The organism is Sphingopyxis sp. 2PD, assembly GCF_005503695.1.
Classification (GTDB): Bacteria; Pseudomonadota; Alphaproteobacteria; order Sphingomonadales; family Sphingomonadaceae; genus Sphingopyxis.
On sequence record NZ_SCMU01000012.1, the window covers coordinates 1 to 57,671 of the forward strand.

Genomic DNA, 57,671 nt, shown 5'->3' on the forward strand with positions numbered 1-57,671 from the left:
GGGGGACCAGCGAAGCTGGTGGAGGGGCACCATCGGTTTGCCTTGCCGCCGAAGTCGTGCTCCACTGCTAGGGTCCCGGGAAGCTTGGTTCTTCCAGCCCAGCGCTGCGGCAACCTCCTGTGCCCCTCCACCACCCTTCGGGTGGTCCCCCTCCCCCGGTGGGGGAGGATCGGCTATGTCCGCAATTGGTCGAAACCAGAAATTAAACCGAAACTGCCCACCCCACTTTCCGTTTACGTAAAGGGATTGCGCGCACCCCGGCAACGCGTTACCCCTCCCCCATGTTTTTCGGCTTTCTCGACGAGCTGCGCGCCGCGGGCATTCCCGCCAGCCTGAAAGAGCATCTGATGCTGCTGGAGGCGCTCGACCGCGAGGTGATCGATCGCAGCCCCGAGCAATTCTATTATCTGTCGCGTGCGATCTACGTGAAGGATGAAGGCCTGCTCGACCGCTTCGACCAGGTGTTCAACAAGGTCTTCAAGGGCATCATCTCCGATTACGGGCAGAACCCGGTCGACGTCCCCGCCGACTGGTTGAAGGCGGTCGCGGAGAAATTCCTGACGCCCGAGGAAATGGCGGCGATCGAATCGCTGGGCGACTGGGACAAGATCATGGAGACGCTGAAAGAGCGGCTCGAGGAACAGCAGAAGCGCCATGAGGGCGGCAGCAAGTGGATCGGCACCGGCGGCACCTCGCCCTTCGGCAATTCGGGCTATAATCCCGAGGGCGTGCGGATCGGCGGCGAGAGCAAGCACAAGCGCGCGCTGAAAGTCTGGGAAAAGCGCGAGTTCCAGAACCTCGACAACACCAAGGAACTCGGCACCCGCAACATCAAGATCGCGCTGCGCCGCCTGCGCAAATTCGCGCGCGAGGGTGCGGCCGACGAGCTCGACATTCCGGGGACGATCGACGGCACCGCGCGCCAGGGTTGGCTCGACATCCGGATGCGCCCCGAGCGGCGCAACGCGGTCAAGCTGCTGCTCTTCCTCGACGTCGGCGGCTCGATGGATCCGTTCATCAAGCTCTGCGAAGAATTGTTCAGCGCTGCGACGACCGAATTCAAGAATCTCGAATTCTTCTATTTCCACAACTGCCCCTATGAAGGGGTGTGGAAGGACAATAAGCGCCGCTGGTCCGAACGCCACCAGATGTGGGACATCCTCCACAAATATGGACATGATTATAAGGTGATCTTCGTCGGCGACGCGTCGATGAGCGCGTATGAAATCACCCATCCGGGCGGCAGCGTCGAGCATTTCAACGAGGAATCGGGCGCGGTTTGGCTCCAGCGCATCACGCATGTCTATCCGGCAGCGGTGTGGCTCAATCCGGTGCCCGAGGCGCATTGGGGCTACACCCAGTCGGTCAAGCTGATCAAACAGCTGATGAACGACCGCATGTATCCGCTGACCCTCGCCGGACTCGACGATGCGATGCGCGAACTGACGCGCAAGCATTGAGCCGACCTTGGCCGGCTTCAGGGACAGGTTGCGCGGCTGGTTCGGAAGTTACCGGATCGAGGACCCGCGCCCGATAGCCGCAGGCGCGCCCTATACTTTTTATCTTCCGTCGGAGAACGAGCTGCTTTCGGTCGCGCCGGGCGATCTCGTCAAAATCATCTTCGAATCGATCCCGCCCAGCGCCGAATGGGGCGCCGAGCGTATGTGGGTCATCGTCACCGCGGTCGATGGCGACGAGCTGACCGGCACGCTCGACAATGAACCGGCCGACATCCCGCAGTTGAAACCTGGCGACGTCGTGCAGTTCCAGCGCGGGCATATCATCGATATCGACTGGGCCGACGATCGCGCCGTCCCGCCCCCAGCTGCGCCGGCCCGGCGGGAATATTGGGACCGCTGCTTCGTCGATGACCAAATTCTCGATGGACGGCTCAAGGTCGAATATCTCTATCGCGAGGAACCCGATCCGCTTGAGGAAGGCGACACCTATCCCGACAGTGGATGGCGCTTTCGATGCGACGCGCGCGGCCTGACTGACGCCGAATATGACAATCCGAGCTTCAGCTACATCGCGCTCGGCAAAGTTCTGAACGGCGACGACAGTTGGCTCCACCTGATTGACGCACCCGTCGGCAGCGCGTTTCTGCGCGACTGGTCGACCGGCGAATTTGTCCCGACCCAACCGAACGCGCCCGAGTGAAACCGCTCGAAATTGCTTCATCCTCCGGTTAATCCCCGACGATGTTCGACCTCCCCCTCGTCACCATCCTGCTGCTCACCGGCTTCATCAACCTGATCGGCGCGCTCGCTTATGCCGCGCGGATCGCGGGGGTGCGGACGCGGCGGATCGCGATGTCGTTCGCGCTGTTCAACATCCTCGTGCTCTTCTCGCGTACCTCGAACAGCTTCCTTGGCCCTTTCCTCGCCAAGCGGATCGAGACGCGCATCCACGACGGCAGCGGCGGGCATCTGTTCCTCGACATGCAGCTGGTGCTGGCGGCCGCGAGCGTCGCGACGCTGATCGGCATATTGCTCGTGCCGACCGGCCAACGCATGTTCGCTGCCGCGATCGGCTGGTATCAGGATAATCGGTCGACGACGAGGCTCGCGCTGAAGGCTGCAAGTCCGAGCGGCCTTCGGACATTGGGCCGGTCGCTGACTTTTCCCAGCCTGTCGCACCTCAGGAACTGGCGGATGCCGAAGGGCATCGGCTGGGGCGTGCTGATCGCCAACTGCCTTGCGCAATCTTTGCTCGCCGTTGGCGTGGTGGGGTCGCTCTATGCGGGCTATCTCGCGCCCGAATTTCGCGTCACCGCGTCGCAACTCTCGGCGCTGATCAACGGCTTTGCGACGATCCTGCTATTTGCCTTCATCGACCCGCAATTGTCGGTGATGACTGACGATGCGGTCGAGGGGAAGGTCGACGAGGCCGACTTTCGCCGCGCGATCACGCTCATCTCGCTCAGCCGCCTCGCCGGGACGGTGCTCGCGCAGGCGCTGCTGCTGCCCGCCGCGGCGCTGATCGCATGGGTCGCCGTTTATGTCTGATCGCGCGCGCGGCCACAGCCGCTTTCACGCCGTCCGCGCGCAACTGGAAGCGATGGCGGTTACGCCGGGTCCGCGTGGCTGGTTTCTCGAATTTCTGGTCTTCGGCTTCAAGCAGGGCTGGGCGTGCCTGTTCGGCGGGCTGATGCTCGCGCTGCTGCTCGGCACGCACCTGTTCTGGCCCGACGATGCGCCGCTGCATCGCTATGACGCGATCACGATCGGCGCGGTGCTGATCCAGCTCGGGATGCTCGCGTTCCGATTGGAAACACCGAAGGAAGCGCTCGTCATCCTGATTTTCCACATCGTCGGCACGGTGATGGAGCTGTTCAAGACCGCCGCAGGGTCGTGGCAATATCCCGAGGCGAGCCTGCTCCACATCGGCGCCGTCCCGCTCTTCTCGGGTTTCATGTATGCCGCGGTTGGCAGCTACATCGCGCGCGTGTGGCGCATCTTCGATTTCCGCTACACGGGTTATCCGCCGGTCTGGACCAGCTACGCGCTCGCCGCCGCGATCTACGTCAATTTCTTCGCGCACCACTGGCTGTATGACATCCGCTGGTTCCTGTTCGCGGCGACCGCTTTGCTGTTCTGGCGCTGTCAGGTGTGGTTCCGCCCCCTCCACGTCCACCGCCGCATGCCGCTGCTCGTCGGCTGGGGGCTTGTCGCGCTCTTTATCTGGTTCGCTGAGAATATCGGCACCTTTGCGCGCGCGTGGACCTATCCGAGTCAGGATGCCGGTTGGCACATGGTCGGGCTGGAGAAGCTGGGCAGCTGGTATCTACTGATGATTATTTCGTTCGTGCTGGTCAGTCTGGTGCAGCGGCCGAAGGGACCAGACGCCACTGGGTAACCGTCGCCCCCGCGAAGGCGGGGGCCGCCAGCGGTTTGCGCCGCCACACTGAAAAAGGCCGACTGCGGCCCCCGCCTTCGCGGGGGCGACGGGTTAACCGAACGGCTTGTCAATCGACGACGGCGGTTCGCTGAACCATTTGGGACCGCTCTCGGTCATGTGGAAACAATCCTCGAGCCGGATGCCGAACTCGCCGGGAATGTAGATGCCGGGCTCGTTCGAGAAACACATGCCGGGTGCGAGCTTCGTCGTTTCGCCGCGTACGAGATTGACCGGCTCGTGCCCGTCGAGCCCGATGCCGTGGCCAGTGCGGTGCGACGTGCCGGGCAGCTTGTAATCCGGTCCCCAGCCGAGGCTTTCATAATAAGCGCGCACCGCATCATCGACCTCGCCCGCGGGGGTGCCGAGCTTTGCCGCGGCAAAGGCAACGTCCTGCCCCTTGCGCATCTGGTCCCAGACCTGCCGCTGGCGCAGTGTCGCCTTGCCGTAGACGAACGTGCGCGAAATATCGGACTGATAGCCGTGCACCGTCGCGCCGCAATCCATCAGCACCACCTCGCCATCTTTCACCGCCTGCGGCTTGCCCGATCCGTGCGGATAGGCGCTCGCCTCGCCGAGCAGGATCAACTCGAATTCGCTGCGTCCGCCGAGGGCGGTCGTCGCCGCGGCCATGATTGCGCCGATCTGGTCGGGGCTCATGCCCGCCTCGATCCGCGGCGCGGTGTGGCGATAGGCGGCGAGTGTGATGTCGCTCGCGATCTGCATCAGCGCGATTTCGGCGGGCGATTTGTGCATCCGGCACCCGCGCACGACCGGCGCGCCGTTGACGACGGTCGCGTTCGGCATCGCCTTTTCCAACCCGTCGACCGCGAAATAGCGCACCGTTTCCTCGACGCCGATCTTGCCTTTGGTCAACCCGCGCTTGCCCAGCCAGGTGGCGACTGCGGCGAGCGGATTGTCATCCTCGTTCCAGGTCAGCACGTCGGCCGCAACTGCCAGGCTTTCGCGCACCGACGGTTCTTCGAAAAAGGGCGTGACGACCGCCAGCTCGCCCTCGCGCGTAAGCACCGCCGCGGTCAGCCGCTCGCTGCGCGACCAGCGCACGCCGGTGAAATAAATCAGACTCGATCCCGGCTCGATCAGCAGCGCGTCCATATCATTCGCGCGGACCAGATGCGTCGCCTTGGCGAGCCGCGCCACGCGCTCTGCCTTGCCGATCGGAACCGCCTTGGCGGCCAGATTGGGCAGGCCCGCAGTGTCCGCCGCCCATGCCGAGAGCGGCAGTGTCGCCGCCAGCCCGCCGAGCGCCGCGGTGCCAAGAAATTGCCTGCGTTGGATCATTTCACTCTCCCCGCGCGCGCTGGCGCCAACCTTTAACCCGTTCGCCCTGCACTTGTCGAAGCGCTGTTCTTTTCATCTCACGCTGGTGGGAAGAACCGCCTCTCGACAAGTTCAGGACGAACGGGAGCAGAAAATCCGCATCAGTAAAGCAGCAGATCTGAAATCTCGTCGCGCCACGCCGCCTCGTCGGGCTGCGCCAACGCATCGAGATCGCCCGCTTCCGCGCCCACATCGTCGACCCACAGCCGCAGGTCGGGGCCGCCGTTGATCACGTCGATCGCCAGCACATCGTCGGTATATTCATATTTGAAATCAGTGCCGCGCCAGATCGGATAGTCGGGATACAGCGAACGGATCGCCTTGAACCCTAGCGCTTGCACGCGCCAGGGACGGAACGCCGCATGGTCGTACCAGCCGCCCTCGGCGTGGATATGGATGCCGCTGTTGAGCTGCTTCATATGCTTGTGGAAGGTCGGCTCGAACCAGATGTCGCGCAGCTTGCATCCGCCCAGCCATTCGGGCGCGAGCCGCTGCATCTCCGCGATCACCGCCTTTGCATCGATGTCGGGCGCGCCGAAGAGCTCGAGCGGGCGCGTCGTGCCGCGCCCTTCGCTCAGGGTCGCACCCTCGACCATCACGGTGCCGGCATAGGCGCGCGCCATATTGAGGTTCGCGGCGTTCGGGCTGGGATTGATCCACACGCGTGTCGTCGGCCAGCCGAAGCCCGGGCCGTCGGGGTCCCACCCCGCCATCTCGATCACCCGGTAATCGACGTCGAGCCCGAAGTGGCGGATGAACCAATGCCCCATCTCGCCCATCGTCAGCCCGTGGCGCATCACCATCGGCCCCGCGCCGACGAAGCTTTCCCACCCCTCGCGCAGCCGTGTCCCTTCGACCGGGCGCCCCGCGGGGTTCGGGCGGTCGAGCACCCACACCACCTTGCCATGCTCCGCCGCGGCCTCGAGCGCATAGAGCAAAGTCGTGACATAGGTGTAGATGCGGCAGCCGAGATCCTGCAGATCGACGAGCATCACGTCGAAGGTGTGCATCGACTGCCCCGACGGGCGGCGCACTTCGCCGTAGAGGCTGAACACCGGCATGCCGTAGGTCGGATCGGTGAAGTCGGGCGACTCCACCATATTGTCCTGCAGGTCGCCGCGCACGCCATGCTGCGGTCCGAACACCGCGGTGACATTGACCCCCGCCGCGACGAGCGCGTCGAGGCTGTGCGTGAGGTCGGCGGTGACCGAGGCAGGGTGCGCGAGCAGCGCAACGCGCTTGCCTTCGAGCGGCTTCAGAAGCGCCGGGTCGGCGAGCAGGCGGTCGATACCGAAAAGCGTCGTCATGCGCGCCCGGGTGCCTCAAGCGTGAGCGCAAAGCAATCGGGATGATGGAAGTCGGGCTTGCCCGGTGGGTGTGCGAGCGCCCAATAGCTCTTGGTGCCGTCCAGTTCCTCAATCACCGCTGACAGGCCAAGTTTCGATCCCGTATCGGGGAAAATTCCCGGTTCGACACGCAATATATAGCGCGCGTCATTGCGCTCGACCGTCATCTCCCATGGCGCAAGCTCGTCCGAGCGCAGCAGCGAGCGATAATCGTCGAACTGGTAACAGGCCCAGCGTCCGTCAGGGGCATAGTTGAATTCGGTATAGTCGGGCTGCCCCTCCTCGGTCAGGAACGCCTCGAAACAGGTGCTCTGCCACAACCCGTCGGTTGCGCTGTCGGCAATGACCAGTTGCCCGTCGCCCGGCGGCAGGATGATGTCTCCCACGCCGCCCTCAACGACATAGTGCAACGCAAAACCCTCATCGAACGACAGCGCGATCTCGACCGCGACCGACCGGACCGTTCGCGCCGGGGTATCGGGGTGGCAGACCAGCGATTTGCGAATGCTATCCAAAACCCCAACCCCATGCTAAGCGCCCGCGCGCTATGACGAACCACAAATCCGACCTGCTGCGCGTCCTCGATGATCGAGGCTATATCCACCAGATGACCGACGCGGAAGGGCTCGATGCGCTCGCGTCGAAACAGGTCGTCCCCGGATATATCGGTTTCGACGCAACCGCGCCCAGCCTGCACGTCGGTAGCCTCGTCCAGATCATGATGCTGCGCCGCCTGCAACAGACGGGGCACAAACCGATAGTGCTGATGGGCGGCGCAACGACGCGGATCGGCGACCCGACGGGTCGCGACGAAAGCCGCAAGATGCTGTCGGACGAGACGATCGCGGCGAACATCGCGTCGATCTTCAGCATCTTTCAGCAGTTCCTGACCTTTGGCGACGGCCCGACCGACGCGGTGATGGTCAACAACCAGGACTGGCTCGGCAAGCTCGGTTACATCGAATTGCTGCAGGAAGTCGGCACGCATTTTACGATCAACCGGATGATGACGTTCGATTCGGTCAAGCTGCGGCTCGAACGCGAACAGCCGATGACCTTCCTCGAATTCAATTACATGATCCTGCAGGGTTATGATTTCCGCCATCTGTCGAGGGAGATGGGGGCGCGGCTGCAAATGGGCGGGTCGGACCAGTGGGGCAATATCGTCAACGGCATGGAGCTCGGCCGCCGCATGGACGGCGCAGACCTTTACGGTCTGACGACTCCGCTGCTTACCACGGCGGCGGGGGCCAAAATGGGCAAAACCGCCGCGGGTGCGGTGTGGCTTAATCCCGCCCAACTGTCCCATTTTGACTATTGGCAGTTCTGGCGCAATTGCGACGACCGCGATGTCGGACGCTTCCTGAAGCTGTTCACCGACCTGCCGCTCGAAGAGATCGCGCGGCTCGAAGCGCTGGGCGGGGCCGAAATCAACGAGGCGAAGAAAATACTGGCAAACGAAGCGACCGCGCTATGCCGCGGCGCCGATGCCGCCAAAGTTGCCGCCGAGACCGCCGCGCAAACCTTTGAAAAAGGCCAGATTGGTGGCGACCTGCCGCAGGTAGCCGCGCCCGCCGAAGGGATCAGCGTCGTCGATGCGCTGCGCGAACTGGGCTTTGCGGCGTCGAACAAGGAAGCGCGGCGCAAGCTCGACGAGGGGGCGGTCAAGGTCGACGGCGTCGTCATTCGCGACCCACATCACCTGATTACGCCGGGGGCCGATCCGGTGCCGCTGAGCCTGGGCGCGAAAAAACATGGCCTTGTGACGCGGTAAGGCGCAGAAACGCGTTTACCCAATCTTCAGCAATCGAGTGGATCGTCATGCCCAAACCAACAAGGTCCACTAAAATGCGCAAGATCGATACCAGCAAGGCCCATTATGTCGGCCTCGACCAGCGAATTGCTCCGCGTAGCGACGTCTATGTTCGCCTGCCCTTTGTCATGCCCGACGGTCGGCAGGAAATGTGCACCTGCGTCAACATCAGCGCCGACGGTATGCTGATGCGCTTCGAACGCGGGCTCGAGATCGGCGACCTTGTCGTATTCCGCATGCCGATCATCGGCCGCACCGCGGCGAAGGTCGTATGGTCATTGGGCGGCAAGACCGGTGTCCAGTTCGACAAATCAATCGCGGTCGAAGATTATCTGCCGATGATCCGTGCGATGGGTGCACGGGCTGACGTGAATTAGACAAATATACCGATTACAACCGTAGCCCTGAGCTTGTCGAAGGGCGCTTCTCGGTGAAGCGCCCTTCGACAAGCTCAGGGCTACGGTGCATTGGCCATCAACTTGATCATCCACTCCTGAGCAGCGGCACCGCCGCGTCGCGCTCGAACAGATAGAGGCAGTGCCGCACCGCCTCGCCGCGCGCGCCGTCCATCCCGCCGTCGCGTTCGACGAACAGCCGCGCATCGTCGTGCGCCACCGGTAACAGCCGTACCAATTGCTCGGCGCTCGCAAGCCCATAATCGGCGTCGCCCGACTGTTTCAGCCCCAGCAACTCGCCGCCGCCGCGCAGCTCCAGGTCCTTCTCGGCGATCACGAACCCGTCGTTCGTCTCGCGCATCAGCGCCAGCCGTTCGCGCGCGGTTTCGGACAGGTTTTGCGAGCGCAGCAACAGGCACACCGATTTCGCCGTGCCGCGCCCGACCCGTCCGCGCAGCTGGTGGAGCTGTGCGAGGCCGAAGCGGTCAGCATGTTCGACGATCATCAGGCTGGCGGCGGGAACATCGACCCCGACCTCGATCACCGTCGTCGCGACCAGCACCCCGATGTCGCCGGCCTGGAACCGCGCCATGACGTCATCCTTGTCCGGCCCTTTCATCCGCCCATGGACCAGCCCGACGCGGTCGGCGCCCAACCGCTCGCGCAGCAGCGCGGCGCGGTCCTCGGCAGCGGCGAGCTCGCTCGTCTCGCTCTCGGCAACCAGCGGGCAGACCCAATAGGCCTGCGCCCCTGTCGCCAGATGGCGCTCCAACCCGCCGACCACCTCATCAAGCCGGTCGACCGATACGACGCGCGTATCAACCGGAGTGCGCCCCGGCGGCATTTCGTCGATCCGCGACACGTCCATCTCGCCATGATTGGCAAGTTGCAGGGTGCGGGGGATCGGGGTCGCGGTCATCACCAGCAGGTGCGGCGGCCGCGCCGCCTTCTGCGTGAGCATCAACCGCTGCGCGACGCCGAAGCGGTGCTGCTCGTCCACGACCACTAGCGCCAGATCGCGGTACGTCACCGCATCCTGAAAAATCGCGTGGGTGCCGACCAATATGTCGATGCTGCCGTCGGCAAGCCCCATCAGCGTCGATTCGCGCACCCGCCCCTTGTCGCGCCCGGTCAGGATCGCAATGTTCACCGGCAGTCCGGCGAGCATCGCCTGTAACGTCGCGAAATGCTGGCGCGCCAAAATCTCGGTCGGCGCGAGCAGCGCCGCCTGCGTTCCCGCCTCGACCGCCGCCAGCATCGCGCGCAGCGCGACCAGCGTCTTGCCCGATCCGACATCGCCTTGCAGCATCCGCAGCATCGGGGTTTCGCGGCCCATGTCGGCGGCAATCTCGCGCCCCACCCGCTCCTGCGCGCCGGTCAGACCGAACGGCAGCCGCAGCGCACCCACCAGCCGCCCGTCGCCGACCACCGCGCGCCCCTTGCGCTTGCGCAGCCCCTCGCGGATCAGCATCAGCGCGACCTGGCTGGCGAAAATCTCGTCATAGGCCAGCCGGTCGCGCGCCGCCGCATCCTGCGGGCTGGCGTGCGCGCGCGTCAGCGCCTCGCGCCACGCAGGCCAGTCGCGGCTGGTCAGCAGCGGGCCGTCGATCCATTCGGCAAGTTCGGGGCGCCGTTCGAGCGCTATTTCGACCAGCTGCGACAGACGCGCGTTGGTCAGTCCTTCGGTCAGCGGATAGACGGGTTCGTGGATCGCGATCCCCGCTTCGTCGCCCGGCTCGACGACTTGGTCGGGATGGACGATCTGGCGCATCTCGCCATAGAGGTCGAGCCGCCCCGACACGCGGCGCTTCTCTCCGAGCGGGAACAGCTTGCGCGCGAGGCCCGAGGTCCGTCCGAAATAGACGAGCCGGACATGGTCGCCCGCACTGTCGAACGCCTCGACCCCGAAGGGCGCGCGTGGGGATCGGCCCGGACGATAGTCCTGCGCGGTCAGATCGACGATGATCGTCTGCCCCGCCTGCGCTTCGTCGAGCCGGTCGACCGGAAAACGCGAGATCAATCCCGTCGGCAGGTGAAACAGTACATCCACGACGCGTTCCAGCCCCAGCCGCGTCAGCGGCTTGGCCAGCTGCGGGCCAACACCCTTCAGGTCTGTGAGCGCGGCAAAGAGCGGATTGAGGATTTCGGGTCGCATGGCTAGGGCGTGTCTAGCCCCCACATTCCGTTCGTGTCGAGCGAAGTCGAGACACCCGGCCGGGTAGCGCTGTTGGTCGGGTGTCTCGACTTCGCTCGACACGAACGGACGTGGTGATCTTCGTTGCTGAATCATTCGATCGGACTAAAAGGCCCGCCATGACCGACCGCCTCAAACGCCTGAAATTCCGCGCCTGGCACCGCGGCACGCGCGAGGCCGATTATATGATTGGCGGCTTTTTCGATCGCTACGCCGCGACTTGGAGCGAGGAAGAGATCGCCTGGTACGAAATTGTCGTCGAAGAGGACGATGTCGACATCATGGCGTGGGCGCTGGGCACCGGCGAGCCGCCCGCGCATCTGGACCGCCCCGACATGATCGCCGCGATGCGCCGTCTGGACTATATACCGCTGCCATGACCATATCTGCTGCCGACATCTTTGCCGCGATCGGATCGGCAGCGGCGCCGCTGACGCTGGCGCGCGCCGCCGACGGGTTTTTGCCGCTGCTGCTCGCCGACCTGGCGCGCGCCAGCGACAAGAGGCTGGTCTATGTCGCGACCGATGATGCGGCGATGCAGGCGATCGCCGACGCCGCGCCCTTCTTCGCGCCCGACCTGATCGTCCACCGCTTCCCGGCATGGGATTGCCTGCCCTATGACCGCGCCGGGCCGTCGATGCGGGTCAGCGCCGACCGGCTGGCGACGCTGTCGGCGCTGCAACAGCCCGCAAAACGCGGCGAGCTGCTCCTCACCACCGTCGCTGCGATCACGCAGCGCACGCTCACCCCGTTCCGCATCCGCCAGCTCGCAACGACGCTTGCCGCGGGGCAACGGATCGACCGCGACGCGCTCGCCGAACTGCTCATCTCGAACGGCTTCAGCCGCGTCGATACCGTCGCTGATCAGGGCGAATTTGCCGTGCGCGGCGGCATTCTCGACCTGTTTCCCGCAGGCGAGGAGACCGGCCTGCGCGTCGACTTTTTCGGCGACGAGATCGAAAGCATCCGCCGCTTCGACCCCGCCGACCAGCGCAGCCTTGGCCCCGCCAAGGCGCTGCAACTGCTTCCAGCCGCCGAGACGTTGCTCGACCAGGATACGATCAAACGCTTCCGCTCGGGCTACCGCGACCTGTTCGGCGCGCAGGCGACGGGCGACCCGCTGTACCAGGCGGTCAGCGACGGGCGGCGGCAGGCCGGCATGGACCATTGGCTGCCGCTGTTCGAGGAGCGGCTGGCGACGCTGTTCGACCATATCGACCCCGCGACCCCGGTGCTGCGCGGCCACCGCAGCGACGCGACGGCGGAGACGCGCTTTGCCGCGATCGCCGATTATCATGCGAACCGCGTCGCCGCCGAACGCGAATCGCCAGGCAGCTATCGCCCGTTGGCGCCCGAAACGCTGTATCTGAGCGAAGCCGAATGGGCCGGGGCGGCGGCGCAGCGCCCGATCCACATCGTGACGCCGTTCGACGTTCCGCCGGGCGCGAGCATCGTCGACCTCGAGACCTTTGCCGCGCGCGATTTCACCCCCGAACGCGCCGCCGACCTCAATGTCTATGACAAGGTCGCCGATCATCTGTCGGACGAGCGCCGCAAGGGCCGCAAGACGATCATCGCCAGCTATTCGGAAGGGGCGCGGGATCGCCTGTCAGGGCTGCTGCGCGAGCATGGGGTGACCTCGCTAGCCCCTGCCGATAGTTGGCAGGAAGCGCTCGGGACCGCATCCACCGAGAGCGGCGGCGCGACCGCGATGGTGGTCCTCCCGCTCGACCACGGCTTTGCCTCCGACGCCATCAGCCTGCTCACCGAACAGGATATTCTCGGCGAGCGCCTCGTCCGCCGCCAGAAGCGCCGCAAAAGCGCCGACGCCTTCCTCGCCGAACTTGCGACACTCAGCGTCGGCGACCTCGTCGTTCATCTCGACCATGGCATCGGGCGCTATGAAGGGCTGACCTCGATCCCGGTCGGGAGCAGCCCGCACGACTGCGTCGCGCTGACCTATGCGGGCGGCGACAAGCTGTACGTCCCGGTCGAAAATCTCGACGTGCTGTCGCGCTATGGCGGCGAGAGCGACGAGGTCGCGCTCGACCGCCTCGGCGGCGAGGCGTGGCAGCGCCGCAAGGCGCGGATGAAGGAACGCATCCGCGAGATCGCGGGCGAATTGCTCGCGACCGCGGCGCAGCGCGCGCTGCGTTCGGGCGAAGTGCTGGCGCAGGACGCGGCCTACCCCGCCTTCGCCGACCGCTTCCCCTATCAGGAAACCGAAGACCAGGATCGCGCGATCGGCGACGTGCTCGCCGACATGGCGTCGGGCAAGCCGATGGACCGGCTGGTGTGCGGCGACGTCGGCTTCGGCAAGACCGAGGTTGCGCTCCGCGCCGCCTTTGTCGCCGCAATGGCCGGGGTGCAGGTGGCGGTCGTCGTGCCGACCACCCTGCTTGCGCGTCAGCATTTCACGAACTTCGTCGAGCGTTTCAAAGGTTTCCCGGTCAACATCGGGCGGCTGTCGCGCCTCGTCCCCGCGGGCGAAGCGCAAAAGACGCGCGACGGCCTGGCCAGCGGTCATGTCGATATCGTTGTCGGCACCCATGCGGTGATCGCCAAATCGGTCGAGTTCAAGAACCTCGGCCTCGTCATCGTCGACGAGGAACAAAGGTTCGGCGTCGTCCACAAGGAGCGCCTGAAACAGCTCAAGACCGACGTTCATGTGCTAACGCTGACCGCTACCCCGATTCCGCGCACCTTGCAGATGGCGATGTCGGGACTGCGCGAGCTCAGCGTGATCCAGACGCCGCCGGTCGATCGCCTCGCGGTGCGCACTTATGTGGCGCCGTGGGATGCGGTGGTGCTGCGCGAAGCGCTGCTGCGCGAGCATGATCGCGGCGGGCAAAGCTTCTTCGTCGTCCCGCGGATCAAGGACCTGCCCGACATCGAGGAATTTCTGCGCAACCGCGTGCCCGAGGTCAAATATGTGGTCGCGCATGGCCAGATGACCCCGACCGAGGTCGAGGACCGGATGAGCGCCTTTTACGACCGCAAATATGACGTGCTGCTGTCGACGACGATCGTTGAAAGCGGCCTCGACATCCCGAGCGCCAATACGCTGATCATCCACCGCGCCGACCGTTTCGGCCTCGCCCAGCTGTACCAGCTGCGTGGCCGCGTCGGGCGCGGCAAGACGCGCGCCTATGCGTATCTGACGACCCCCGAACATGGCGCGATCACCGACACCGCCGAAAAACGGCTCAAGCTGCTCGGCGATCTCGACACGCTGGGTGCGGGGTTCCAGCTCGCGAGCCACGATCTCGACATTCGCGGCGCGGGCAATCTGGTCGGCGACGAGCAGTCGGGGCATATCCGCGAGGTCGGCTTCGAACTGTACCAGTCGATGCTGGAAGAGGCGATCCTGGTCGCCAAGGCCGAGGGGGCGGGCAAACTGCCGCCGCGCGAGGCTTTGTCACCGGTCATCACCGTCGACGCACCGATCCTGATCCCCGAGGATTATGTCCCCGACCTGCCGCTGCGCATGGCGCTCTATCGCCGCCTGAACGATGCCGCGGACCGCGCCGCGCTCGACGCCTTCGCCGCCGAAATGATCGACCGCTTCGGGCCGCTGCCGCCCGAAACCGCCAACCTGGTCCAGCTGATGGAGATCAAGGCCAATGCGAAGCTGGCGGGCATCGCCAAACTCGACGTCGGGAGCAAGGGGGCGCTGGTCAGCTTCCACAGCGACCAGTTCGCCAACGTCCCCGGGCTGATCGCCTATGTCGAGCGGCTGAAAGGCCGCGCGCGCATCCGCCCCGACAACAAGCTGTCGGTCAGTGGCGACTGGATGAGCACCGGGGCGCGATTGAACGGTGCGCTGCAATTGTCGAAGGGTTTGGGGAAGCTCGCGCGGCAGGCGGGCTAGAAACCGTCCGGTTCAACCGCATCGTCCATCATTGTAGCCCTGAGCTTGTCGAAGGGCGCTTGTCGCCGATAGGCGCCCTTCGACAAGCTCAGGGCTACGGTTCCACTCGGGCCGGGGCGACGACTATCCCATCAACCCCGGCAACTGATTCCCCGGCACCGGCCCCGACTTCAAAAACCCTTGCCAGGTCGCGACCCCCAGTTCGCGCAGCCGTTCCAGCTGGCGCTGATTCTCGATCCCCTCGGCCACCACCAACAGCCCCAGCGCGCGCGCGAGATCGACGATCGCGCGGACGACGATGCGGTCGCGGTCGCTGCCGTCGATGGTGCGGGTGAAGCCGCTGTCGATCTTCAGATAATCGATCGGCAGCCGCGCGAGCAGCGACAGGCTGGAATAGCCCGTCCCGAAATCGTCGATCGCGATCGCACAGCCCAGCGCGCGGATTTGCGCCAATTGCTCGGCAGCGCTCGCCGGATCGCTCAGCATCGCCTGTTCGGTCAGCTCGAGCGTCAGCCGGTCTGGATCGACCTGCGCCGCTTTCGCCATGGCGGCGAACCGCCCCGCAAATTCGGGGTCACCGAGATCGGCGGCGGTGATGTTGAGCGACACGCGCAGTTTCGCCAGCGCCCGCGGCCATTTCGCCATTTCGGCGAGCGCGACGCGGTGCGCATGCTCGGTGAGCTCGCATTCCAGCCGCGCGGCGCGCGCCGCGGTGACCAGCGGCCCCGCGCCGAGCAGGCCGAGCTCGGGATGCTGCCAGCGCAGCAGCGCCTCGACCCCGACCATCTCGCCGGTGCCGACATCATATTGCGGCTGGTAATGGATCAGCACCTCGTCGCCCGATAGCGCCGCATGGACCATAACACCATCGCGCGCCGACGCCGGGCGCGACAGCTGTTCCCCCGCATTGCGCAGTTGCTCGGCCACCGATTCGTCGCGCGTGATCAGCGCCGCAGCGATGCGGATCGACAGGCGGCCGTTCGGATCGCCGACGATCGGTTCGGCCAGCGCGACATGCAGCGCGCGTTCCTGCGCGCGGAGTGCCCCCAGCGACATGGGCGTCGATGGCACGATCAGGAAGCGTGGCCCGTCGAGTCGATCGACGCACGATCCCGGCCCGAATTCGTCGCTGGCGAAATTTTCCAGCCGTCGCCCGATTTCATCGAGCACCGCATCACCCGTCGCGGTCCCCGCGCTGCTGTTGATCCGGGCCATCTGGTCGATCTGGACCAGAATGACGCCGGCATCGGCGTCGTGGCGGTTATGCAAACCTTCGAGTTTACGGACGCACGCGGAAAGGGTTTCGGACAAGCGATTCATGGCGTCTCCGTAGCAGGCTTTGCTTGCCAAGTTCCTGCCTTTTGCATCACAAGGTGCCTGTGGCTGTCACATTTTCCCAACCTGCCGGATCGACGGCGCCTCTGATCGACGGCCATGGTCGGCGGATCAATTACTTACGCCTGTCGGTGACCGATCGCTGCGACCTGCGCTGTCGTTATTGCATGGCCGAAGACATGACCTTCCTGCCCAAATCGGCAGTGCTGAGCATCGAGGAAATGGGCGAGCTCGCCGAACGCTTCGTCGCGCGCGGGATTCGCCGGATCCGCCTGACCGGCGGCGAGCCGCTGGTTCGGCGGGGGATCGACACGCTCGCGGCGCGGCTGGGCGCGATGATCGGGCACGGGCTCGATGAACTTACCCTCACGACCAACGGCATGCGGCTCGCCGAATATGCGCCAATGCTCGCGGCGGCGGGCGTACGCCGCATCAACGTCAGCCTGGACACGCTCGATCCCGCCGCCTTTCGCCACATCACGCGCGTCGGCGACCTCGATGTCGCGCTCGGCGGAATTGCCGCGGCGCGCGCGGCGGGGATCGCGGTCAAGATCAATATGGTGGCGCTCGCGGGGCTCAACGAAGACCAGCTGCTCCCGATGCTCGATTATTGCGCCGCCACCGGCTGCGACCTCACGCTCATCGAAACGATGCCACTGGGCGAGGTCGAGGCCGACCGCAGCGACCATTATATCCCGCTCCATCATTTCATCGCACCGCTGCGCGATACGCACGCGCTCTATCCGGTCGACAAGCGCACCGGCGGCCCGGCGCGTTATTTCGCGATCGAGGGTAGCCCCGTGACATTGGGCCTGATCACCCCGCTCAGCGACAATTTCTGCACGACGTGCAACCGGATCCGCCTGACCGTCGAAGGACGCATCTATATGTGCCTCGGCCAGGACGACCATATCGACCTGCGCGCGGCGCTGCGCGAGCGCGGCGATGTCGACGGCTTGATTGATGCCGCATTGGCTGGCAAACCCCGCGCGCATGACTTTCATATCGAACGAAAGTCCACACCGGCGGTCGCGCGTCATATGAGTGCAACGGGCGGCTGACACTCCGCCTTCTGGGGGAAGCTTAATGCAACGCAAGATCGCGCTCGTCGCATCGAACGCGCCCGCGGCGATGGAAGCCGAAGCCGAATTGCGCCCGCTCTACGACTTTGTCGATCTGAACGAGGCCGATTTGCTGATCGCGCTCGGCGGCGACGGCTTCCTGCTCCACATGCTGCACCAGCTGCTCGACCAGCGCCGCAGCCTGCCGGTGTTCGGGATGAACCGCGGCACGATCGGCTTCCTGATGAACGAGTTTCGCGTCGAGGGGCTGCTCGACCGGATCGCGGCGGCGCGCCCCTTCCTCATCCACCCGCTGGCGGGCGACATCACGACGATCAGCGGCGAACGGCACATCCTGCCCGCGATCAACGAGATTTCGCTGCTTCGCGAAACGCGCCAGGCCGCCAAGCTCGAAGTGCTGATCAACGAAAAGACGATGCTCGAGGAACTGGCGTGCGACGGCGTGCTCGTCGCGACCCCCGCCGGGTCGACCGCCTACAATCTCAGCGCCAATGGCCCGATCCTGCCGCTCGAATCGGAAATGCTGGCGTTGACCCCGATCAGCCCCTTCCGCCCGCGGCGCTGGCGCGGCGCGCTGGTCCCCGAATCGACCAGCATCCGCTTCAACGTCCGCGAAGCGGCGAAACGCCCGGTCAGCGCGGTCGCCGACCAACGCGAAATCCGCGACGTAAAGACGGTGCTGGTCACCACCGACCGCAGCCGACCGCTGACTTTGCTGTTCGACCCCGACCAGGGATTGGACGAACGCATCGCAATGGAACAATTTATCGTCTGAGCGAGACAATTCGCGCCAAAACCCCCTTGATAAAGTTGGCGGCACGCGGCAAAGGGGCCGCCTTGCCCGCATCAGCGGGGTGTTCCTCGGTAGCTCAGCGGTAGAGCAATCGACTGTTAATCGATCGGTCGTAGGTTCGAATCCTACCCGGGGAGCCATTTCTTCATTCGCTGCTTGAGCCGCCCACTAAAGAGCGCAAGTTGACCCGTTCAAGGGCGCTTCTGACCCAATAAAGAGCGTTTTTTGGCTTTTTGAGGGGTGTGAGCAGATCATCGGCCATCATGAAGGCCTATTGAGATGGACTAAAGACCTGCATGTCTTTGCCCCTCACAATTTAAATTTCACGTATGCGACCAACTCGGGCGACCGCGAGCGGCCTGATTCTGCCCCACGCATTTCGCCTCACAGCACTGTTATAATCGACATAGAGACATGCTCCGCGCGAGATCTGGCGATGGGCAGCTAACTGATAATCGAATAATATCCTTGTCGTTGGTTTCGATCCCCGACCCAAGTCTCCTGCCGACCATCGGATACAACCAAATCAGTTCATTCTCATCGTGACGCCGCAAGGCGAATATGGTTAGATGCTTGCCTTCATGCGGGAGGAGGGGCGCGCATGACCTATTGGGAATTAGCGCGGCTTTCGATCGAGGCAATGGTCGCGGACAAGCATTCGGAAAGTTCCGAAAACTGGTCTGCAATTGTGCCCATGAGCGTGGCAGACGGCTGGGGGCTCGACCTCGCGCGTTGGTCGACGGAAGCACAGATCATCATCAAGAATTTCGAGGCGCGTATTGAGAGAAAGCTCTCGATTCCAAAAAGCGCGGTCGTAACGGCTGGTGAAAAATCACTCGACGAATTCCAGGCGTATTTGACCGCGAAGGCCAGCGTGACCGAAACGCGGCTTATTTATTATCAGACCAAGGCGCTGCTTGCGGAGTGGGGCGAATGAGCGGACGCCTGCGTCTTTCTGCAATGATCGCTTTTGGATGCGCTGCTGCGGCACTAGCAAGCCCGGCGCAGGCAGCGCGCGAGATAGGCCCAGTGATCGCATCCGCCTGTTCGAGCAACCCTACGGGAGAAGCCCTACGAAAGCGACTTGCCGAGGCTGTTCTTGCGCAAGCCGGGGTCTTGGGATCAGAATTGCTCGCGGACTCGACGCTCGTTTCGTATCCGGACTTTGGCGACCGAGCGATCGCCGCTGTTTTCCGCGGGGAAGTCCAAACTTACAACGATCCTCGTATGGATATTCTGACACTTCGCCAAAGGCTCGAACAATATCTCGGTCCAAAATCGAATGTTTCGGTTGGTGATCGGAAACTTGAGGTGGTCGCGCCCCCGGAAGGCGCAAATTGGCTTTTTGATCGCTCGCGCACGATCGTGTTGCGATGCATTGGTTCAAAACCCGCAAAACCGATAATCACGGAATTTGAGGAGGGCACCAAACGCAGCGCATTTGCAGTCCGCGAAAAGGTCGATGAACTTGCTCTAGCTGGCGATGCGTCAAAAAAGGCGGGTTCCGCGAAGATTGGGCTCGTGCGAACGCGCACGGAAAAGGACGATGGAACTCGAAAGACGGTTACCTCGCTGACGTTTAACGGCACAGCGGGGCTGCGCCTTACGGGACCGACCAGCCAAGCGCCACTTTATGTATACAGCAGCTACGCGCTGAGTCAGGAAAGAACGCGGCCCGCCGACGATCCGACCAAGGACCAGTCGGACGGTGACGTCGACGCGCTCGAGACCGGCCTTAGCCTCAATGGCCTTTTGCTACGGAGCGCAGCAGACGTCTCGTTGGTCGGCAGCTTGCAAGCTGCATATGTGTCCGATTTTGCGCACAACGCCGAGCGGCTCAAACTTCGCGCCTCCCTCGTTCCAGGTTTTGCGGTGTCAGTCGGGAGACTGTGCGACATCGGCGGCTATAATCAGGTCACAGCTCTGGGCCTTAAGTTCAGGACGCGGTGTCTGATCAAGTTTGAAACGGAGGCCAGTCACGTTCTCGAAGCCGGGACTGCGGATTTCAAAGATCATGGGGAATTTCTCGCCTTTGGCGGGACTGCGGCATATCAATTGGCTGCACCGATCGGCGACAAAGCCGAAATGATCGGCAGCTTGTCCTACCGCTATCTTCCCGTCATCGCTGGACGCGCACCAAATATCTCACGCTGGGATGCAATGGTGAAATATCGTTTCTGGCTCGACGATGGCCCGGGACTGGACTTCGGTGTGACTTGGGGAAAGGGCCACGAGCCGATCAGTTACACCAAGGAAGACAAGCTTGAGCTCGGGTTTGGCATAATCTTTTGACAGAGCTTACTCCGTCGCCAACGTTGCGCAACGAAAGGCAGAGCGTCCAGTCCGAACTATCGTCGACCATTAGTTTCGGTGCGATTTCAATGATGGGACCGGAATTTTAACAATCTTAGCGGACGATATGCAGCATCACTGATCATGCTGGCGTAAATATGACAGCGACGACACAGTTGCAGTCATGCGGAGGGCGAATGCAGCGCCAAGAGTTCGAAGCGCAGATTGCTGCGGCACATGACGATGCCGACGGTCTGCTCAAGATTTGCGACCTGCTCATGGGCCGATCTGAGCCTTGGGCGGGACGGCTGCGCATTGATGCGATGGCGCGTCGAATCGCGCTTCGCAAACTCCGCCCTTTTCCGGCCGGACCTTCGACCCCAGCGTCATCCTCTGCCGCTCCGGATTGGCTGGCAAGTCTAGGCATTGATGCTCCTGACGGGCGCCCCCTCTATCAATATCGGCTGAGCAAAGAGCAATTCACTGCAGCACAAGCCGAGCTGGAAAAGCGCGCACCCGCGATGTCTTTCCAGCGCAAAGTCTCTGACTGCGCCCTCTTCGTGCTCTGGGCGGCAGAATGGTATCGTCGCTGCTACGGTGGCGGTCTACAACGATGGCAAGATCTGGGAGATGAGATCGGTCTCGTTCTGGACCATGCGCCTTGGCGACGTGTCGCCGACGTTGGCCTTCGGTTCTGGAAAATCCCGCCGCTGCGTTTGAACGGCTTCCATCTTCGCCTGTCGGCGATCGCGCGGCAGGGCGGCTTTCCTGTGGCGGCCTTCTCCGGAGACTACAGCGGCTGGGCACGCCAATACCTTGAGCGGTTGACTGGGTTACTCCTGGCTGAGGCCGATCCAGATTTACCACGCGCCGACGCCCATGCCGCCGCACTCGACGCGATGATTCCGGTTACTTGGCGCCACGAGGGGATGCGGACCGTATGCGCTGAATTGGCGCTGCAGATCGTGCGACTCCGGCGCGAAGCAGAGGCCGGCGGCGCTGTGTCCGGATCGCTTGTCTCTGCTTGGCTCGACGTCAACCGCCCGGGCTGGCGGAACGACCTGCCGCTCCAAGTTGATGACGGGCGCGCACTCGTCGACGGATTGATCCGAGCTGCGCCGATAAGGGGAGGCAGCGGCAGCGTTCGCGCCACGCGGCTTTTGGTGCGCGAGCGCGGCGAGTGGCATGAGAAGGTGCGCCTCGAACTCCAGGGTTCCCTGCGAGAAATAGATCAGCGTGAACTGGCGGGCGCGTTGTCGGACGAATGGAGCCGATTGCGCCTGTATCCGGCTGGAGCGTTCGCGCGCCACGTTTCGGGAGAACTAGCAATCGTCGAACCCGGAGACGACCGGGATTGGACCGCTCGGCCGGCAACGTCGCGCATCGAGTTTGATCTTCCATTTCATGTGCCGGTGGAGGTCGAGCTGCGCGGCGAAGGCAAACGTGTTTGCGGGCCATTCCTACTCCCTCACGGGACGCGGGTCGCCGAAGGAGTGCGAGTTTTTCTTGCCGAGACAGTCGATGAAGATGAGCAGCCGACCCATCTCGCCCTTGTCGGCACCGGCAGTGGCGCTTTCCGGCCTCAAAGCCTCTTTCTCGATCTCCCGGATGACTGGAGTGTTGAGGCAGAGGGCGATGATAGTTCGTGCGGGCAGCTAGAGGGGGAAGGTGACGTTGGCCGGCACCTTTGGGATGTGTGCGGCACCCTGCGTGTTCGGTCAAAGCGCGGCGATTTGTATCTTATTCGCTGCGGCCAAGCGAATGACCGGCGCGACAGTCTTCATTTGATTGGCCAAGCACCGCGGGGATGCACCAGCGCACAGCCAGATTTGCAACTTCTTGTTGGGCTGCCCAGGCTCGAACTCAGGGATTCTGGCGTGGCGCGCGCACCCGCGGCCCGTGAAGCTTGGTGGCGTCTGGCAGGCATGCGGGATTGGATGCCGCTCGACCGCGATGTCACTCCAGGACACTGCGAGTTCGCGTGGCTCGACGGGAAGACTGGACATATTCGCGATCGCGCAGAAGCGATCGTTCTTCCGGAAGGTTTCGAGATACAGCGAGCGTTCGTTGGCGACTCCGTGGAATTCACCGTCGCCGGCTGGGATGGCAGCGTGCTGTGGGACGCGGGTCGATCCGCAGCAAGCGGTGGTTGGCGCATTCCCCGTCGCGGCGGTCGCCGCTCTTCGGGCGGGCTCACGCTCTCCCGACCTGGGATCGATCCAGTCGCGCTCGCGGTGCCCCTTCCCCACCAAGCTTGGATTTCGCATTGGACAACTGGTCCTGCCGATCGCGGCGCGAGATTATCCATTGCGACGCTCCATCAGTATGTGGCGCGTAGTGACCATATCGTCCAGTCCTTCCTCAACCGTTCACCCCACGGCGCAGTCAGGTAGGATACCGGCGCGATGATCGCGAAGCCGATCAGATTGACATAGCCGAGGCTGCCGGGCGGCAGGTCCTCGACATTCCAGCCGGTGACGACGAACGCCGCGGTCGCGGGAACGCTGATCAACAGGCCGAACAGCGCCGCTGTCCCGACCGCGCGGTGGATCGGGACATTGAACAGGGTCATCACCGGGACGCTGAGCGTCCCGCCGCCAATCCCCATCATGCTGGAAATGCCGCCGATGCCAAAAGGGATCGCCTGCCCGGCCGGTCCGCCGGGGACGGCGTCGGCGATATGTTTGCCCTCCAGCGGCAACAACATCCTGATCGCGACGATCAGCGCAACGACCCCGAACACCGCCGACAACATGTCGCCACTCACGCGCGACGCGAGCAGGACGCCGGCAATCGCGCCCAGAAAGATCGCGGCGCCCCAGCGGCGCAACTGATCGCGATCGACCGCGCCCTTGGCATGATGCGCGCGCGACGATGAGATGGCGGTCGGCACGATCGTCGCGAGCGAGGTGGCGACCGCGACATGCATCCGCACCGCGCTGTCGACGTCGAGCGCCGCAAGCACGAGGTCGAGCACCGGGACGATGACGATCCCGCCGCCGACGCCCAGCAATCCGGCAATCACGCCGCCGACCGCTCCGGTCAGCAGCATCATAGCCGCCAGCGTCAGCAGATCAGGATTCAAAAGCGAATGCATCGGCTCCCCCGCAAGTTCGATCTTGCTTGTGCGGATTGCCCGATATTCAGTCAAAGATAGAAAATGAGCCAATATATAACGAAAAATATATAACGATTGCGATCGAGCATTCTATATATTTTCAGGAATAGCAGTGCGGCGATTGGATATTATCGCATATAGCACAGACCCCGTAGCGCCGATGCCATGATGAAGATTGGCATCGCCGGGTTCGGCACCATCGGCCGCGTCGTGGCGCGCCATATCGAAGCCAGCGTGCTGCCGCTGGAACTCGCCGCGGTATCCGCGGGCGAACCGGTACGCGCCGCCACGGCGATGGCGCAGCTGCGCTCGCCGGTTCCGATCGTCGACACCGCCGGGCTCGTCGCTGTATCGGACGTCATCGTCGACAGCGCCCCCACGACCGCCTTTCGGGACATTGCCACCGCGACGCTCGGCGCAGGCAAAACGCTGGTCACGGTCAGTGGCGCGGCGCTCATGCAATGGCCCGAAGCGATCGAGATCGCCCGCGCGCATGGCGGGCGCATCATCCTGGCGACTGGGGCGCTGCTCGGGCTCGACGCCGTCCGCGCCGCCGCCGTCGGCACTATCCACTCGGTGACGATGGTGACGCGCAAGCCGGTGAAGTCGCTGGTCAAGGCCGAACATGTCGTGCGCAACCGCATCGACCTTTCGGGGCTTACCGAGCCGCTGAAAATCTTCGCGGGCAGCGCGCTCGAAGGGGCGATGGCTTTTCCCGCCAACGTCAATGTCGCCGCGGCGCTCGGGATGGCGGGGATCGGTCCGGCGCTGACCCAGCTCGAAATCTGGGCCGACCCGGCGCTCGAGCGCAACACCCACCGCATCATCGTCGATTCCGACAGCGCGCGCTTCGAACTGATCATCGAGAATATTCCCACCGACGAGAACCCCGGCACCGGCCGGATCACCGCGCAGAGTATCGTCGCGGCGCTCAATGATCTCGTCAGCCCCATCCGTATCGGAACCTAGAAAGGCCCAATCATGACCACCCGCCTCCGCCATGTGGCAATCGCATCCGCCGACCCCGACAATTCGGTCGGCTTCTTCACCGACGTGCTCGGCTGGACGCTGGCCGGCAAGATCGATAGCCGCAACGCGCGCGGCTATTATGTCACCGACGGCCACATCAACATCGCGCTCCTGTGCTTCAAGAACCGGCCCGCAGCGGGGATGGAATTCCCCGAAGGCTATACCGGGCTGCACCACATCGGTTTTCAGTGCGACGACATCGCCGCGGTCGTCGAGCGGTTCGAAAACTCGGGCTACGCGCCGCGCCACGACGTCAATCTGGCGCAGGGGCTGGGCAAGAACCCTGCCAAGGACAATGCCGAATATAAAATGACCGGCCCCGAAAATGTCATGGTCGACGTGTCCGAACGCGGCTGGGCGGGGACCGAAAGCTTTCAGGGCGCGCCCAAGGCGGACTGAACGCAGTGCCGCGTGACCGCGCGGACAAAAGGAAGGCGGCTGGAGTATCGCTCCGGCCGCCTTTTTTGGTGTCCGCAGGTGCAGTTTACATGGTCATTGCGAGCGAAGCGAAGCAATCCAGGGTGGCGTGAACCGCTCTGGATTGCTTCGCTTCGCTCGCAATGACGAAATTCCTAGCGGGCGCTACAACCCCAGGAACGCCTTCGCATTGCCACTCATGATCTTTGCCTTCTGCGCGGTGCTCAATCCGTCATGCCCCATCACCAGCGACCCGATGTCCTGCTCGCCGAGCGGGAACGGATGGTCGGATCCCAGCAGCACGCGATCCTCGCCCATCACATCGATCAGCAGGCTGAGCGCGCGCGGATCGAACACCGCGGAATCGACAAAGAAGCGATCGACGTAGCTCGACGGCGGATTGGGGCAATCGACGCGCACGATGTCGCGGTGGGTCCAGGCATTTTCGACGCGGCCGAGCAGGAAGGCAAAGCTGCCCCCGCCATGGCCAAAACAAATGCGCAGGTTCCGGGGCAGCCGTTCGAACGCGCCCGACAGGATCAGCGACAGGATCGAAAGCTGGGTCTCCGCGGGCATCGCCACAAGCCAGGGCAGCATATATTTGGGCATCCGCTCGCGCGCCATCATGTCCCATGGGTGGATCAGCACGGCGGCGCCGACGTCGGCGCAATGGGTCAGAAAGGTCTGAATTCCCGCATCGTCGAGGTTGCGCAGCCCCATATGATTGCCGATCTGGACCCCCAGATGGCCGGTCGCCATCGCGCGGCTGACTTCGGCGCACGACAGGTCGATGTCCTGGAGCGGCACCTGCGCCAAGGCCTTCATGCGATCGGGCGCATGGTTGCAGAAGATCAGCGCTTCGTCGTTGAAGCGCTGCGCGCATTCCAGCGCCTTCGCCGCCGGGCGGCTATAGCCGAACATGATCGGGGTGGCGCAGATGACCTGCAAATCGATGCCCTGCGCATCGAGCGCCTCGACCCGCCGCGCGGGGTCCCACAAGATGTCGTCGACGGGGCGAAACTCGCTTGCCCCCTGCATGATGAAACCCTCGCCGCCGCCGGCATCGTGCAGCCACGGCAGCCCTTCGGTTTCCGCCCAGGCGCGATAATCCGCATCCATCAAGGGAAAGAAATGGCTGTGCATGTCGATGACCGCCATTTTTTGTGAAGCCTCTTTGGTCATGACTATTGCCGCATCCCCGTTCGCCGTCGCGCCTGCTCGCCGGATCGGGCGCAGGCCATGACCGTGGGTAACGGCGCTTGGCTATCAACAATAATCCCGAGACTTGCCCTCGCTATTATAAAATGGATATAACCATCGAAATCCGCTGTCCGGGGGCCAAGATGCCAAAGTTCCACGAAAATTTTCTGCTGAGTCGTTTGAAATTGCGCCAGCTGCGCCTGCTCACCGCGATCGCCGACGAGGGCACGGTGCTGAAAGGGTCGCAGGCGCTGAACATCGCCCAGCCCGCCGCGACCAAGAGCATCAAGGAGCTGGAGGACGCGCTGGGTGTCCAGCTGTTCGATCGCTCGTCGCGCGGGGTGACGCCGACCGACTTTGGCCAGGTCATGATCAAACATGCCAAGCTGATCCTGACCCAGCTGCGCCACGCGGGCGAGGAACTGCAATCGCTGGAGGAAGGGCTGTCGGGCCGCGTCCATGTCGGCACGTTGCTCGCCGCATCGACCTCGCTGCTACCGCGCGCGCTGGCGCGGCTGCGCGAACGACGCCCGGGGATCGCGGTGACGGTCGACGAAGGCACGATCGACCGCCTGATGCCCGGGCTGCGCACCGGCGACATCGATGTCGTGCTGGGCCGCTTGCCCGAATATCGCGAGCGCGAGGGGCTGCGTCAGGAGGTACTCTATCGGGACACCGTCTCGATCATGGTGCGCGAGGGGCATCCGCTGACCCAGCGTGGCGGCCTCAAGCTCGCAGACCTGATCGACCAGGCGTGGGTGATGCCGCCGCCGCAGACATCACTGCGCCGCCAGGTCGATCACGCCTTTCGCCACGAAGGACTAGAGCCGCCGCACGACGTCATCGAGTCGGTTTCGATCCTGACCAACCATGCGCTGCTGATGAACACCGACATGCTGGCGACGATGCCGCATCAGGTCGGCATGGGTCAGGCGGGGCTCACCGCGCTGCCCGTGATATTGGAGGGGGCAAATTCGCGCATCGGCGCGACGACCCATGCGCATGGCGAGTTGTCGGCGGCGGCGCGCTACTTCATGGCGGTCGTCCACGAGGTCGCCGCCGAGATCCGCGCCGAGCTGGGGCAGGATCAGGACGTCGCGGACGGTCCGGGCGAGAGCCGCCGCCAAACAAAATAGGCCGACGCCACGATCACCAGCCACGGCACCCCGGCGATCACCGCGGTCTGCCAAAAGTCGGTATCGAGCGCCATCGTCACCGCGATCGCGCCGAGCAGCGTCAGGCCCAATAGCTGCGCATAGGGGAAGAAGGGCATCTGTACGGGCAGATCGGCGGCGCGGTGCTGGCGCCGGAACCGCAGGTGGCTGACCAGGATCGTGCTCCACACCAACAGCCCGCCGAACAGCGTGATCCCGAACAGATAATTATAGGCGAGCGGGGTCAGGATCGACACCGACGCCGCGGCGAGGATGCAGACGCCGGTCAGCAGCGTCGCGCGCATCGGCACTTTCTGCGCGTTCAATTCGCCCAGCGCGCGCGGGGCATAGCCGCCACGCGCCAGCGAGAACAGCATCCGCGACCCCATATAGATGCTGGTGTTCATCGCCGACAGCGCCGCCGAGGCGACGACGAAGTTCATCACCCCCGCGGCATAGGGAATTCCCGCGCTGGCGAACATCTTCACGAACGGGCTTTCGGTGACGACCTTGGCGCCCGATTCGGTCCATGGCAGGAAGGCGACGATGATGAACAGCGCGAGGATGTAGAACAGGAACAACCGCGCCGCCATCGTACGCAGTGCCGCCGGAATTGCGGTTTTCGGATCTTTCGCCTCGCTGGCGGTACCGACGACGAACTCCAGCCCCATGAAGGAAAACAGCGCCATCAACACCGCCATCCACACGCCTGAAAAGCCGTTGGGAAAGAAACCGCCGGCCAGCCCGGTGACATTGTGCAGGCCCACCGGGTCGCCGACGATCCCGAAAATGCGCGACAGGCCGACCATGATGAAGCCGACGATCGCCGACACCTTGATGACCGTCAGCCAATATTCGACCGACCCGAAATTATGCACCGCGCGGGTGTTGACCCACACGACGACAGCGGCGCTGCCGATCGCCCACATCCACACCGGCGTATCGGGATACCACCAGCTCATGTAGATGCCGACCGCGACGGCTTCGCTGCCGATCAGCAAGACCTGCTGGATCCAGTAGGTATAGCGGACGATGAACCCCATCATCGGGCCGAGATAGATTTCGGCATAGGTACCGAAAGATCCGGCAGTTGGATGGACGACCGCCATTTCGGACAGGCTGAACACCATGATCACCGCGATCAGCGCCGCGATCGCATAGCTCACCAGCACCGCGGGACCGGCGTAGCCGATCGCGATGCCCGACCCCATGAACAGCCCGGTGCCGATCGCGCCGCCCAGCCCGATCATGATGATCTGCGCCTTAGTCAGCCCGCGTTCGAGCCCCGCCTCGCGGTCCACACAGGACTGTTCGTCCATCGCCATCCCCCCTAAATCTTGATCATGTGACGGCGTCGCGCGCCTGATGTTCGGGTTGTTTCCAGACGCCCTGATCCATGATCGTCACCAGCCGGTCGACGGCATCCCAGACATCGGCATAGCCAATGTAGAGCGGGGTAAAGCCGAAGCGCACCGTATCGGGGGCGCGGAAATCGCCGATCACCCCGGCGGCGATCAGTGCGCGCATGATCGGATAGCCCTCGGCATGCGCAAACGACACCTGACTGCCGCGCGCCGTGGCGTCGCGGGGCGAAGCCAGCGTAAAGCCGTGCCCGGCGCATCTTTGTTCGACCAGGCGGATGAACAGGTCGGTCAGCGCCATCGACTTGGTGCGGATCTCCGCCATGTCGGCCTGCAAATGAATGTCGAGCCCGGTTTCGACGAGTGCCATCGACAGGATCGGCTGGGTACCGATCAGAAACTGCCGCAGCCCCGGCTCCGGACGGTAACCGGGTTCGAAGGCGAAGGGCGCGGCATGGCCCCACCATCCGGTGACCGGCTGCGACGCCTGTCCCTGATGCCGCTTCGCCGCGAACAGGAAGGCTGGCGAACCGGGGCCACCGTTCAGATATTTATAGGTGCAGCCGACCGCAAAATCGGCATTGCAGCCATTCAGGTCGACCGGCATCGCCCCGGCGCTGTGGCACAGATCCCAGATCGCGAGCGCCCCCGCAGCGTGGGCGCGCGCGGTGATCGCCGCCATATCGTGGACATGCCCGCTCTTGTAATGAACATGAGTGATGGCAACCGCGACGGTGCTTTCGTCGATAGCGCCGGCAATTTCGTCCTTTTCGCACAGGCGCACCGTCACGCGCCCGCCGGTCGCCGCGGCGACGCCTTCGGCAATATAATTATTGGTCGGAAAATTGCTGCCCTCGAGGATCAGCACGCTGCGGTCGGGCCGCATCGCGACCGCCGCCGACAACACCTTGAACAGATTCTGGCTGGTCGAATCGCAGACGATCACCTCGCCCGCCGCGGCGCCGATCAGCGGCGCGAGCTTGTCGCCCAGCCGTTCGGGCAGGTCGAACCAACCGGCGCTGTTCCAGCTCTTGATCAGGTCGGTGCCCCATTCGTGGGTCACCACCGCCTGCGCCCGCGCGCTCGCCGCCTTTGGCATCGCCCCCAGCGAATTTCCGTCGAGATAGATGATGCCGTCGGGCAGGACGAACTGATCGCGCACCGGCGCCAGCGCGTCGGCGCGGTCCATCGCCTCGCACCACGCGCGGTCGGGCGTTTCGGGAATTGCCATTGTGGCGAGATCAAGCGTCATGGAAACATATCACCTTTGTCTGGGACATTTCGCGCATCGCAAAGCGCACGCCTTCACGCCCCATATTGCCCCGCCCGGCGCCGCCGAATGGCATCGCGTCGAGCCGATAGTCGGTCGAATCATTGATCATCACTCCGGCGACCCGCAAGCGCCGCGCCGCGTGGCGCGCGTGACGGATCGATTCGGTGAAGATCGCAGCGTGGATGGCATAATCAGCGCGGTTCGCCGCGTCGATGGCGGCATCGAGGTCGGCAAATCGAAACAGGCTGGCAACCGGGCCAAAGGCCTCGTCACACGCGACGCGCGCATCGTCGGCGACGCCCGCCAGCAGGGTCGGGCGCACCAGCGTTCCGGCGCGCTCGCCGCCCGCGAGCACGGTCGCGCCCTGCGCCACCGCCTCGGCGGTCCACGCGACGATCCGTTCGGCCTGCGCGGCCGAGATCATCGGTCCGATGTCGGTGGCGGGATCGGTCGGATCGCCGACGCGTAAGTCTTGTACGTGCGCGACCAGCGCATCGCGAAAGGCGTCATGCACGCCTTCGTGGACATAGATGCGCTGGACGCCGATGCAATTCTGCCCCGCCGCGCCAAAGGCGCCCGCCACGCAGGCATCGGCGGCCCGCGCGATGTCCGCATCGTCCATGACGATTACCGGGCCATTGCCGCCAAGCTCCATAGCCAGCCGCTTGATCCCCGCCGCGCGCGTTATCGCCTGGCCGACGCTGGCGCCGCCGGTAAAGCTGACCATCGCGACATCGGGATGCCCGGTCAGCGCGTCGCCAAAATCGCGCCCGCGCCCGGTCAACAACTGCAACGACCCGTCGGGCAGCCCCGCCGCAAGCAACAGCCGCGCGAGCATGATCGCCACCAGCGGCGCCTGCTCCGCGGGCTTCAGCACGACCGCGTTACCGGCGCCCAGCGCCGGACCCAGCTTGTGGCAGATCAGGTTGAGCGGGTCATTGAACGGCGTGATCGCGGCGATCACGCCCAAAGGTTCATAGATATAATGGCCCGACCGCGCTTCGCCGCCCGGAAAGCTGTCGAAGGCAATCGTTTCGCCCGCGAGCCGCGTCGCCTCTTCGGCTGAAAGGCGCAGCGTGTTGACCGCACGCGCGACCTCGCGCGCCGCGCTGCGGATCGGCTTGCCCGTCTCGGCGGTGATTGCCGCAGCAAAGCGCGCTGCATCGCCGTCCAACGCCAGCGCGGTATCGTGAAGGATGCGCGCGCGGGTGCCGGTCGACAGCGCGCGCATTGCCTCTGCCCCTTCAACCGCGCTCGCCACCGCGCGCTCGACATGGCCCGCATCGGCGCAGGCGACCTCGGCCAACGCCGCGCCCGACCAAGGATTGACTACCGTCATTGTCGCCGCTGCCGCCTCCCAGCGACCGTCGATCAACAGCGATCGGCCGCTGTCGAACGCGACATGCATCATGGCTTGTCCTTGCGCAGCACTAGGCCGTCATATTCGTGGCTGTCGAGCAATGCCTCGACAATCACCGGGCCATCCGCGGCAAAGCCCGCCTCCAGCGCGGCGCGGAATTCGGCCGGATCGCGTGTGACGGTGACCGGAACCCCGAACAGCGACGGACCGCCGATCGTTCCCTCGGCCCGCACCGGCGTGCCGTAAATCGGGTTCGATTTCTTTTCCTGCTTGATGCGGATGAGCGCGAGGTCGTTGTCGGTAAACACGATGATGACGATCGGCAATTTCTCGCGCACCGCCGTCGCGAGTTCGCCGACGGTCATCAGGAAACCGCCGTCGCCCAGCACGCAGCACACCGGCGTATCCGGGCGGCAAAGCTTGGCCGCGATCGCCGCGGGCAATCCGAAACCCATCGCCGACCAGCCGTTGGTCATGATCTGGGTACCCGGCGCCGGGGTACGCCAATGCTGGCCGATCAGATGCGTATGCGCGCCGACGTCGCAGGTCATAATGCCATCATCGGGCAACACGTCGCGCAGGACGTCGAGCGCCGCGCACGGCCCAAAGGCGCCGTCTCGCCCGGCAAGCTTGGCGAACATCGCGTCCTTGCGCGCGGCGAGCGCGGCCAGATCCCAATCCTTGCCGTCGACCGGCAGCGCCAGCAGGGCATCGAGCGTCGGCGCGATCGCCCCGACCACATCGGCAACCACAGGGTACTGTGCAGCATCGATGTCCGCCGGCGCGATGTCGATGCTGGCAAGCGCCAGCCCGTCGCGCATCCAGTTTTCATAATTGAACTCGATCGGGTCGTACCCGACCGCGACGACCAGATCGGCCTCGGCATGGGTCAGTCCCACCATGTCGGACAACGCGTGGAACAATACCCCGGCATAGTTGGGATGGGCTTCGGCGATCATGCCCTTGGCCATCGGCGTCAGCAGCACCGGCAGGCCGAAGCGTTCGGCCAGCGCCACGATGCGGTCCTGCACGCTCGCGCGAACCGCGCCCAGCCCGATCGCCAGCACCGGCTTGCGCGCAGCAGTGAAAGCCGAGACCAGCGCGGCGACATCATCTTCGGCGGCGGCAGGCACCGGATCGGCGGCGACCGCTCCAATCTGCGCTGCGTCGACAGCGACCGCGCTCATTCCCTGCGGCAACCCGACATGCACCGCGCCGGGGCGGCCCGACAATGCGATCCGCGCCGCCGCCGCCAGCATATCGACCGCGGTGTCGGCCTCGATTCGCATCGTCGCCTTGGTGAGCGGCGCGAACAGCGCCTGATGGTCGATCCCCATCTGGATCGTACGGCTGCGCCAAGGCGCGGGCATTTCGTCGGTCAGCGCGATCATCGGTGACCGGTCGAGCGTTGCGCCGCCGACCCCGGTGGCCAGGTTGGTCGCGCCGGGGCCAAAGGTGCCGAAACAGACACCGGGCACGCCGGTCAGACGCCCGCACACGTCGGCCATGAAACCCGCGCCGCCCTCATGACTGACAAGGACGAAGTCGATGCCGTCGGTGGTGCGGATCGCCTCCATATAATCGACCCAGCCGCCGCTCGGCACGCCAAAGACATGGCGCACCCCCATATCGCGGAGCGCCGCAACGACATTGCGGGCCACATTGGTCGATTTCATGCGCGATCCTTCAAACAGAGCCTGTCTCTGCAAGCGGCCTAGGCCGACCTGTCATAAACAAATAATACCGAATGGCCGCGTCGATATATGCCAGAAGTTATATGGGACGCGTCAGACGAAGCGATTGGCGATCGCGCCAACGCCGTCGATGCCGCCCGCGACCCGGTCGCCAGCGACGATGCGTCCGACGCCTGCGGGGGTGCCGGTATAGATCAGATCGCCCGCCTTCAGCTCGACATAGGTCGACAGTTCGGCGATGATGTCGGCCACCGGCCAGATCATGTCGGCAATGTCGCCGTCCTGGCGCAGCTCATCGTTGACCGACAGCCAGATGCGCGCCGTGGATGGATGGCCGACCTCGGTCACCGGGCGGATCGGCGACAGCACCGCGCTATGGTCGAAACCCTTGGCCATGTCCCACGGTCGCCCCCCGGCCTTGGCATCGGCCTGCAGATCGCGGCGGGTCAAATCGTTGCCGACAGCATAGCCGAACACCGCTGCCAGCGCGTCGTCCTCGCCGATATTGGCGCCACCGCCTCCCAGCGCCACGACCAGCTCGATCTCGTGATGCAGGTTGGTGGTGCGCGGCGGCATCACAATGTCGGCGCCCGCCGCGACAATCGCATCGGCGGGTTTGGAAAAGAAAAAGGGCGGTTCGCGGTCGGGATCACCGCCCATTTCGCGGGCATGATCGGCATAATTTTTGCCGACGCAAAAGATGCGCCGGATCGGAAACCGCCGATCGCTCCCGGCAATTTCGGCGGACGGATGATCGATCGAAAAGACGGTATTCATGCGGCGCCCTTTGCTGTTCAGCCCGGCGGATAGAGGATCGCGCGGCACTTGCCCAGATCGGCCCCGTCGAGGCCGCTTTGCTTGTCGGCGTTCCACGGGCTGCCCATCTGATCCTCGGGGCGATACCAAAAGCCGTACAGCTTGTCGTTCGCCGCCACCAGCGTCGCCGCGCCGATGCTGCCCTCTTCCCTCGAGAACCAGGCGAGCCGCATGATCCGGCCAAAGATCGTGCCGCGCAATGTGCCGAGGCCATTGTTGTAGCACCCCAGAATCTCGTTGCCGCGCTGCCGCAGCATGATCGGACCATATTCATGGCTATAGACGCCGCTAACGTCCGCCACCGCCGCGGCGCCGCGTTGTTCGACGTCGCCGATGATCGCGACATCGGACAGCCGCGTCGCGCCGCTCCCGGCCCAATTGCTGTCGATGCGCAGCCGCAGCCAGCGCGCGCGGCCCTGCTTGGGCAATTCGACCAAGGTCCGGGCATCGGCCTTTGCCTCGCCATCGACCAGCAGTTCGAACGGCCCGTCTGGGCCGGTCGTCGACCCCAGCATCGCAAAGCGCCGCACCGGCGATCCTTCGGCGGTCTGCGACATCGACCCGTCTTCGCGGACCACCGGCTCGAACCGGCTGTCGATCACGACCGCATCGATCTTGCCATTGCCCGCCAGTTCGAAATTCAACGTGTGCGGAAAGCGGATATTCTTGTCCGACAGCCAGCCATAGGCGGGATCACCGTCGACCAGGTTGATGCTATAGGTCGACCAATGCCGCTTCGCCTCACCCGCATCGGCCTCGGCGATACCGCCCCAGCTGATGTGCAGGATGTTGTTCCCTGCCGGTTCGATGGGCTTTTCCGGGACCTTTTTCGCGGGCGCGCCCGAGCATCCGGCGAGGAGCAGCGCTCCCGCCAACCCAATCTTCCAGTCATGCATGATTTTCAGTCCTTCAAGATCGACCTAGTGACGTTCCGGCCAGATTTTCTTCGGCGCACCGAGCCGCGGCTTGCCGAGCAGCGGGCTCGACAGCGCGTAAACGCCGTTGACCGAAAAGGCCCAGATGATGTTGCGGTCATATTCGGTGAAGACCGCGAAGGTCGAATTGCCGAACGTATACTCGGGCAGCTCCTCCTTGGTCGGGAAGCGCGGGACAAAATAGCCCGCGATGCTCGGTTTCGCCGGGTCTTTCACGTCGAAAATCTGGATCCCGGCGTTGTAGAACGCATAAATGGCAAGCCCCTGGCGCCCGCCCTCGGGCTGCCCCAGCCCGCCCGACCGCTTCGGCCCGAAGCTGCCGCGCCGCTGGCAAAAATCGGTGAAGGCGGCGCCCGGCGGCGGCACCGGACGCGGGAACTTCGCCGCGACCTTCGGGTTGGCCGGATCGCGCACGTCGATCGAGAAAATATCCTTGTACGGCTCGTAACAATTCTCGTTCATCGGATAGCCGTTCGAGAACACGAAGCCGGTGCGGTCATATTGGCTGACATCGACATTGTCGAACTCGGTCCCCGCATAGCTCGGCGGCACGCTGAGGTGGCCGAGCGTCTTCGGGTTGGCGGGATCGGCAAGGTCAAAGGTGTAAAAGCCGAGCCCGCCCATGCCGCCGAAACCGATCCGGCCGCCGGCCTCGATCGGCTTGGTCAGCACGATCGGGTTGCGCGACCCCATCCAGCTGGTGCGGTTGCCCGCGCGCGGATTGGCGCGGTACGCCGCTTCGCTGTCCTTGTCGCCGAGCCGCTGTCCGGGCACGCTGATCTGCGACACGAATTTGGGATTGGCGGGATCGTCCATGTCCCAGACCTGATAGCCGGGCGAATAAAGATAGTCGGGATATTCGGTCAGCGCATAGCTGTCGTCAGGCGCCGCCGACAGCAGCATATATCGGCCGCCCCACCAGGTCGCCGCGTCGAGCGCGCCCGATCCTTGCTGTTGGCCGATCGGCGCGTCGGGATGCTGATAGTCGGTGGTGCGCGTCGCGATCAGATCCCATTTGTCGGGGGTCGGGCAGTTCATCACGAACACCTTGAAGCCCTTCAGCGAATTGTAATTGCGCTGCGCCGCGACCTTGTCCGGCTGGCGCAGCTTGTCGTCCATCAGGCCGAAACGCCCGATCTCATAGGATGCGACGAGCACATTGCGCCGCAGTTTCTTGTTCCACGCGATGGTGACGCCGCCGAAATAGTCGGTGACCGCCGACGCGTCCCAATCTTCGCTGGCCCCCTTGCTGTTCCACACGCCGCCTTGTGACCAGACCACCCTGGCCTGGCGCGGATCGGTCACGTCCATGATCCGCAGATAGTCGCGGTCGTGGGTGTAAAGGTACCGCTTGCCGCCGAAATCGACGACGCTGGCCCACGCGTGCCAAGGTGATGTGACCCCGGGATAAAAACCGATCACTTCGACATTTTTGGCGTAGCTATTCTGATCCCAATGATCGAGCTGCCCCGAAAAATTGGGCGCATTGGTGGTCAGCGGGGTGGCGACCGGGTGGCGGAACGCGCCGATCGCCGGGTCCATGCCTTAATCGACGTCGGGCTTGGGCGGCGCCGGCGGGTTCTCCGGCGTCGCCTGATGCCATGCCTTCAGATAGGGATCGACGATGTTGACGGGGCCGGTCGGGTGGCCGCCCTCGCCGCTCGCCGCGATCAGCGCGGTGGCATAGAGCAGCCCCGCAACGACTGCCGCGCCGCCGCCGATGATCCTGTTTACGCGTTTCATCGGCGGCCTCCCGTCTCGTCAATCCCGGCAAACATGGTCGCGGCGCGCCGTCAGAAACGGAACCGGGCCGTCACGCCATAGGTGCGCGGCGGAATATAGGTGCCGTAGATCGTCCCGAACAGCGCGAGCTTGCTGGTATAATTCAGCTCGTTAGTCAGATTCTTGGCCCAGGCGGTCAATTCCCATTTGCTGTCCACGTCGCGCACCCCGATCCGCGCGTTCAGCAGGATTTCGCTGTCGAATTTGAGCAGCGGCGAGTTGGGATTGTCGAAGAAATTGGCGCCAGTATATTGGAAATCACTCCCCGCGATCAGAACAATCTTGTCGCTGACCGGCTGGTCCAGCTTGGCCGAAATGCCGAATGCATGCTTGGGGGTGCGGCGACAGCTGTTGCCGTCGAGGTCGGTGCCGTCGTCGTCGATGATCAACTCGCCGGTAAAATTGCACCGCGAATAGGCATAGTTGCCCGACACGCTGAAACTGTCAGTCAGTCGCGCCTGTATGTCGAGCTCCAGCCCGTAAGCGCGCGTGCCGTTCGCCGCGTTGAATACGAAATTGTCGGGCGGCAGACCCGGGCCGGGCGACAGGAACTGGTTGGTCTGAAGATTGTCGTACAGCGTGTAATAGGCTGCGGCGTTGACGAACACGCGCCGGTCCGCAAGCGCCAGCTTCGCCCCCAATTCAAAACTGTCGGCGGTTTCTGGCTCGAACGACACCAAGGCTTCGGCGGGGGTGTTGGCATCCTCGCCGGTCCAGCCACCCGGCTTGTACCCCTTGGCATAGCGGGCATAGAGGGTGACGTCGTTGTTCGGTTCAAAACGCAGCGTGGCGCTGGGCAGCCAGGCGTCCCAGCTGCGTTTGTCGGTCACGGTAAAGTTCACCGGGGCGCCCTCGAACGATTCCCCCGACCGGTTGTTCGAATAGCGTTTGCGGTCATAGGCATAGCGCAGCCCGGCATCAAAGGTCAGCTGGTCGGTCAGGCTGTAGCTGACCTCGCCGAACACCCCGATATTGGCGTTCTTGGACGTCGTGACCGTATGGTTCGACCCTGGAAAGGGCGAGGCGGGCGTGCCGCCAAAGGCCATCGAAAAGGCGAATTCGGTGATCGCCTGGAAATCGGCGAACAGGAAGTTCACATCCTCGGCGCGGCGGATCTTTTCGCGCAGATAATAGACCCCGCCTTCCAGCCGCAACGGACCGCCATCGTCCCAGCGCAGCCGCAGTTCCTGCGAGAATTGTTTGACGTCTTCGGCCTTGCCGCTGTCGAAATAGCTGTCGGGGACGGTTGCCAGATAGACATCGAGCCCCGCGACCATCGCCGAGGTGACGTCGGGCGCGTTGGTTGCCGGATCGATCGGGAAGTTGAAAAACAGCCCCGACCCGTCTTCGCGCGCCGCCAGCGAGGAATCGCGATAAGCGGTCTGCGACGCAATGCTCAGATTGTCGTTCGCTTCCCAGTCGATCGAGCCGCTGACCCCATACATGTCCGAATTCTGGAAGCCGGTGAAATTATGCGCTCCCCTGCGGGGGTTGGCATTTTTGAACGGGGCGTTGCGGTCGGGCAGGACAAAGCCGGGCAGGCTGGCAATCGGCGGCGCGAAGAAGCTGTTGTACGTGACTTCATTGCTGTCGCCGGGAACGATCACATCGACCCACCGCGCCCCGTCGCGGTGCCGCGTATAATCGGCGGACAGATTGATATCGATCGTCGCCGACGGCTGCCAGCGCAGCTGGGCGCGCACCGACTGGACATTCTGATCCTCCTCGTCGCCGCCGCGCGTGTTGATCGCATAGCCGTCGTGGCTGCGCGAACTGACGACCAGACCGATGCCCACCGTGTCGGACACCGGCCCGCGCACCGAAGCCGCGACGTCGAGCTTGTCGTAATTGCCATAGGTCGCCTCAACCCGACCCTCGAACTGATCGCCCGGTTTTTTGGTCACATAGTTGATCAACCCGCCGACGACGCTTTTACCGAAACGCAGCGCCTGCGGCCCCTTGAGCACCTCGACGCGCTCGAGATCATAGAGGTCGAGAAGCGATCCGGTGCCGCGCGACAGATAGGCGCCATCTACAAAGATGCCGACCGCGCCATCGGCGCCCGCGCCTTGGATGTCCGACCCGATGCCGCGGATAAACAGCTCGGTATCAACCGCGCGTTCGGCGCTCAGCTTCAGGCCGGGAACGCGGTACGCGATTTCGGAAAAATCCTTGATCCCCGCCTGCTCCAGCGCGGCGCCGCTGAACGCCTGAACCGAAATCGGCACGTCTTGCAGGCTCTCCTCGCGCTTGCGGGCGGTGACGACGATCTCGTCGTTCGCCGACGCCTCCACCGCGCCGTCGGGCGCGGCTTGGGCATGAGCGAGGCCCGGTACCGCAAAAGCCGCCGCCGTTACGAGAAGCGCCCCGCGCATGGTCCGTGTTGATTTCATTGTCCGTCTCCCCCAACGACCGCCCGCGCCCCAAGCTTGTAGAGGGAAAGCACCAGGTTCGGCCCGTTTGATTTGCAGATTGGACGTTACCGGTGTTTATATATCTATATAATAGATTGTATATCGTCTGATATTCGATTTTGGATATAGCGAAAGATGGGATGTCGGGCTCCGCCGGTAGCATCACCTTGGATCGCAATGGTAATTTTCTCGGCCAGCGCGTGAACGGCGCACAGATAGCCGGTCTCGCCGCGCGTGCGTCATCGGCGCGTTTCCGCTGAAAGCGTTCAAGATCGTCGGATCGACAGTCGGTCAGGCCTTCGCAAACGCCTCGATATCGGCGTTCAGGCGGTCGATGTGGGTCACGAACAGCCCATGCGGGGCGCCTTCATAAACGACCAGCCGCGCCGACTTCATCAGCTGCGACGCCGGCAGCCCGGTGAGCGCAAGCGGCGCGGAGGCGTCTTTGTCGCCATGGATGAACAGGGCCGGGATGTTGATGGCGCGAAGGTCGGCGCGGAAATCCGCTGCGGTCATCGCCCGGTTGAGGTCGATGACTGCGCGCAGCGACGTGCCGAGCATGATATTCTTGATCCATTGGCGCATCAGCGGGCTGGTTTCGGGAACCACGAACGCGTCGCTGTTGCTGTCGATCCATTGCGGAAAATCGCGATAAAATTGCTGACGCATCTGATCGAAGGCAGCGGCGGGCACCCCCGCCGGATTGTCGGGCTTGGCCGCGAGGCATGGCAGCGTCGTCGCCAGGAACAGCACGCGCGCGACCCGGCCCGTCGCTGGCTTGCCGCCCAGATAGCGCAATATCTCACCGCCGCTCATCGAATGGGCGACGACCGCCGCGCCCCTGACGTCGAGCGCGGTCAGCACCGCATCGACATCGCCCGCCAGCGTCGCATAATCATAGCCGCGCCCCGGATCGTCCGACCGACCATGGCCGCGCCGGTCGAAAGCGATGCAGCGGAACCCGCGTTCGGACAGCGTCGCCATCTGATATGCCCACATGTCCGACGACAGCGCCCAACCCGACAGGAAGAGGATCGGCGCGCCGGTTCCCCAGCTGCGGACGTACAGGCGCGTCCCGTCCGGCGCCGTGACCCACGCTGGACTCGTCGTTCCCGCGCGCGGTGCCGCGTGCGTCGCTGTTGCCGCCAGCGCCAGCGCGGCGGCGCCCGCCAGCGTCCCTGCAAAAACCTCACGCCTGTTCATCATCTGCCCCTCGACGGTGGAGCCGCACGATGTCAGCGGTTCATGCGCCGCGCCACTACCCCGCAGGTAGGCGGCTGAGGTCATCCAGATTTTCCACCAGCGCCCGCGCCACCAGCGACGCCGCCGTGCGGGTCTCGCTAGCGATGTCGATGCGCTCGCCCCACGACGAAAAGGCGCGAACCGACCCGTCGCCGACCGGGATCGGCAGGACGAAACCGTCGTTGATCCGAAAATCGCGCGCTTCGGCCAGGATGCGGCGCTGGGCGTCGTTCATTAGCGCGGGCGGAATATCGCTCCAGAAAAAGCCACGGTCGCGCGCCGCGGTCGCGCGGACCAGATAATCGACGTTGCGATAGCGGTTCGTGACATTGTGCTGGAGCCATCCGACGGCGGGGCGGCCGCCCGCGTCGCGGCGGATGTCCCAGCCGGCGCGCGAGCCGCGCAGCGTGCCGGTGATGAAATGATCGATGCCGATCTCGCCGAAAAATTCGGCCGCAATCGCGGTCGACCGCGCCGCCGACGTCGATCCAGCCAGCGCGAAAACCGCGTCAAACGCGCGCATCTCCAGCGTCCCGGTGTCGCGAACCCGGTCCGCAAAACGCGGCGCCAGCCCTGCCGCCAGCAACAATTGATCCTGTTCCATGCCCGACAGGCGGAGCGCCGCAGCCAGTCGGGCCACCATGGCAGCGCTGGGCTTGGCGCGGCCGGTTTCGAGGAACCCCAGATGGCGGCACGACACGCCGGCGTCGAGCGCGAGGGCCAGCTGCGAACGGCCGTCGCGCTTGCGATGCGCCACCAGATACCGACCAAAAGCGCCGCGGCGATCGGATAGAAACGGCTGGACTTCGGACATGGCGACCTCCTGACTCGGCGGCGGTGTCATAGCCCGATTATACAGTGCGTTTAAAGAGGGCCGCCGCTATCGATTCATCTTGGCGCGCCGCATGACGTCGGCTTAAGGCTGAGCGAACGATCAGGGAGAGCGAGTGCCGATGTCCGAAGCCCAGCCGCAAAGCTATCCGGAAATTCGCGACGCGGTACGCCGCCTGTGCGCGGGCTTTCCCGGCGAATATTGGCAAAGGCTCGACCGCGACCGCATCTATCCGACTGAGTTTGTCCGCACCCTGACCGAAGCCGGTTTCCTGTCGGTGCTGATCCCCGAGGAATTCGGCGGGTCGGGGCTGGGGCTCGGCGCGGCAACCGCGGTGCTCGAGGAAATCCACCGGTCGGGGTGCAATGGCGGCGCTTGCCATGCGCAGATGTACACGATGGGGACGCTGCTGAAACATGGTTCGGCGGCGCAAAAGGCCGCCTATCTGCCCGCGATCGCCAGCGGCGATCTGCGCCTGCAAGCCTTTGGGGTGACCGAACCAACCGCGGGGACAGATACCACGCGCATCCGCACCTTCGCCCGCCGGGTTGGCGACGATTATATCGTCAACGGCCAGAAAATCTGGATCAGCCGCGCCGAACATTCGGACCTGATGATCCTGCTGTGCCGCACCACCCCGCGCGAGGACTGCGCCAAATCGTCGGACGGCATGAGCGTGCTGCTGGTCGACATGCGCGCGGCGGTCGGCAATGGGCTGACCATCCGCCCCGTCCGCACGATGCTCAACCATGCAACGACCGAGCTGTTCTTTGACGACCTCAAAGTTCCCGCCGCCAACCTCATCGGCGAGGAAGGCAAGGGTTTTCGCTATATATTGTCCGGAATGAACGCCGAACGCATCCTGATCGCGTCCGAATGTATCGGCGACGGCCGCTTCTTCATCGACCGCGCCGCAGCCTATGCGAAAGAGCGCGAGGTGTTCGGCCGCGCGATCGGCGAAAATCAGGGCGTCCAGTTTCCGATCGCGCGCGCCTATGTCCAGCTCGCCGCCGCAGCGGAGATGGTCGACAAGGCGGCGCGGCTGTTCGACGCCGGACAGGATGGCGGGACCGAGGCGAATATGGCGAAGATGCTGGCGTCGGAAGCGAGCTGGTACGCCGCCGACATGTGCGTCCAGACGCACGGCGGCTTCGGTTTTGCCGAGGAATATGACATTGAGCGCAAGTTCCGTGAAACGCGGCTGTATCAGGTGGCACCGATCAGCACCAATTTGATCCTGAGCCACGTCGCGACGCACGCGCTTGGCCTACCCAAAAGTTTCTGAGGACCGCGATGGACGATTATTCGGACTGGATCGGGCGCAGCGAAACGCGGCACGATATGGCAACCGCGGCGCCGCTCGTCGGTCTTGGCGCCTTGCTCGACCATGATCCCGCGTCGCCCGCAATTGTGCCGCCGCTCGGCCACTGGCTCTATTTCCTGCCCGATGCGCGGCAGTCGGCGATCGGCGACGATGGCCACCCGCGCCGCGACGACGGCGGCTTGCTGCCGCCTGTCCCGCTCCCGCGCCGGATGTGGGCGGGAGGGCGCGTCGAATTCCTCGCCCCGATCGCGGTCGGCGCCGCGCTGACCCGCGTCACCACAATCGCCGCGATCCGCGCCAAGCGCGGCGCCAGCGGCGACCTGCTGTTCGTGACCTTGCAGCACGAGATTGCAGCGGACGGCATCCCGGCGATCCGCGAGGAGCAGGATCTGGTCTATCGCGCGCCCGCGACGGCCGCCTCGCCGCCCCTTGCCGAACCCGCCCCCGCGTCCGTCCCCGAACCCGCCGATGCGGTCCGTCGCGTGATGCCCGATCCCATCCTGCTGTTCCGTTATTCGGCGCTCACCTTCAACGCGCACCGCATTCACTACGACCGCGACTACGCCCGCGACGTCGAGGGCTACCCCGGGCTGGTCGTGCACGGCCCGCTGATTGCGACGCTGCTGATCGACCATGCGCGGCGCGAAATGCCCGGCCTGACGCCGACCCGCTTCAGCTTCCGCGCCGAAGCCCCCTTGCTCGACGGCATCCCGTTCGACCTCTGCCTGGCGCGCGAGGGAGGCGGCGCGCGGCTATGGGCGCGCGACGCCCATGGACGCCCGACGATGCGCGCCGAGGTTACAAACTGATCGTCTAATTCGGCGCGAGCTGGCTTTGCACCGCGTGTCGAGGTTGCCCGCGCGCCGCCAGCAGCCGCTGTTGCTCGCCCCGCGACCGATACAGAAAGTCATGCGGCAGGCCCAGCCGCATGCTGGCGAGACTTGGTGGCGATTTGCGATCGACGCGGCGGTCGGCGAGGCGCCCCGCGGTGCCGAGCAGCAACCGGTCGAGCCGCGTCAGGTCGAACGCCGAACCCAGCTCCAGCCGCTGCCGGATGTGCGCCGGAAGCAGCGAAACCGATGCGCGCGCGATGGCGCGGTGCAGGAAGCGCGGCACCCCCGGCGCCGCCCTGCCCGACTGGATGATGTCCAGAAACTCGAACAGGATCGGATGCGGTTCGAACGAAGGTTCGAGCCGGTCCAGCATCGTCATGAACGCGCCGACCGTTGGCGGCGTGTGCAGCGCCCCGAATTCGCGCCCGATCGCATCGCCGTCGCGCATGAAGCGATCCTTGTCGGCATCGCTCAGCGGGTGGACGAAGCGGTCATAGGCCATCAGAAAACCATAGGACGCCGTCGCCGCGACCCAATCGAGCAGCACGGGGTCGAGCGCGCGATACGTCTGCCCCGCGGGGGTTGCCCCCTTCACCTTGCCGTGCATCCGGTTGACCTTGCCGATCACATCCTTGGCACTGCTTGCCGGTCCATAGCAGGCGAGCATCGCGACCAGACCCGTACGGCGCGATCGGCCGATCGGATCGACCTTGTACGTCGAATGATCCCACACCCCCGACCGGATGCGCGGTTCGGCAAATTCCAGCAGCACCGCCGCAATGCCGCCGATCCCCAGCGCGATCGGGTTCTTGTACACCCGCCACTGGATGCTATCGGGCGCCAGCAAGGCGGGCTCACCCGGCGGCCCGGCGAAATCGATCGCCGTCCCCAGATAATTGTCCTCTATCGCCAGCGCCATCACCATCGCTCCCGTTAGAAATCGAACCCCACGGTCAGGCCATAGGTCCGCGGCGGGTTGGCAAATCGCACCACGACATTGGCATTGCTGGCGACCGCCGACCAATAATATTTGTCGAACAGATTTTTCGCCCACAACGACACCGACCAGCCGCTCTCGCTTTTCAACCCCAGGCTGGCGCTGACCGTGCCATAGGAATCGACCTTGTAGATGTCGATATCCTCGAAAATCGTGTTCGACCGGCTCTGATAGCGCGCGTTCACCGCCCCGGTCAGGTTCAGCGTATCGCTCACCGGCGTGTCATAGGCGAACGTTAGGCTGCCCTGAAATTTGGGGCTGTAGATGAATTCGGCACCATCGAAATTTTCAGGCTGACCCGCGGCGTTGGTCCCATTGTAACCGTTGATCCGCGTCTTGAGATAGAGTGCGTTGGCGGCGATCGTGAGCCCCGTCGCCGGACGGATCGTGAGCTCGCCCTCGACACCATAGGCCTCGCTGTCGGGGACGTTGTCGAGCCGCGACAGCGCGGTGTAGATCGGATCGGCGAAATAGGTGCTGATCTGCTTGTCGCGGTAATCATAATAGAAAGCCGACAGGTTCGCCTGCACCAGCCGGTCGGCGAGCGTCGCCTTGATCCCCAGTTCATAGGCGGTCAGCTTTTCCTGCGTCACCGGCGCATTCTGGCGCGCCAAATTGGCGGCGTTGATCGGCGTCGTCCCCGATTTATAGCCGCGCGACACCGACGCATAGATCAGCGTGTCATCGTCCGGCGACCAGTCGAGCGCGACGCGCCACGCGACATTATTTTCCTTCAGCAGCGACCGCACCTCGCCAAAGGTGCCGGTTGCCGGGTCAAAGGTGTTGCACTGCCCCTGGCTGATCTGCGGCGCTAGGACGCCATAGGTTTGCAGGTATAGCGCGCGGTTCACGACGTTGACGTTCGGCAGCATATTGCCGTTGAAGTCGCGCGAGCAGCCGTTGTAGCGCTGCTTGTCCTCGGTGTAGCGGATCCCTGCGGTCAGCTTGAGCTGATCGGTCAGCTCGGCATCGGCGTTGGCAAACACGCTCCACGTCTTGGTGCGGATGCGGCCGAAATCCTCATAGGTACGAAATGCCTGGCTCAGTTGGAGCGGCGTGTAACCCGCCGAGTTGAAGAGCGGGCTGGCGAGCAGCGGCGCTCCGGCAGCGCGGATCAGCCCGACATTGGCATTCTGACCCAGCAAGGTGCGGTTCGAATCGATGATCCGGTCGTTGGCGAAATAGGCACCGACCAGCCAGTTGGCTGCTCCCGCCTCACCCTCGACATGCAGTTCCTGCGCAAAGCTCTTGATCCGCCCGACGGTATTCTGGAGCAGGATTTCATAAGGCGCGCCGCTCCAGTCGGACAGCGCATCGCGCTTGAAATCATTATAGCTGGTCAGCGAAACAAGCTTCATCGTGTCGCCCAGATCCTGGTCCCAGCGTAGCTTCAGTCCCCAAAAGCGATTATTCTCGGCCAGCGGCCCATCCAAGCCGAGCCCCGTCCCGATGTCTGCCGAACGGCTGGCTTCGGGCGCCCAGTCGGCTTGGCTGGCCTTGGTCGGGAAATTGCCCGCGATATAATTGGCCAGCCCCGGCGCGTTGAAGAAGCGCGAATTGCTGGTGCCGGTCGCCGGATTGGTCGCGGGCGTGAAGCCGATCCCCTGCCCCGCGACAGTGTCCGATTTGTTGCGCCACCAGGTGACCGACAGGTCGAAATGCGTCCCCGGGGCGGGATCGATCGCCAGCGCCCCGCGCACTCCATATTTCTCGACCTCGCCCAGCCGTTCGCCGCGCGTATTGCTGACCTGCCAGCCCTTGTCGCTATTCTCGCTGCGGAACGACACGCGGGCCGCGATCCCCTCGCCCAGCGGGCCAGAGATATGACCGCCGATATTGTAGGTCTGGTAATTGCCCAGATCGGACCTGATGCTGGCGTCAAAGCTGTCGGTCGGCTTGGCGGTGATGAAATTGATCAGCCCCGCGGTGGTGTTGCGGCCGTACAGCGTCCCCTGCGGCCCCTTCAGCACTTCGACCCGCTCCAGATCCATCACCGGCCCGGTGTTCATGATCGGATAGGCATAAGCGACCTCGTCGACATAGGTGCCGACGGTCGAGGTTGCGGACAGGTTGATCGTGTTGAAGCCGATGCCGCGCAGCGTATAGGTCGGCACCCCCTGATAGCTTTGCGACACGGTAAAGCTGGGGGCGACCGTGGTCAGGTCGCGCAGGTCGGTGACGCGCAGATTTTCCAGCGTCGCGCCATCGACCGCCTGGATCGCCATGCCGACATCGTTCATCGATTCGGCGCGTCGCTGCGCGGTGACGATGATCTCGCCTTCTGGCGCTACCGCGTCCGCGGCAGTTTCCTCGGCGGCGACCGCTGGTACGGACAGCGCAATGCCGGTCGCGGCGCTGGCCGCCAGAACGATACGGAATGCCTTCATCACTCATCCTCCCTCAAACGACTTGTCGCGAGGCTCGTCTTTGTGCGAGCGTGCGGACAGCCGGACGCTGGCCAAAGACGAAATCGCGGGGTCAGTCACAAGCTGGCATCCGTGGCAGGATGGATGGAGACGGGGCCGAGTGACCGATGATCGATCGACAGGCTGGGCACAAATGCCGTCGCTGGTTCGCGCCGTGCAGGCCGCGGGGGATGCGATCGGGCTGCCCTATATCGCGGCGCAGGCCGACCTCGGTGATCCCGAACCGATGGCCGACGCCGACGGGCGGCCCTATGCCGAAACCAGCTTTCGCTGGATCGATCCCGCGCACCAATATTGGCGCGATCGCAAGCTCGCGCTGCAGATCGCCTTCCTGACCGCAGCGCGGCTGACCGCCGAACCCTTTTACTACAGCGACGGCCAGTTGCGGACCTGGCGTCCGACGCAATTGCTCGCCGCGGTCGATTGCGAGCAGGCAAAGAGCACACCGAATTTCGGCGAGGCGATCATCGCGCCCGTGCATCTGCCGCGCGGGCTGGTCGGCGCGGTCTTCTGGTGCTCGCGCGAGCCGGTGGGGGTCGCGGCGCTGTTCGACCAGCATGCCGGCGACCTGCACAATCTCGCGCTCAAGCTGGTCGCGACCCACAATGAAGCGCGCGGGCGGCCGCGCAACGCGACCGTCCCGCAAACGCTGACGCGGCGCGAGGTGCAGTGTCTGCGCTGGGCGGCGGCGGGCAAGACCGATGGCGAGATCGGCATCATCCTGTCGCTCTCGGTATCGACCGTACGCTTTCACCTGCGCAATGCTGCCGCCAAGCTGGGCGCGACCGGGCGCGCGCAGTCGATCCAGATTGCTGCGGGGCTCGGCTTCGTCGGTGCGCGGGCCGCCTGATGCAGGTGCCAGCTTGGCCTGCCGATCCCGCGGCGTACAAGGCGAGGCCATGGACATGCTGAACGATCCCGCGCTCGAGGCTTTTCGCGACGAAGTTCGCGCCTTTCTTGCCGAGGCGTTGCCGGATGACCTGCGCCGCGCCGCCAGTCGTGCCACCAGCGTCTTTCACGATCCCGCCGTCTCGCTGCCCTGGCAGCGCATCCTGCACGCGCGCGGCTGGGCCGCGCCCGACTGGCCGGCCGAGTTCGGCGGCCCGGGCTGGAGCGAGATCGAACGCTATATCTTCACCGCCGAATGCGCCCGCGCCGGGACGCCGAACCTCGCCCCGATGGGGCTGAAGATGGTGGCGCCGGTGATCATGCATTATGGCAGCGCCGAGCAGCGCGCCCATTATCTGCCGCGCATCCTGTCGGGCGAGGATTATTGGTGCCAGGGTTTTTCGGAGCCCGGGGCGGGATCCGACCTTGCGGCGTTGCAGTTGCGCGCGGTCCCCGACGGCAGCGATTACGTGCTGAACGGGTCGAAAATCTGGACGACCCACGCGCATTTCGCCAACCGCATGTTCGCGCTCGTCCGCACGTCGAGCGAGGGTAAGCCGCAGGCCGGGATCAGCTTCCTGCTGCTCGACATGATGACCCCCGGCATCAAAGTCGAACCGATCCGCACGCTGGCGGGCGATCATGAGTTCAATCAGGTCTTCTTCGACGATGTCCGGGTGCCGCAGGCGAACCGGCTGGGCGGCGAGAATGAGGGCTGGTCGGTCGCCAAGCACCTGCTGACCTTTGAACGCGGTGGCAAATATGCGCCGGGCCTGATGGCGCGCCTGGCCGGCCTGCGCGCGCAATCCGTCGCCGATCCGGTACTGCGCGCGCAGATTGAGCGCGAGGCGATCGCGTTGCAGGCGCTGCAGGCGCTCGAGCTGAAAGCGATGCGCGGCGTCGGCGGCAGCCCGGCGCTCTACGCCTCGGCGCTCAAGATCCTCGGCACCGAAAGCGCCCAGCGGATCGATACACTGGCGTGCGACATCGCGGGCCATGCAGCCTGGGCCGATACCGACGGACAGGTTCCCGCCGAACTGGCGGTCGCAGTGCCGCGCTACCTCAACGACCGCGCAGCGAGCATCTATGCGGGGTCGAACGAGATCCAGCGCGACCTGATCGCGCGGCTGATGCTGGGCTAAGCCGCCGCTTCGGCAAATCGCGCCAGATGATCGGCGCGCGGCCCCATCGCTGCTGCAATCGCCAGTGCGCGCTTGAAATGGCTGCCAAGGCTCAGCTCTTCGGTCAGCCCCATCGCGCCATGGATCTGCACCGCACCTTCACCGACGATCCGCACCGCATCGGCAATCTCGACGCAGGCGGCGCTCACCCTTGCTACGCGGTCGGCGCGGTCTTGGTCGACCGCCAGTATCGCCGCTTCGGTCAGTGCCGCGGCCTTCATCGCCGCCAGTTGCATATCGGCGGCGCGGTGGCGGAGCGCCTGGAAGGTACCGATTGGGCGCCCGAACTGCTGGCGCTGACCCAGATAGTCGGCGCTGGCGGCGATCATATGGCGGATAAGCCCGACCGCCTCGGCGCAGCGGCCGACGAGGACAACGTCGTTGGCCCATTCAGCCAGCGCGCGCGCTGCCGCCCCTGTCGCCAGCACGTCTGCCTCGCCGGCCTTCAACGTCAGGCTCAGGTCGGCAGTCACACTGCCGTCGTGCATGATACGGTGGCGCTGCTCAACCTTGTCGCGGTCCGCCGCGAAAAGCAGCACGGCATCGCCATCGGCGAGCACGAACAGGTCGGCCTCGGCGCCGCCCGCGACCAGCGTTGCGGTCCCGTGCACCGCCCCGCCGGCATCAACGATCGGCATCGTCGCACTCGAAGCCGTGCAGATCATCGCGGCGCGCCGGTCGCCGGTTGCCAGATCGGCTAGCGCCGCATGATCGGGCGCCGCGCGCGCAAGCAGCATCGTCGCCGCCGTATGCGACAGCCAGTCGGCACCCGCCAGCGCCGGTCCGAGTTCCGCCATCACCACCGCGATGTCGATCGCGCTGCCGCCAAAACCGCCGTGCGGTTCGGGGACCGCTACCCCGGCCAGCCCTAGCGATTCCACCAGATCGCGCCAACCGGGCTGCGCATTGTCGGCCAGGAAACGCTGCACGCTGTCGCGCAGCATTTGCTGCTCGTCGCGCAGCGGCAAGTCGAGGGCAGCGATGTCATATGTCACGTCAGATCTCCCGCAAACATCATGCGGGATCCGGCGGGCGGGGTCTAGCTGATTGGCGTGGCAGGGCCGCTATCGTCGCGGCGCCCGATCCGGCGCCGCCAGCTCGGCTTCGGACGGCCAGTGTCCCTGCGCATTTTCGGCGATGATTTCGGCCAGCAGCGCCTTCGCACCCGCTTCGTCGCGCGCAAAGCGGCGCTCCATCGCGATCGCGAATTTGATCGTGCTGTCCTTCGTCGCGCCAACGTCGGCGGGCTTCAGACGCCCCTGCATGATCTGGACCGCTTGGTAATAGATGTCGTTCTCGATCAGTTTCAGCCCCGGCTCGATCGCGTCGATCGCGGCGCGCGCCTTGGCGTGCTCGCCCATCTTGCGATAGGCGATATAGGTCCAATAGGCGGTCGGCACGCGCATATCGTCGCGCGCAAAATCGGCCGAAAGTGCCAGCGACTTCGCCATCCCGTCGACAACGGTCTGATAGTCGCCGGTCGCGAAGCTGGTCTGCGCGTGATAATAAACAATATTACCGCGATAGGTGCTGATCGTCAGCCCGATCGGGTTGGGCAGCCCGTCGGGCTCGAACGTGTCAGGGATGTCGCCCATCAACTCGAGCGCCTTGCTGTAGTCGGCGAGTGCGGCGTCGAATTGCCGCGCGCGGGTCAGGTCGCGGGCGCGAAAACGGTAGAGCTTGTAGCTATTCGGAAAGACCTTCAGCCCGTCGGTGAACGCGTCGACTGCATCGCAAATCCGCCCGGCATAGTCGAGGCGGCGGCCCAGCCAAATGTATGAATCCTCGCGGTCGGGCGCGATGCGCAGCGCCGCGCGCGCGATCTCGATATCCTGATCGAGCCGCTTCTGCGTCGCCACCGAAAATTTCGGCAGGCTGAGCGGCGTGCCGATCAGGCTGGTCGTGCATTGCCCGGCACTGGTCGCCGCGGGCTGCGCAAAGCCCGGAACCGCGGCGCCCAGCAGCGCCAGCGCGGCCATGGATGCGCGCACGATCATCCAACCACATCCTGATAGATGCGGCGGACGTTCGTCCCCATGATCTTTTCGACGTCGCTCGACGCATAGCCCAGCTTGCGCACCCCGTCCCACACCACTTCCATCCGGCGCGGACCGTTGAGTTCGTCGATGAACAGCGGCCAGTCGTCGGCGTTGAAATTGGCGCCCTCTTCGCGCTTCAACTCGGCGATATAGGCGTCGGTCATTTCGACGACGCGGTGGTCGCGGTCGCTGCCGATTGCGACATGCTCAGCACCGATCAGCTTTACCGCATGGTCGATATGGCGGAAATAATCGGCGAGCGCGCCCTGACGCTTCGTGGTCAGGAACGGCCGCATCTGGCAGATGCCGACCACGCCGCCCTTGCTGGCGAGCAGCCGCAGATTGTCGTCGGTGGTGTTGCGGACATTCTTGTGCATCGCCATGCACGCGGTGTGCGAAATGATCACCGGATCGGCCGACGCGTTGATCGTGTCGGCCATCGTCTGCATATTGGCGTGCGACAGGTCGATCAGCATCCCGACCTTGTTCATCCGTGCCACGACCTCGCGGCCGAAATGGGTCAAGCCATTGGCGCCCAATTCCTTGCACCCCGCACCCGCCCAATTCTGGTCGTTATAGGTGATCTGCGAAGAACGGACGCCCAGTTTATAGAACAGGTCGATATTATCGAGGTCGCGCCCGAACTGGGTCGAATTCTGGAACAGATAATAGATCGCGATCTGGCCGTTGCGGCGCGCGACGTCGATGTCGCTGGTGCGCGTCGCTTTCAGGAACAGCGCAGGGTTGGCAGCGATATGCGCGTCATGGTCGAGCACCGCCTGGATCGCGTCGTCATAAGCGTGCGCCTCATAAGTCTTGGGATCGCACAGGGTGACGGTGATCGCGTCGAGCCCGCTGTCGCGCATCTGGCCGACCAGCGCCGCGTCATATTCGAACCGGACCTCGCCCATCGCGTCAAAGGTCAGCGGGCGCGCGGTGGTCTTCGCGGCCAAAGTCGGTGACATCGCCACGGCGGCCGATAGGGCCGCCCCCCAAAGCACAAATTGTCGTCTATCCATCGCCCTGCCCATCCTACCGACTCCCAATATTTTCTATTGGAAATTTATAGCCGATAAGAAAATTATTGCAAGAGACGCAAAATCCTGCGGCGCGCAGTCGCCGTCGGCGGAAATCAGCCGGTGTTGACCCACAGCACCACCGCGTCCTGCTCGCTGGTCGAATAGGCGGCATGCTGCATGCTGCTGTCGATATAGACGCTGTCGCCGACCCCCAGGATCGCGGGCTCATAATGCTCGGTCTGGAAACAGATCTCGCCCTCCAGCACGTACAGAAACTCCTCGCCGCTATGCTGCGACCAGGCCTTGAAATCCTCCAGGCTGCGCGCCTTGATCGTGGTCACGAACGGCAGGATCTTCTTGTGCTTCAGCTCGACCGCAATCAGGCGGTGGTTATACACGGGGGTTTCCATCGGCCGCCCCGCCCCGGCAAGGGTGATGCTGCGCCGCCCCGCCGCATCCTGTCCGCTATTGCTGGCAAACAGCTCGGTAATGTCGATGTCGAACCCCAGCGCCAGTTTCTGTACGACGTCAAAGGTCGGCGACATCTGGTCATTTTCGATCTTCGACAGCGTCGATGCGGCGAGCGACGTCAACCGCCCCGCATCTTCCAGCGTCATCCCGCGCTCGCGGCGAAGCTGGTGCAGGCGCCGTCCCAGATGAAACCCTTCGGTTCGCGGCCGTTTCGACTGACGAACGGCGCCCAGAATTTCGGGTTCATCTGCTGTTCTGGGGGGCATTATCGGCGGTCCTTACCTTGGCCAAACAGTGCAAGATCGACGAATCCGGGGCCGTTATGCGACACAAGCGGCCCCGTCCGCGTCCCAATCCTATAATGCACAAATTTCCGATAGGCTACGGCGCTGACATTTCGCCCATGTCAGCGCCGCATAGGCCCACCGGAAACAATCTGCGTCTCGCGGAACGCGAGGATCAGAACTTATATTTGGCGTTCAGATAATAGAAGCCGCCGGCAACCCCGAACACGCTGTGGTTGTCGTAGATCAGACCAGCGCGCGCGCGGGCCGCACCGCGATCGGGCGGGAAGATGTTGAATATGTTGCGCGCCCCGACGCTGAGCTCGACATCCTGGATCCCGGTGTAGGAGATTTCGGCGTCGAACAAGGTCACCGCCTTGCGCGGCAGGAAGGTCGCGCCATCCAGACGACGCCACGAGCCATAATGGACGGCGCGCGCCATGAACCCGAAATCGCCAACCTTGGTTGTCGTCGAGAAATTGCCGCGCCAGCGCGGCGTTCCCCGTTCGAATTCGGTCACGATCGCCGGGCTGAAGCCCGGAGGCGGTGCGCCGCGCAGATGCTGTTCATTATAGTTCACCGCCAGGCTGAAGTCGGTCGAGGCATTGTCCGACCAGCTGTGGCGATAGGTGCTGACCAGGTCGAAGCCGCGCACGCGGGTGTCCATTTCGTTCTGGAAATAACGCACCTGCTGAATGTCGCCGCCGTTCGGGAAATTGATCGCGGCCAGCGCGGCGCGTTCGGCGGCGGTCGTGTTGCGCGACGGCGTCAGCAACAGGCGATCATCGACATCGATCTGATAGAAATCGAGCGTGGTCAGGAAGCCGTCCAGCCCGGTGAACACCACGCCGGCCGACATGTTGAACGATGTTTCGGGCGTCAGCGCCTCCGACCCGAACACCTGCGCCGCGGGCGAACCCGGTACCAGCACGGCGTCGAGGATGAAGCCGCCAACCCCGTCGAGCTGCGAGGTCAGGCTGGTCCCGAACACCTGACCGGCGGCGGGGGCGCGGAAGCCGGTGCTCACCGACCCGCGCAGGGCGAAGGCGTCGCTCAGCTCGAAGCGGGTCGCCGCCTTGTAGCTGAAGTTGGTGCCGAACTGGTCGTAATCCTCGTAACGACCGGCGACCGACAGGTTCCACCACGGGGTGATATCGGCGTCGACTTCGGCGAACACCGCATAGCTGTTCGAGTCAAAGCTGCCCGCAAATTCGGGGGAGAAGCCCTGGAAGCCGTTCGATCCGGCGGGCAGATCGCGCAGCGGCCCGGTCAGATAGCTGGCAAGGTCGCCCTCGCCGATGACATAGGTTTCCTTGCGATGGCTGGCGCCCGCGAACAGCAAGATCTGGTCGTTCAGCTCATAGGAAATTTCGCCGTCGAACTGGATTTCGCGCTGGGTCAGCGAACCCGGCTTGAACGACGTCGGCGAATTGACCCCCATCGACGCGTTGATCGTGCCGGTGATCGAATAATCGACGGTGTTGGTGCCATAGCGCGCCGACAGATCCCAAGTCAGCGGCCCTTCCTGATCGCGGAGGCCAACGAGGGCGCTGAAATCTTCGAGGTGGCCGCCGAATTCGGGGGTGAAGCCGCCCGGATAGACGCGCGTCAGGTCGAACAGCTGCGGGTGCGCGGGCGACAGGTCGAAGGCCGAATTGGCATAGGTGCCGTGCCGGTTCAGCCCACCCGCGGTGATCGGCTGGCGGAGGCCAAAGGTCACCGAGCTCTTGCCGGTCATATAGTTGCCGAAGGTATAGAGTTCGAGCGAATCGCTCAGCTCGATACCGGCGTTCCATACCGACTTGAACGCCATATAGCGCGGGTCAAGGTTGCCTTCGGGATGCTCGGGCACGCCCGGGATACCCGCCGCGCGCAGCGCGACGGCGCCCGCATGGCTGGCCTTGCGCGCATAGGCCTTCGCCTGATCGGTATATTGGGCCGCCAGGTTGAAATAGGCGTTGTCGCCGACCGGCACCGCGATATGGCCCTGAATGTCATAGGTGCGGCCGCCGGTGCTGAAATATTCGCCGACCTGCCCGATGATCGAGCCGCCGCTTTTCTGCTTTTTCAACTCCATGTTGATCACCCCGGCGATCGCGTCGGAGCCATATTGCGCCGACGCGCCGTCGCGCAGCACCTCGACGCTCGACAGCGCGATCGGCGGAATGACGTTGAAATCCTGACCCTGCGAACCCGAGGTCGACGAGTGACCGGTACCGATCTGGACGATCGATGCGCGGTGACGGCGCTTGCCGTTCATCAACAGCAGAACATGGTCGGCGGGCGAACCGCGCAGCGTGATGGGGCGGACGAACGACGAACCGTCATTGCCCTGCAGGCGCTGGGCATTGAAGGCGGGGACGAGCGTGCGCAGTGCGTCGTTCACGTCGGTATAGCCGGTCGCGGTGATGCTTTCGGGGGCAATGACGTCGATCGCGACCGAGCTGTCGGTGATCGAGCGGTCCTTGCGGCGCGTGCCGATGACGACGATGTCGCTGCCACCTTCATCGGTGTCGGCACCTTCCGCTTCGGGCGGCGGCGTCTGTGCCTGGGCAACCGGCGCCATCGCGAATGCGAGCGCCGACGACAACAGCAGACGTGAAACGAACTTCGACATTATTTCCCTCCTTGGTAACCCATTATCGACCCTGGAAATCGCAAATTTCCGGGTTTCGTCTTATTCTTGAACTTTTTCCTTTCATAAATTTTATTGCCTAGCCAGCAAAATATTCCTATGTGGTGGCTCGAGGGCTGCCGCTGATCTGCACCAGCCCGATCGACGGGGAGCCTCAAGACGTGACCGACATCGCCAACCCGTCCACGCGTGTCCGGTCGCTCCATCGCCTTGGCGCCGTGTCGGTATCGGCATTTGTCGCGCTGCTGGTGGGTGCTGCGGGAGCGGCCCAGCCGGACCCGGCCGCACAAGACCTTGTTATCCATGCGGGATCGGTGATCGCGGTGCCCGGCGAGCGCCCACTCGGCCCGACGACGATCGTCGTGCGCAACGAGCGGATAGCCGAGATCCTGCCGGGCCATATCGATGGCGGCGGCGCGACGGTGATCGACCTCAAGGACCGCACGGTGCTGCCCGGGCTGATCGATACTCATGTCCATTTCAGCTTCTCGCCCGCGACCCGGCTATGGTCGGCGGCGATCGACACGCCTGAAGATGTCGCGCTCTTTTCCTTTTCCAATGCGAAAAAGACCCTGGAGGCAGGCTTCACGACGGTTCGCGTTGTCGGGTCGGACGGTTATGCGATCCACGCGCTGCGCGATGCGATCAACGAGGGTATCGTCACCGGCCCCCGCATCTTCCTGTCCGGCACCTCGCTGTCGATCGTCGGCGGTCATGGCGACATGTCGGGGCTCAACCGCAAGACGACCGAAGCGCTGTTTCCCTATGACTATACCGGCGCCTGCACCGGCGCGACCCAATGCGCGCTGCGCGTGCGCGAGGCCGCGAAATATGGCGCCGACCTCATCAAGATCACCTCGACCGGCGGGATCATGTCGCAGCAGGCGCGCGGGCTGGGCCAGCATCTGAGCGACGAGGAACTGAACGCCATCGTCACCACCGCGCACAGCCTGGGGCTGAAGGTCGCGGCGCATGCGCACGGCGCGCAGGGGGTCACCGCATCGGTGCGCGCCGGGGTCGATTCGATCGAGCACGGTACTTATCTCGACGCCGACACCGCGAAGATGATGGCCGCACGCGGCACCTGGCTGGTGCCGACGCTCGGCCTGCTCGATTCGCACGACAGTGCCGACACGGCGCGCATCACCCCGGCGGTGGCGGCCAAGATGGCCGAAGCACGCAAAGTATCGGGCGACAATATCCGCCTCGCGGTGCGCCATGGGGTCAACATCGCCTTTGGCACCGATGCCGGCGTGTCCCCGCATGGCGAAAATGCGCGGCAATTTCGCAAGATGGTCGAACAGGGTCCGATGACCCCGATGGCAGCGCTCCGCGCAGCGACGGTCGACGCCGCGGCGCTGCTCGGCCAATCGGACAATATCGGCACGATCGCGCCGGGCAAATATGCCGACATGATCGCGGTTGCGGGCGATCCCTATCGCGACGTCACCGTGCTGGAGAAGGTCGCGGTCGTGATCAAGAACGGCCAGATTGTCGCCCGGCATCCCGATTGACGAATGAACACCCCAAACCACCGAAGATATGACAGAAAAGAATTTTATGAACGCTCCTGAAAATATCGCCAAAATCCCGTCGACCGCGCACGCCGCTTCCCCGCTGGCAAAGCAGGCCGCCGCGACCTTCGATCAGCTCGGACTGTCGCTGACCGATCGCCTCGGCGCCGACCTGCCCGTCTTTTCGCCGATCGACGGATCCGAGCTGGCAACGCTGGGCATGGACACTCCCGGCGACATCGACGCGGTGGTCGCCAATGCCCGCACCGCCTTTGCCGCGTGGAAGCTGGTCCCGGCGCCGCACCGCGGCGAACTCGTCCGCCGCTATGGCGCCCTCGTCCGCGAGCATAAGGAAGCGCTGTCGCTGCTGCTGTCGATCGAGAATGGCAAGATCCTGACCGAAGCGCGCGGCGAGGTGCAGGAAGTCATCGACATCTGCGAATATGCCGTCGGCCTGTCGCGCCAGCTGTTCGGGCTGACCATCGCGTCCGAACGCCCCGAACACCGCCTGACCGAATATTGGCACCCGATGGGGGTGCTCGGGTTGATCTCGGCATTCAATTTCCCCGCCGCGGTCTGGGCGTGGGGGACGACCGTCGCGCTGGTGTGCGGCGACAGCGCGATCTGGAAACCCTCGGAAAAGACCCCGCTCACCGCGCTCGCCTTTGCCGGGCTGCTCGAAAAAGCCGCCGCCGACTATGATCTGGCGCCCGCCAATTTGATCCAGGTCGTCGTCGGCGACGCGCGCTGCGGTACCGCGATCGCCGACCACCCCGACGTCGCGATCGTCAGCGCGACGGGCAGCGTGCGGATGGGGCAGGATGTCGCGGTGCGCCTCGCGCGGCGCTTTGCCCGCCCCGTCCTCGAGCTCGGCGGCAACAATGCGGCGATTATCGCGCCCAGCGCCGATCTCGACCTCGCGCTACGCGGCGCAGTGTTCGCGGCGACCGGCACCTGCGGCCAGCGCTGTACCACCCTGCGCCGCCTGATCGTCCACAACAGCATCCGCGACGCCTTTGTTCAGCGGCTGATCGCGACCTTTGCCACGCTGCGCATCGGAACGCCGCTCGACGA

General features: G+C 64.4%; 47 protein-coding genes and 1 tRNA gene (1 of these 48 running past the window's edge). 23 read left to right on the top strand and 25 right to left on the bottom strand.

The features are described from left to right. The first annotated feature begins 281 nt into the window (after positions 1-281). The 4 genes from FFS18_RS10375 to FFS18_RS10390 are packed head-to-tail and all read left to right on the top strand — an operon-like array spanning position 282 to position 3,858. Complete coding sequence (locus FFS18_RS10375) at positions 282-1,460, top strand: vWA domain-containing protein (RefSeq protein WP_137870753.1); 1,179 nt, start codon at positions 282-284, stop codon at positions 1,458-1,460. Positions 1,461-1,467: 7 nt separating this feature from the next. Continuing rightward, entirely contained in the window at positions 1,468-2,160 is a 693-nt protein-coding gene (locus FFS18_RS10380) for an immunity protein Imm33 domain-containing protein (RefSeq protein WP_249340367.1), read from the top strand. A gap of 41 nt (positions 2,161-2,201) precedes the next feature. Further along, positions 2,202-3,008 (top strand): lipid II flippase Amj family protein, encoded by an 807-nt coding sequence (locus FFS18_RS10385; protein ID WP_137870755.1) that lies wholly within the window; start codon positions 2,202-2,204, stop codon positions 3,006-3,008. After that, positions 3,001-3,858, top strand: coding sequence for a DUF817 domain-containing protein (locus FFS18_RS10390; RefSeq protein WP_137870756.1), 858 nt, complete (start codon positions 3,001-3,003; stop codon positions 3,856-3,858). Before FFS18_RS10385 ends, FFS18_RS10390 begins: the two co-directional genes overlap by 8 nt. Before the next feature lie 93 nt (positions 3,859-3,951). On the opposite strand, the gene FFS18_RS10395 is transcribed toward FFS18_RS10390, so the two are convergent. From FFS18_RS10395 to FFS18_RS10405, 3 genes are all read right to left on the bottom strand, one after another. Then, positions 3,952-5,199 (bottom strand): M24 family metallopeptidase, encoded by a 1,248-nt coding sequence (locus FFS18_RS10395; protein WP_137870757.1) that lies wholly within the window; start codon positions 5,197-5,199, stop codon positions 3,952-3,954. Between the two features lie 140 nt (positions 5,200-5,339). Next, positions 5,340-6,545 (bottom strand): exo-beta-N-acetylmuramidase NamZ family protein, encoded by a 1,206-nt coding sequence (locus tag FFS18_RS10400; RefSeq protein WP_137870758.1) that lies wholly within the window; start codon positions 6,543-6,545, stop codon positions 5,340-5,342. Beyond that, complete coding sequence (locus FFS18_RS10405; RefSeq protein ID WP_120217024.1) at positions 6,542-7,099, bottom strand: DOMON-like domain-containing protein; 558 nt, start codon at positions 7,097-7,099, stop codon at positions 6,542-6,544. The genes FFS18_RS10400 and FFS18_RS10405 overlap by 4 nt, the downstream gene beginning before the upstream one ends. 32 nt (positions 7,100-7,131) lie before the next feature. On the opposite strand from FFS18_RS10405, the gene tyrS reads away from it, so the two are divergent. Both tyrS and FFS18_RS10415 read left to right on the top strand, forming a co-directional pair. Next, complete coding sequence (gene tyrS, locus FFS18_RS10410) at positions 7,132-8,358, top strand: tyrosine--tRNA ligase (protein ID WP_137870759.1); 1,227 nt, start codon at positions 7,132-7,134, stop codon at positions 8,356-8,358. Between the two features lie 74 nt (positions 8,359-8,432). Then, complete coding sequence (locus FFS18_RS10415) at positions 8,433-8,774, top strand: PilZ domain-containing protein (protein WP_120217026.1); 342 nt, start codon at positions 8,433-8,435, stop codon at positions 8,772-8,774. 106 nt (positions 8,775-8,880) lie between these two features. Here the strand turns inward: FFS18_RS10415 and recG are convergent, their stop codons facing one another. Beyond that, the gene (recG, locus tag FFS18_RS10420; RefSeq protein WP_137870760.1) at positions 8,881-10,947 is read right to left on the bottom strand and encodes an ATP-dependent DNA helicase RecG; all 2,067 of its coding nucleotides are present in this window, start codon (positions 10,945-10,947) and stop codon (positions 8,881-8,883) included. 158 nt (positions 10,948-11,105) lie between these two features. Here recG and FFS18_RS10425 point away from each other — a divergent pair, with 158 nt between their 5' ends. Continuing rightward, positions 11,106-11,366, top strand: a complete 261-nt coding sequence (locus tag FFS18_RS10425; protein WP_137870761.1) for a succinate dehydrogenase assembly factor 2 — start codon at positions 11,106-11,108, stop codon at positions 11,364-11,366. Then, positions 11,363-14,857, top strand: a complete 3,495-nt coding sequence (gene mfd / locus FFS18_RS10430) for a transcription-repair coupling factor (RefSeq protein WP_137870762.1) — start codon at positions 11,363-11,365, stop codon at positions 14,855-14,857. The genes FFS18_RS10425 and mfd overlap by 4 nt, the downstream gene beginning before the upstream one ends. A 123-nt stretch (positions 14,858-14,980) precedes the next feature. Here mfd and FFS18_RS10435 read toward each other — a convergent pair whose 3' ends face one another. After that, positions 14,981-16,177: a GGDEF domain-containing phosphodiesterase gene (locus tag FFS18_RS10435; RefSeq protein WP_137870763.1), complete on the bottom strand. Its 1,197-nt coding sequence runs from the start codon at positions 16,175-16,177 to the stop codon at positions 14,981-14,983. Between the two features lie 53 nt (positions 16,178-16,230). Between FFS18_RS10435 and moaA the strand changes: the two genes are divergently transcribed. The 6 genes from moaA to FFS18_RS10465 all read left to right on the top strand — a co-directional run bounded on the left by moaA (position 16,231) and on the right by FFS18_RS10465 (position 22,752). Beyond that, complete coding sequence (gene moaA / locus FFS18_RS10440) at positions 16,231-17,253, top strand: GTP 3',8-cyclase MoaA (RefSeq protein ID WP_502704172.1); 1,023 nt, start codon at positions 16,231-16,233, stop codon at positions 17,251-17,253. Between the two features lie 25 nt (positions 17,254-17,278). Beyond that, positions 17,279-18,049: an NAD kinase gene (locus FFS18_RS10445; protein WP_120217032.1), complete on the top strand. Its 771-nt coding sequence runs from the start codon at positions 17,279-17,281 to the stop codon at positions 18,047-18,049. 83 nt (positions 18,050-18,132) lie between these two features. Next, a tRNA-Asn gene (locus FFS18_RS10450) sits at positions 18,133-18,207 on the top strand. A 461-nt stretch (positions 18,208-18,668) separates the two neighbouring features. Then, positions 18,669-19,004, top strand: coding sequence for a hypothetical protein (locus FFS18_RS10455; RefSeq protein ID WP_137870765.1), 336 nt, complete (start codon positions 18,669-18,671; stop codon positions 19,002-19,004). Continuing rightward, complete coding sequence (locus FFS18_RS10460) at positions 19,001-20,359, top strand: hypothetical protein (protein ID WP_137870766.1); 1,359 nt, start codon at positions 19,001-19,003, stop codon at positions 20,357-20,359. Before FFS18_RS10455 ends, FFS18_RS10460 begins: the two co-directional genes overlap by 4 nt. Before the next feature lie 197 nt (positions 20,360-20,556). Then, positions 20,557-22,752, top strand: a complete 2,196-nt coding sequence (locus tag FFS18_RS10465; RefSeq protein ID WP_137870767.1) for an STY4851/ECs_5259 family protein — start codon at positions 20,557-20,559, stop codon at positions 22,750-22,752. On the opposite strand, the gene FFS18_RS10470 is transcribed toward FFS18_RS10465, so the two are convergent. Then, a complete protein-coding gene (locus tag FFS18_RS10470; RefSeq protein WP_137870768.1) occupies positions 22,680-23,456 on the bottom strand; it encodes a sulfite exporter TauE/SafE family protein in 777 nt (258 codons plus the stop codon). The genes FFS18_RS10465 and FFS18_RS10470 overlap by 73 nt on opposite strands. Before the next feature lie 186 nt (positions 23,457-23,642). On the opposite strand from FFS18_RS10470, the gene FFS18_RS10475 reads away from it, so the two are divergent. Beyond that, positions 23,643-24,446 carry an aspartate dehydrogenase gene (locus FFS18_RS10475; protein ID WP_137870769.1) on the top strand — a complete coding sequence of 268 codons (804 nt, stop codon included), beginning with the start codon at positions 23,643-23,645 and terminating at the stop codon, positions 24,444-24,446. Positions 24,447-24,458: 12 nt separating this feature from the next. Continuing rightward, positions 24,459-24,905, top strand: coding sequence for a VOC family protein (locus tag FFS18_RS10480; protein WP_120217059.1), 447 nt, complete (start codon positions 24,459-24,461; stop codon positions 24,903-24,905). A 183-nt stretch (positions 24,906-25,088) separates the two neighbouring features. Here FFS18_RS10480 and FFS18_RS10485 read toward each other — a convergent pair whose 3' ends face one another. After that, entirely contained in the window at positions 25,089-26,081 is a 993-nt protein-coding gene (locus FFS18_RS10485) for an amidohydrolase family protein (protein WP_120217060.1), read from the bottom strand. A 146-nt stretch (positions 26,082-26,227) separates the two neighbouring features. Between FFS18_RS10485 and FFS18_RS10490 the strand changes: the two genes are divergently transcribed. Beyond that, entirely contained in the window at positions 26,228-27,259 is a 1,032-nt protein-coding gene (locus tag FFS18_RS10490; protein ID WP_249340368.1) for a LysR family transcriptional regulator, read from the top strand. Here the strand turns inward: FFS18_RS10490 and FFS18_RS10495 are convergent. From FFS18_RS10495 to FFS18_RS10540, 11 genes are all read right to left on the bottom strand, one after another. After that, entirely contained in the window at positions 27,211-28,596 is a 1,386-nt protein-coding gene (locus FFS18_RS10495; protein ID WP_249340369.1) for an amino acid permease, read from the bottom strand. The genes FFS18_RS10490 and FFS18_RS10495 overlap by 49 nt on opposite strands. Positions 28,597-28,618: 22 nt before the next feature. Beyond that, positions 28,619-29,890 (bottom strand): kynureninase, encoded by a 1,272-nt coding sequence (kynU, locus tag FFS18_RS10500; RefSeq protein ID WP_249340370.1) that lies wholly within the window; start codon positions 29,888-29,890, stop codon positions 28,619-28,621. Beyond that, the gene (locus FFS18_RS10505; RefSeq protein ID WP_249340371.1) at positions 29,880-31,322 is read right to left on the bottom strand and encodes an aldehyde dehydrogenase family protein; all 1,443 of its coding nucleotides are present in this window, start codon (positions 31,320-31,322) and stop codon (positions 29,880-29,882) included. Before FFS18_RS10505 ends, kynU begins: the two co-directional genes overlap by 11 nt. Then, on the bottom strand, positions 31,319-32,947 hold the full coding sequence (locus FFS18_RS10510; RefSeq protein WP_137870771.1) for a thiamine pyrophosphate-binding protein: 1,629 nt from the start codon (positions 32,945-32,947) through the stop codon (positions 31,319-31,321). The genes FFS18_RS10505 and FFS18_RS10510 overlap by 4 nt, the downstream gene beginning before the upstream one ends. 111 nt (positions 32,948-33,058) lie before the next feature. Further along, positions 33,059-33,742 (bottom strand): fumarylacetoacetate hydrolase family protein, encoded by a 684-nt coding sequence (locus FFS18_RS10515; protein WP_120218283.1) that lies wholly within the window; start codon positions 33,740-33,742, stop codon positions 33,059-33,061. A 17-nt stretch (positions 33,743-33,759) separates the two neighbouring features. Beyond that, the gene (locus tag FFS18_RS10520) at positions 33,760-34,677 is read right to left on the bottom strand and encodes a hypothetical protein (protein WP_137870772.1); all 918 of its coding nucleotides are present in this window, start codon (positions 34,675-34,677) and stop codon (positions 33,760-33,762) included. 24 nt (positions 34,678-34,701) lie between these two features. After that, a complete protein-coding gene (locus tag FFS18_RS10525; RefSeq protein ID WP_212743040.1) occupies positions 34,702-36,258 on the bottom strand; it encodes an LVIVD repeat-containing protein in 1,557 nt (518 codons plus the stop codon). A 3-nt stretch (positions 36,259-36,261) separates the two neighbouring features. After that, positions 36,262-36,459, bottom strand: a complete 198-nt coding sequence (locus FFS18_RS17595; protein ID WP_212743041.1) for a hypothetical protein — start codon at positions 36,457-36,459, stop codon at positions 36,262-36,264. Between the two features lie 50 nt (positions 36,460-36,509). Then, the gene (locus FFS18_RS10530) at positions 36,510-38,891 is read right to left on the bottom strand and encodes a TonB-dependent receptor (RefSeq protein WP_137870773.1); all 2,382 of its coding nucleotides are present in this window, start codon (positions 38,889-38,891) and stop codon (positions 36,510-36,512) included. 312 nt (positions 38,892-39,203) lie between these two features. Then, on the bottom strand, positions 39,204-40,199 hold the full coding sequence (locus FFS18_RS10535; protein ID WP_249340372.1) for an alpha/beta fold hydrolase: 996 nt from the start codon (positions 40,197-40,199) through the stop codon (positions 39,204-39,206). Beyond that, entirely contained in the window at positions 40,171-40,968 is a 798-nt protein-coding gene (locus FFS18_RS10540) for an autoinducer binding domain-containing protein (RefSeq protein ID WP_137870774.1), read from the bottom strand. The genes FFS18_RS10535 and FFS18_RS10540 overlap by 29 nt, the downstream gene beginning before the upstream one ends. A gap of 139 nt (positions 40,969-41,107) precedes the next feature. On the opposite strand from FFS18_RS10540, the gene FFS18_RS10545 reads away from it, so the two are divergent. Further along, a complete protein-coding gene (locus FFS18_RS10545; RefSeq protein WP_137870775.1) occupies positions 41,108-42,271 on the top strand; it encodes an acyl-CoA dehydrogenase family protein in 1,164 nt (387 codons plus the stop codon). An 8-nt stretch (positions 42,272-42,279) separates the two neighbouring features. Then, positions 42,280-43,119 (top strand): HTD2 family dehydratase, encoded by an 840-nt coding sequence (locus FFS18_RS10550; RefSeq protein WP_137870776.1) that lies wholly within the window; start codon positions 42,280-42,282, stop codon positions 43,117-43,119. Between the two features lie 4 nt (positions 43,120-43,123). Here FFS18_RS10550 and FFS18_RS10555 read toward each other — a convergent pair whose 3' ends face one another. Together FFS18_RS10555 and FFS18_RS10560 are read right to left on the bottom strand one after the other, a co-directional pair. Continuing rightward, positions 43,124-44,062, bottom strand: coding sequence for an oxygenase MpaB family protein (locus FFS18_RS10555; protein WP_171005282.1), 939 nt, complete (start codon positions 44,060-44,062; stop codon positions 43,124-43,126). A 14-nt stretch (positions 44,063-44,076) separates the two neighbouring features. Continuing rightward, on the bottom strand, positions 44,077-46,527 hold the full coding sequence (locus FFS18_RS10560; protein WP_137870777.1) for a TonB-dependent receptor: 2,451 nt from the start codon (positions 46,525-46,527) through the stop codon (positions 44,077-44,079). A 172-nt stretch (positions 46,528-46,699) separates the two neighbouring features. Here FFS18_RS10560 and FFS18_RS10565 point away from each other — a divergent pair, with 172 nt between their 5' ends. Together FFS18_RS10565 and FFS18_RS10570 are read left to right on the top strand one after the other, a co-directional pair. Continuing rightward, a complete protein-coding gene (locus FFS18_RS10565) occupies positions 46,700-47,416 on the top strand; it encodes a helix-turn-helix transcriptional regulator (RefSeq protein WP_232014705.1) in 717 nt (238 codons plus the stop codon). A 49-nt stretch (positions 47,417-47,465) separates the two neighbouring features. Continuing rightward, positions 47,466-48,596 carry an acyl-CoA dehydrogenase family protein gene (locus FFS18_RS10570; protein ID WP_171005283.1) on the top strand — a complete coding sequence of 377 codons (1,131 nt, stop codon included), beginning with the start codon at positions 47,466-47,468 and terminating at the stop codon, positions 48,594-48,596. Here FFS18_RS10570 and FFS18_RS10575 read toward each other — a convergent pair. From FFS18_RS10575 to FFS18_RS10595, 5 genes are all read right to left on the bottom strand, one after another. Continuing rightward, the gene (locus FFS18_RS10575; RefSeq protein ID WP_249340373.1) at positions 48,593-49,630 is read right to left on the bottom strand and encodes an acyl-CoA dehydrogenase family protein; all 1,038 of its coding nucleotides are present in this window, start codon (positions 49,628-49,630) and stop codon (positions 48,593-48,595) included. The two genes, FFS18_RS10570 and FFS18_RS10575, sit on opposite strands and share 4 nt — an antisense overlap. A 69-nt stretch (positions 49,631-49,699) precedes the next feature. Next, positions 49,700-50,632 (bottom strand): tetratricopeptide repeat protein, encoded by a 933-nt coding sequence (locus FFS18_RS10580; protein WP_137870778.1) that lies wholly within the window; start codon positions 50,630-50,632, stop codon positions 49,700-49,702. Further along, complete coding sequence (locus FFS18_RS10585) at positions 50,629-51,639, bottom strand: dipeptidase (protein ID WP_171005284.1); 1,011 nt, start codon at positions 51,637-51,639, stop codon at positions 50,629-50,631. Before FFS18_RS10585 ends, FFS18_RS10580 begins: the two co-directional genes overlap by 4 nt. A 167-nt stretch (positions 51,640-51,806) precedes the next feature. Continuing rightward, a complete protein-coding gene (locus FFS18_RS10590) occupies positions 51,807-52,430 on the bottom strand; it encodes a helix-turn-helix domain-containing protein (RefSeq protein WP_120217074.1) in 624 nt (207 codons plus the stop codon). A 193-nt stretch (positions 52,431-52,623) separates the two neighbouring features. Next, the gene (locus FFS18_RS10595) at positions 52,624-55,065 is read right to left on the bottom strand and encodes a TonB-dependent receptor plug domain-containing protein (protein WP_137870780.1); all 2,442 of its coding nucleotides are present in this window, start codon (positions 55,063-55,065) and stop codon (positions 52,624-52,626) included. A gap of 122 nt (positions 55,066-55,187) precedes the next feature. On the opposite strand from FFS18_RS10595, the gene FFS18_RS10600 reads away from it, so the two are divergent. Together FFS18_RS10600 and amaB are read left to right on the top strand one after the other, a co-directional pair. After that, complete coding sequence (locus FFS18_RS10600; RefSeq protein WP_171005285.1) at positions 55,188-56,597, top strand: metal-dependent hydrolase family protein; 1,410 nt, start codon at positions 55,188-55,190, stop codon at positions 56,595-56,597. A gap of 46 nt (positions 56,598-56,643) precedes the next feature. Further along, a protein-coding gene (gene amaB, locus FFS18_RS10605) for an L-piperidine-6-carboxylate dehydrogenase (protein WP_137870782.1) crosses the window boundary here: on the top strand, positions 56,644-57,671 show its 5' portion. The gene runs 547 nt beyond the window's last position; only the first 1,028 of its 1,575 coding nucleotides appear in the window; it begins with the start codon at positions 56,644-56,646; the stop codon falls past the right edge of the window.

Bases quoted from the DNA above. Each gene is read 5' to 3' on its own strand.
- FFS18_RS10375 (WP_137870753.1), top strand. From the start codon at position 282: ATGTTTTTCGGCTTTCTCGACGAGCTGCGCGCCGCGGGCATTCCCGCC.
- FFS18_RS10385 (WP_137870755.1), top strand. From the start codon at position 2,202: ATGTTCGACCTCCCCCTCGTCACCATCCTGCTGCTCACCGGCTTCATC.
- FFS18_RS10390 (WP_137870756.1), top strand. From the start codon at position 3,001: ATGTCTGATCGCGCGCGCGGCCACAGCCGCTTTCACGCCGTCCGCGCG.
- FFS18_RS10395 (WP_137870757.1), bottom strand. From the start codon at position 5,199: ATGATCCAACGCAGGCAATTTCTTGGCACCGCGGCGCTCGGCGGGCTG.
- FFS18_RS10400 (WP_137870758.1), bottom strand. From the start codon at position 6,545: ATGACGACGCTTTTCGGTATCGACCGCCTGCTCGCCGACCCGGCGCTT.
- tyrS (WP_137870759.1), top strand. From the start codon at position 7,132: ATGACGAACCACAAATCCGACCTGCTGCGCGTCCTCGATGATCGAGGC.
- FFS18_RS10415 (WP_120217026.1), top strand. From the start codon at position 8,433: ATGCGCAAGATCGATACCAGCAAGGCCCATTATGTCGGCCTCGACCAG.
- recG (WP_137870760.1), bottom strand. From the start codon at position 10,947: ATGCGACCCGAAATCCTCAATCCGCTCTTTGCCGCGCTCACAGACCTG.
- FFS18_RS10425 (WP_137870761.1), top strand. From the start codon at position 11,106: ATGACCGACCGCCTCAAACGCCTGAAATTCCGCGCCTGGCACCGCGGC.
- mfd (WP_137870762.1), top strand. From the start codon at position 11,363: ATGACCATATCTGCTGCCGACATCTTTGCCGCGATCGGATCGGCAGCG.
- FFS18_RS10435 (WP_137870763.1), bottom strand. From the start codon at position 16,177: ATGAATCGCTTGTCCGAAACCCTTTCCGCGTGCGTCCGTAAACTCGAA.
- FFS18_RS10445 (WP_120217032.1), top strand. From the start codon at position 17,279: ATGCAACGCAAGATCGCGCTCGTCGCATCGAACGCGCCCGCGGCGATG.
- FFS18_RS10455 (WP_137870765.1), top strand. From the start codon at position 18,669: ATGACCTATTGGGAATTAGCGCGGCTTTCGATCGAGGCAATGGTCGCG.
- FFS18_RS10460 (WP_137870766.1), top strand. From the start codon at position 19,001: ATGAGCGGACGCCTGCGTCTTTCTGCAATGATCGCTTTTGGATGCGCT.
- FFS18_RS10465 (WP_137870767.1), top strand. From the start codon at position 20,557: ATGCAGCGCCAAGAGTTCGAAGCGCAGATTGCTGCGGCACATGACGAT.
- FFS18_RS10470 (WP_137870768.1), bottom strand. From the start codon at position 23,456: ATGCATTCGCTTTTGAATCCTGATCTGCTGACGCTGGCGGCTATGATG.
- FFS18_RS10475 (WP_137870769.1), top strand. From the start codon at position 23,643: ATGATGAAGATTGGCATCGCCGGGTTCGGCACCATCGGCCGCGTCGTG.
- FFS18_RS10480 (WP_120217059.1), top strand. From the start codon at position 24,459: ATGACCACCCGCCTCCGCCATGTGGCAATCGCATCCGCCGACCCCGAC.
- FFS18_RS10485 (WP_120217060.1), bottom strand. From the start codon at position 26,081: ATGGCGGTCATCGACATGCACAGCCATTTCTTTCCCTTGATGGATGCG.
- FFS18_RS10490 (WP_249340368.1), top strand. From the start codon at position 26,228: ATGGATATAACCATCGAAATCCGCTGTCCGGGGGCCAAGATGCCAAAG.
- FFS18_RS10495 (WP_249340369.1), bottom strand. From the start codon at position 28,596: ATGGACGAACAGTCCTGTGTGGACCGCGAGGCGGGGCTCGAACGCGGG.
- kynU (WP_249340370.1), bottom strand. From the start codon at position 29,890: ATGACGCTTGATCTCGCCACAATGGCAATTCCCGAAACGCCCGACCGC.
- FFS18_RS10505 (WP_249340371.1), bottom strand. From the start codon at position 31,322: ATGATGCATGTCGCGTTCGACAGCGGCCGATCGCTGTTGATCGACGGT.
- FFS18_RS10510 (WP_137870771.1), bottom strand. From the start codon at position 32,947: ATGAAATCGACCAATGTGGCCCGCAATGTCGTTGCGGCGCTCCGCGAT.
- FFS18_RS10515 (WP_120218283.1), bottom strand. From the start codon at position 33,742: ATGAATACCGTCTTTTCGATCGATCATCCGTCCGCCGAAATTGCCGGG.
- FFS18_RS10520 (WP_137870772.1), bottom strand. From the start codon at position 34,677: ATGCATGACTGGAAGATTGGGTTGGCGGGAGCGCTGCTCCTCGCCGGA.
- FFS18_RS10525 (WP_212743040.1), bottom strand. From the start codon at position 36,258: ATGGACCCGGCGATCGGCGCGTTCCGCCACCCGGTCGCCACCCCGCTG.
- FFS18_RS17595 (WP_212743041.1), bottom strand. From the start codon at position 36,459: ATGAAACGCGTAAACAGGATCATCGGCGGCGGCGCGGCAGTCGTTGCG.
- FFS18_RS10530 (WP_137870773.1), bottom strand. From the start codon at position 38,891: ATGAAATCAACACGGACCATGCGCGGGGCGCTTCTCGTAACGGCGGCG.
- FFS18_RS10535 (WP_249340372.1), bottom strand. From the start codon at position 40,199: ATGACCTCAGCCGCCTACCTGCGGGGTAGTGGCGCGGCGCATGAACCG.
- FFS18_RS10540 (WP_137870774.1), bottom strand. From the start codon at position 40,968: ATGTCCGAAGTCCAGCCGTTTCTATCCGATCGCCGCGGCGCTTTTGGT.
- FFS18_RS10545 (WP_137870775.1), top strand. From the start codon at position 41,108: ATGTCCGAAGCCCAGCCGCAAAGCTATCCGGAAATTCGCGACGCGGTA.
- FFS18_RS10550 (WP_137870776.1), top strand. From the start codon at position 42,280: ATGGACGATTATTCGGACTGGATCGGGCGCAGCGAAACGCGGCACGAT.
- FFS18_RS10555 (WP_171005282.1), bottom strand. From the start codon at position 44,062: ATGGCGCTGGCGATAGAGGACAATTATCTGGGGACGGCGATCGATTTC.
- FFS18_RS10560 (WP_137870777.1), bottom strand. From the start codon at position 46,527: ATGAAGGCATTCCGTATCGTTCTGGCGGCCAGCGCCGCGACCGGCATT.
- FFS18_RS10565 (WP_232014705.1), top strand. From the start codon at position 46,700: ATGCCGTCGCTGGTTCGCGCCGTGCAGGCCGCGGGGGATGCGATCGGG.
- FFS18_RS10570 (WP_171005283.1), top strand. From the start codon at position 47,466: ATGGACATGCTGAACGATCCCGCGCTCGAGGCTTTTCGCGACGAAGTT.
- FFS18_RS10580 (WP_137870778.1), bottom strand. From the start codon at position 50,632: ATGATCGTGCGCGCATCCATGGCCGCGCTGGCGCTGCTGGGCGCCGCG.
- FFS18_RS10585 (WP_171005284.1), bottom strand. From the start codon at position 51,639: ATGTCACCGACTTTGGCCGCGAAGACCACCGCGCGCCCGCTGACCTTT.
- FFS18_RS10590 (WP_120217074.1), bottom strand. From the start codon at position 52,430: ATGCCCCCCAGAACAGCAGATGAACCCGAAATTCTGGGCGCCGTTCGT.
- FFS18_RS10595 (WP_137870780.1), bottom strand. From the start codon at position 55,065: ATGTCGAAGTTCGTTTCACGTCTGCTGTTGTCGTCGGCGCTCGCATTC.